We start from the raw sequence: 55555 nt of genomic DNA on the forward strand, positions 1-55555 counted from the left end.
AGCACCCGCCCCGCAACGACGTCGAAGGCGATGATGTGGTGATGACCATCGTCGCGCAATGCCGCCGAGGTATCGGAGACATAGAGCACGTCTTCATCGGGCGAGAATGCCAGCCCGTTCGGCTCTTCTATAAGGTCGCTGGCGACTTCCAGCGCACCGACGGCGGGATCGTAGCGAAACACATAGTTGTGCCGCAGCTCGGGATCGGCCCGGTGGCCTTCGCGGTCCGACAGGATCCCATACGGCGGATCGGTGAACCACAGGGTGCCATCGCGCTTGATCACGATGTCGTTGGGCGAATTCAGGCGCCGCCCCTGATAGTGGCTGACGACCAGTTCGTCTTCGCCCTGGCGGGCACCGCTGCGATGCGTCCGCACGATGGCCCGCTGTCCGTGCGAGCAATGCAGCAGCGAGCCGTCCGCCGCCAGGGCGTGGCCGTTGGTGAACTCGGCGCCAGCGCGCCAGACCGACATGCCATCCGCGGCGCTCCAGCGCAGGATGCGGTCGTTGGGGATGTCGCTCCACAGCACCGCATCTTCGTCGGGCAACCACACCGGCCCCTCGCTCCAGGTTGCCCCGCGTGCCAGTTGCTCGAGCCGTTCGCCCGCCAGCGGCAGCTCGCGTGCGCGCTCATCGAATATCTGGACTGTATCCATGGTCTTCCTTTATCCCGTTGCAAAGACACCCAGGCGGTCTTTACACGAACTGCCACAGCAAGAGGACCAGGCCAAGGGCTGCGATACCGGCAAGCGTCGTCAGCACCGTCCAGCTCCTTAGTCCATCACCGACGCTCAGGCCCAGCATCCGGGTCACGATCCAGAAGCCCGCATCGTTGACATGGGAGACCGCCATGCCGCCCGCTCCCATCGCCAGGCCGATCAGGGCCAGATGGTTGGGGCCGAGCGATGCCTGCTTGACCAGCGGGGCGATGATGCCGGCAGTGGTCATCAGCGCCACGGTGGTGGGCCCCTGTGCCGCGCGCAACAGCATCGCCAGCAGGAACGCGAGGACGGCCAGCGGCAGACCCGAAGACTGCAGCGACGTCGCCAGCGCGGGGCCGATTCCGGTCGACACCAGGATCTTGGCGAAAGCGCCGCCGGCGCCGGTGATCAGGATCACCACCGATACGGTCGGGATGGCGGCGCCGGCCACCTCGGACACCGTCGCCAGCGGCGCGCCGCGACGGATGCCAAGCAGGTAGGCACAGAGCATCAGGCCCAGCAACAGCGCGACGTACGGGATGCCGAGAAATATCAGCGCCGAGCGCCCGAAGAAGTCTTGCGGCAACTGCAACTGGGCCAGCGTCCCGGCCAGGATCAGCACGATCGGCAGCGCGATCAGCCCGGCGACGAGACGGGCGCCTGGCGGCACGCCGCTGCCCAGACTGGCGGATGCCGCATGGACCTTTGGCGCGCTGCCTGTGACCTGGCCCGTTTCGGCGGCGATATCGGCTGCCATCTGGAACGGCCGCCTGGTCACTCGCCGCGATGCCAGGAAAGTCACGAGGCCAGTGACCAGCGCGACCGGCAGGCCGATCAGCAGCAGGCGACCGATCTCGATGCCGAGTTCTCCGGCCACTGCCACCATGCCCGGGTGCGGCGGCAGCAGGGCATGCACCACCAGCAACACCGCGCACACCGGCAGGCCAATCACCACCAGCGGAATGCCGCGGGTGCGCGTGAGCCCGTAGACCAGCGGCATCAGCATCATGAACCAGAATGCGGCTTGAGCCTGCTGCAGGGCCAATGGCCAGTGCGCAGGAAAGTGGAGACAACTATAGCAATGGCCGGAATATGCTTCTAATCAAATGATCGAATCTCCGCTTTACCTCAGGTTATCGCTTGGGGATTCTGGAAAACGCTGCGGCGTTATCGGGCGCAGGATCCGCTTGAGGGTTTGCTCGCACCTCGGCCCCGACATAACGCAACACTGAACAAAAAAAGCCCGGCCTGAAGCCGGGCTGCGAGCCACGCCAGCGAAGGCCTATTTTTTCACGACATTCTTGTCGGCCTTGCTCCCCGTCGCCGCGTTGTACTTCTCCACATACGCTTCGAACAACTTGCGGATCGAGCGCCCGATCTTGGCGTAGTCAGCTTCATTCAGGTTGGCCAGCGACACCCGCCCTGACGGGTGGCGCGTGCCGAAGCCGCGGCCCGGCAGCAGCACCACGCCTGCCTCATCGGCCAGCTGGAACAGCAGTTCGTTCGGCTCGACCGAGTTCATCACCCATTTGACGAAGTCCGGACCGATCGCCTTGCCGCCCAGCTGCTCGATATCGAGCAGCGTGTAGTAGTCCACGGCATTCGGGTCGTCGCTTTCCGGCGCGATGCCGATCTCGCGGTACAGCGCGGCCTTGCGGCTGCGGATCAGCCGCTTCATCGCATTCTTGTAGTTGTCCGGCGTATCCATCAGCGAGAACAGCGAGAACAGCACCATCTGCACCTGCTGCGGGGTCGACAGGCCGGCCGTGTGGTTCAGCGCCACCGTGCGGCTGTCGGCCACCAGGCGGTCGATGAACTTGAGCTTCTGCGGCTCGGTGGTGATCGAGCTGTAGCGCTGGTTCAGTTGCTGGCGTTGCGCGTCGGGCAGCTTGCCGATCTGCAGGTCGAAGATATTGTCGCGGTGCGTGGCGATCACGCCCAGGCGCCAGCCGGTCGCGCCGAAGTACTTGGAGAACGAGTACACCAGGATGGTATTCTTCGGGCACATCGCGAACAGCGAGACGAAGTTGTCGGCAAAGGTGCCGTAGACGTCGTCGGTCAGGATGATCAGGTCCGGGCGCTCCTTGACGATCGAGGCCAGGTACTCCAGGCTTTCGTCGCTCATGCGCACCGAGGGCGGGTTGCTCGGGTTGACCAGGAAGAAGGCCTTGACCTTGGGGTCGCGCAGCTTGTCGAGCTCCTTCTTCGAATACTGCCAGTGCGACTCGGGATCGGCATTGACCGACACTTCCACCAGCTGGTAGTCGTTCAGTTCCGGGATCTCGATATACGGCGTGAAGATCGGCATGCCCAGCGCGATGGTGTCGCCGGCCTTGAGCAGGTGGTTCTCGCGAATGGAGTTGAACAGGTAGGTCATCGCCGCGGTGCCGCCTTCAACCGCGAACAGGTCGAAATCGCCGATGAACGGATGGTCGCCGATCATCTCCTTGCGGATGTACTGGCCGACCACGACCTCAGACAGCTTCAGCATGCGGTCCGGCACCGGGTAGTTGCAGGCCAGGATGCCTTCGCACATTTCATAGAGGAAATCTCCCGCGCTCAGGCCGAGCTGGTCGCGCACATACGACACCGCGCCGGCCAGGAACTTCACCCCCGGGGTGTCGGCAAACTCGCGCGCAAACAGGTTGAAGCGTTCCTCGATGCCTTCGCGGCGCGGGAAGCCGCCCACGCCCTCGGGCATGTAGGAGAACGAGCGCTCGGACTCGCGCATGGCAAACAGGCCCAGTTGCCAGAAGCCGTGGCGCGGCACGGTGGCGAGAAAGTTGGGGTTGCCGCGGCCGGCGTTCAGCATCAGGCGTTCCGCGTCGCTGCTGGCCAGCTTGATCAGCTCGTCCTTCAGCTCGAAGGGGGAGAGGCTGGACAGCTTGGAGATATCGAACTTGCTCATGGCTTGCTCCTGTGTGGACGCTTGTCGGTAGGGCTGGCGGGCCGGGGGGAGAGGGAAGACCCGCGCAGCAGGAGAGATATCGAAGGAAACGCGCGCTAGACGAGCCCGACCACCAGTGGCCCCAGCAGCGTTAGCAGCACGTTGGCCAGGGCGTAGGTGATGGCGAACGGCACCGTCGGCACCGGGCTTTCGGCCTTGTCCAGGATGCCGCCGAAGGCCGGGTTGGCACTGCGCGAGCCTGACAGCGCGCCAGCCAGCACGGCGGCGTTGTCGTACTTCAGCACGTAGCGGCCGAACAGCATCGTCAGGAACAGCGGCAGCAGCGTCACCACCGCGCCCAGCAGGAAGATGGTCAGCCCGCTCTGGCGCAGCGTGGTCACCGCCTGCAGGCCGGAGTTGATGCCGACGATGGCCACGAACGCGGCCAGCCCGAAGTCCTTCAGCAGCTGGCACGCCGCGGTCGGCATCGCGCCGAACATCTTGTGCTTGGACCGCGCCCAGCCAAACACCAGGCCCGACAACAGCGCGCCGCCGCCGGCGCCGAGCGTCAGCGGGATCGAGCCCACACGCCACACCAGCAGGCCGATCAGCAGGCCCACCAGCACCCCGGCGCCGAAGTAGACGAAGTCCGTCTTCTCGCTGGGCACCAGCTCATAGCCGGCGGTCTGCGCGGCACGCTTGGTGTCGGCGGGGGTGCCGTACAGCGTGATGATGTCGCCGTGCTGCAGCTTGAGGTCCGGCAGCAGCGGCAGCGGATGGTCGAAGCGCTCGATGCGCTCGATATACACGCCGTGGCGCATGTCGCGGCCGACAGTGTCGACGATCTCGGCCACGGTCTTGTTGTTCATGCCCTTGGCGGTGAACACCACGTTGCGCGACTGCATCACCGCGCCCATACCGTCGGCATCGGCCACTTCCACGCCGATCTGCGCGGCCGTCGGCACGATCGCATCGCGGCGACCGACCAGCAGTACCAGGTCGTCGTGCTGCAACACCAGGTCCTGCGTGACTTCGATCTGCTTGCCGCCGCGCTGCACCTTCTCCACGGTCACCAGGTCCTCGCCGCCGATCTCTAGCTGCGAGACGGTCTTGCCGGAGGCATCGTTCACGCGGTACAGCCGGCCCACCAGGCGCGGCAGCGCGCCGCGCTGGCCCGGGCCATATTGCGGCAGGCCGCCGCTGAGCTGGGCTTCCATCTTCTTGGCGTCGGTCTTCAGGTCCGACTTCATGAAGCGCGGCAGAATGTTCACGCACACGATGATCGCACCCAGCGAGCCGAACACATAGGTCACGGCATAGCCGATTGCCACATTGGCCTGCATCGTCTTGACCTGGTCGGGCGGCAAGCCCAGCTTGGTGATGGCGTCACCTGCGGTGCCGATGATCGCCGACTGGGTCATGCCGCCGGCGGCCAGGCCAGCCGCCAGGCCCTTGTCGAGGTGGAACAGCCTGGCCAGCACCACCACCGTGACCAGGCCGCACACCGCCATGAACACCGCCATGGCGATCTCGCGCAGCGAGCTGCGGTTCAGCGAGTTGAAGAACTGCGGGCCGCTTTCATAGCCCACGGCGTAGATGAACACCGCGAACATCACGGCCTTGACGCCGTTGTCGATCTCGACGCCGACCTGGCTGATCACCACCGCGGCGAGCAGCGAGCCAGCCACGCCGCCCAGCTGGAAGCGCCCGAAGGTGATCTTGCCGATGGCGTAGCCGACCGACAGCGCTAGGAACAGCGCCGATTCCGGCGACTTCTGGAAAATCTCATGCAACCATTCCATCGAAGGCTCCTGAAGCGAGTGATGCGGGTTGGGTGAGTCGTTGCATCGGATTGCGGGGGTGGCGGAAATTCGGGGCAGGACGGGGCAGCGCAGGACTACGGGTGCGGGGCGAGCGGAGGCGGGGCATGTCCATGGCGCGGCGGCGTGTCCTTCGGGCATGAAGGTGATCATGGCGATCACGGCAATCACGGTGGCGGCGCGCACACCGCAGCTGGCAGGTGCAGCGTTGGCGCCGCGGATCGCGCATGCAGTGGCGCGACCGCATCAACCGCGTTAATGCAGCGTGAGGCATTATCCCCGCCGGTTTCCGAACAGCGTAGTGAAAGCTTTTGTCGGCGAATTAAGCGCAGTCAACACGCCGCGCGCATGACGGCGCGAGTGTGGAAGCGGTGTCGGGAGCGGTGCGCGAGGGAAGTGAAGCGGGGCAGTCGGGAGGGAGGTGCCGCCTCACCCGAACGGGTGCGGCGGCAAGGGCAAATGCGCCGCTGTCAGCGCCCGCCGGCCAGGCGGGCTTCGATATGCTTGGCGCGCTCCAGCGATCCCGGGTGCGAGCTGAGCATGCTCGACTGTCCGCCATCGAGGGTCGACATCTTGCGGAACGCCGATGCCAGGGCCTGGCGGTTGGCGCCGTTTTTGGTCAGCAGGTCGAACGAATAGTCGTCGGCCGCGGTTTCCTGCCGCTGCGAGAACTGCGCATTGACGAACTGCTCGGCGAGCGCGCCGATCTGCGACGACGACAGCGCCGTCAGCGAAGCCACGCCAGTCGACCCCAGCAGCCCGCGCGCCGCAGCCGTGGTGTAGGCCACCTGCATCGCGGCCTTGGTATGGCCCAGCGACACATGGCCGATTTCATGGCCCACCACGCCACGCACTTCATCGTCGCTGAGCAGGTCCATCAGGCCGCTGTAGACCCGCACGCAACCGTTGGCCATGGCCCAGGCATTGACGTCCTTGGTCACATACACCTTGGCATTGAGTGGCAGCCCGGTGTTGCCCAGCCCGCTCATCACATTGGCCAGGCGCTTGGCGTAGGTGCTGTCCGCCGGCGCGATGGTGTTCTTCTGGTCCATTTCCGCGCAGGACTGGTCGGACAGCATCTTGACGTTGCTGTCCGACAGCGTGGCGGCGGTAAAGAGGCTGCCGCCGGCCTGCGTCAGGCTTTCCATATTGGCGCCGGCACAGCCGGCCAGCAGCGCGGAACAGGCGAGGGCGGAAAGGGCGAGTCGCTTCATGGTTCGCTCCGGGAACGGGGGTTGGCAATGCCATAGGATAGGAAGCCGGGCGAGGGCGCGCCAGTGGGCGCCGTCCGACAGGCGCTCAGGCAAAGTGGCTGGCAGGGCACGTCCGAGGCCAGGAGGCGTGCGCCGACCCGCGGCCGGGATGGCACCACGGAGGCAATGCTGGGAACAAGTCGGGAAGAAGCTGATGGTGCCCGGGGTCGGACTCGAACCGACACGCCTTGCGGCGGGGGATTTTGAGTCCCCTGCGTCTACCTGTTTCACCACCCGGGCAGGGTGTAGGGCACCGGAACCGGTACCTTGCTGAGCCGGCGATTATGCCGGAAATCCCGTCGTCGGACAACCGGCGCGGGGCCGCGCAAATCCGGTAGCATGGCGCCCAGCCTCTCACACGCCCATCGTCCCGATCACTCCCGAACCGCCATGACCGACCAAGCTTCGCTGGCGCGCCTCGCCAGCCTGCCTTCGCAGGACCCCGGCTTCTACGACCGGGAATACAACAACCGCGCCAATGTGCCGGACAACGCCGTGCATATGGCGCGCTGGGCGCAGTGGTCCGCCGGGGTGCGCGCACGCAGCCGTTATCTGGCGGACCTGAGCTATGCCGGCGAGGACTCGCGCCATGCGCAGGGCGAGACGCTGGACTACTTCCCCGCGCAGCGGGCCAACGGGGCGCTGCCGCCGCTGCTGGTCTTCGTGCACGGCGGCTACTACCGGGCGCTGGACAAGCACGACCACAGCTTTGTTGCCAGCGCGCTGCCGGCGCTGGGAGTGTCGGTGGCGGTGGTGAACTACACGCTGGTGCCCGCGGTGACGGTGCCGGAGATCGTGCGGCAGGTGTTGCGCAGCGTCGCCTGGCTGTACCGGCAGGCGGACCGGCTGGGCCATGATCCGGACAAGCTTTTCCTGGCCGGGCATTCCGTCGGCGGCCACCTGGTGGCGATGCTGATGGCCGCGCGCTGGCCGCAGCTGGGCGCGGACCTGCCGGCCGACCTGGTCAAGGGCGGGCTCTCGGTCAGCGGGCTGTACGACATGGAGCCGCTGCGGCGCGCGGCCTTCCTGCAGCGCGACCTGCGGTTCTCTGAAGACGATGTCGCGCGGCTGTCGCCCGCGTATATGCCGCCGGCCAGCGGTGCCCCGCTGGCGATCGCGGTGGGGGAACTCGAGGCCGCCGAATACCACCGCCAGCACGCGCTGATCCGCGCGGCGTGGCCGGCCAAGGTTGCGCATCCGGCCGCGAGCGACCTGGTGCTGCCGGACTGCCATCACTTCAATGTGCTGGACAGCTTTGCCAGCCCGGACGGTGCCCTGACGCGCGCGGTGCTGCGGCTGATGGAGCGCTGAGCGCGCACCGGGCGCGAGGGCGTCAGCCCTCCAGCACGCGCAGCAGCGACGAGGTGTCGTCCTTGCCCCAGCCATTGGCCATCAGCGCGCGCAGCTGCGCCGAGGTGGCCTGCATCGCGGGCAGGTCCAGGCCGATTTCTTCGGCGATATCGCGCGCCAGCCCGAAGTCCTTGTCGTGCAGCCGCGCCTCGATGCCAGCGGCAAAGTTGCGCGCCACCATCTTGGGGCCCATCAGGTCGAGCATGCGGCTGCCGGCCATGCCGGTCGCCATGGCTTCGAACACGCGGCCGGTGTCGACGTTCTGCGCGGCGGCAAAACGCATGGCCTCGGCAATGCCTTCGATATTGACCACCTGCGCGATCTGGTTGCACAGCTTGGCAACCTGGCCCGCGCCGTGGTCGCCGATATGGGTGATGGTCTTGCCCAGCTGCTGCAGCAGCGGGCGCACGCGCTCGAGCATCTCGGGCTTGCCGCCGACCATGATGGTCAGCGTGCCCGCCTCGGCGCCCATGGTGCCGCCCGAGACCGGGCAGTCCAGCGCCTCGATGCCGCGCGCGGCCAGCGCCGCGGCGATCTCGCGCGTGACGATCGGCGAGATGGTGCTGTGGTCCACGCAGATGGTGCCCGGCGCGGCGCCGTGGATCACGCCCTGCTCGCCCAGCAGCACTTCGCGCACGTCTTCGGACGAGGTCACGTTGGTGAAGACGACGCTGGCGCCGCGTGCCGCCTCGGCGGGGGTGAAGAAGGGCTCCGCCCCCAGTGCGCGCGCGGCCCCGGCGGCTTCCGGGCGACGCACGAAGGCGCGCACGGTGTGGCCGGCGGCCAGCAGGTGGCGGACCATGTGCGAGCCCATGGCGCCCAGGCCGATGAAGGCGACGGTGGTGGGGGTGAGAGTGGTGCTCATGCCATGCTTCCTTTCTTGATGCGGCGGGCTACTTATCGCCCGCATAGGCGAACTTGCCGTTGCGGATCACCCCCATCACGCGCGAACGCTGGTCGAAGCCCTGGTGGTCCTTCGGGTTCAGGTTCATCACGCCGTTGGGGATGGTGAGATTGGTGGTGGTTTCCAGCGCGTCGCGCATGGCGGCGCGGAATTCGCGCGTGCCGGGCTGGGTGCCGGTCTTCAGCGCGCGGCGGGCGGCGTCGTCCAGCAGCATCCACGCGCCCCAGGCGTCGCCGGCAAACTGCGTGACGCTGTCGGCGCCGTACTTGCTTTCGTAGCGGTTGACGAAGTCCAGCGCCACCTTGCGCACCGGGTGGCTCTCGGGCAGCTGGCGCGCGACCACCACCGGCCCGGTCGGGAACAGCGTGCCTTCCACATCCTTGCCGCCCATGCGCAGGAAGTCCCAGGTGGCGATGCCGTGGGTCTGGTAGACCTTGCCCTTGTAGCCGCGCTCGCCCAGCGTCTTCTGCGGCAGTACGGACGGCGTGCCGGCACCGGCGATCAGGATCGCGTCCGGGTTGGCCGCCATCAGCTTGAGCACCTGCCCGGTCACCGAGGTGTCGTTGCGCGAGAAGCGCTCGTTGGCGACCACCTTGATCTTGCGCACCTCGGCCAGCTTCGAGAACTCGCGCCACCAGCTCTCGCCGTAGGCGTCGGCAAAGCCGATAAAGCCGACCGTCCTGACGCCATGGTTGCTCATGTACTCGGTCAGCACGGTCGCCATGTGCGAGTCGTTCTGCGGCATCTTGAAGGCCCAGCGGCGCTTGGCGTCGGTCTGCGGCTCGACGATGGAGGCCGAGGCGGCCAGTGCCACCATCGGGGTCTCGCCCTCGGCCACGGCGTCGAGCGCGGCGATGGCGGTGGGGGTGATGTTGGGGCCGACGATCACGTCGACCTTTTCCTCGGAGATCAGCTTGCGCACGTTGCGCACCGCCGCGGCCGGGTCGCTGCCGTCGTCCAGGATCACGTAGTGCGCCTTCTGGCCGCCCAGGGTTTGGGGCCACATCAGCACGGTGTTCTTGGAGGGGATGCCGATCGAGGCCGCCGGACCGGTGGTGGACACATCGATGCCGACACGGATGTCGGCATGCGCGGCGGCGCTGGTGAAGAGCAGGGCGCCGGCCAGCAGCAGGGCGCGCAGGGGCAGTGTCAGCATGGTCTCCTCCGTTCTTATATGTGACGGGAAGGATAGCCGAACTCGGCCGCCGGGGCACGCCTGCGCCCCGCCACGGCCGTGCTGGTCAGCGCACGCCCAGGCGCCAGAGCGTGGTCACCTCGGCGGAACGCGCCGCGTGCAGCGGGTCGGCGGCATCCGTCGCGCGCGGGTGGCGCGGGCGGATATCGGAGCGGCCCAGCACCTTCAGCCCGGCGGCGTCGATCCAGCCCATCAGTTCCTCGCGCGGACGCAGGCCGAGATGCTCGGCCAGGTCCGACAGCAGCAGCCAGCCTTCGCCGCCCGGCGCCAGATGCTCGGCCAGCCCCTGCAGGAAGCCGCGCAGCATGGCGCTGTCAGGGTCGTAGACCGCGCGCTCCACTGGCGAGCTGGGCCGGGCCGGCACCCAGGGCGGGTTGCACACTACCAGCGGGGCCCGGCCTTCGGGGAACAGGTCGGCCTGGACGATCTCGACCTGCCCGGTGTAGCCAAGCTGGGCGATGTTCTCGCGCGCGCAGGCCAGCGCACGCGGATCCTGGTCGGTGGCGACCACGCGCTGCACGCCGCGGCGGGCCAGCACCGCGGCCAGCACGCCGGTGCCGGTGCCGATATCGAAGGCGAGGGTCTTGGCCGGCAGCGGCTCGGTCGCGGCCAGGTCGACATACTCGCCGCGCACCGGCGAGAACACGCCGTACCAGGGGTGGATGCGGTCTTCCAGCGCCGGGATCTCCACGCCCTTCTTGCGCCATTCATAGGCGCCGATCATGCCCAGCAGCTCGCGCATCGATGCCACGTAGGGCTCGCTGGCCGGGCCGTAGACCTGTTCGCAGGCGTCGCGCACATCCGGCGCGCGGCGCAGCGGCACCTCGTGGCTGGCATTGAACGGCAGCAGCAGCATGCCCAGCGTGCGGGCGCGCTGCGACTGGGCCAGCCGGTGCAGGTTGAAGGCCTCGATTGGCGAAACGGCCCCGCCCTTGGCCTTGTCCTTGGCTTTCTGGCCGGGGCGGCTGGCCTTCTTGGGCTTGCGCTCGGTGCGGCGGGCCAGCGCGTGCAGCAGCTGGCGCGCGTTCTGGAAGTCGCCGCGCCACAGCAGCGCGGTGCCCTCGCAGGCCAGGCGATAGGCGGTGTCGGCGCTGGTGGTGTCGTCGGCGATGACCACGCGGCGCGGCGGCGGCAGGCCGGCTTCAGAGCGCCAGGCGGCGCTGCGCTCGACGCCGTCCTCGGTCCAGTGAATGCGGGGCAGGTCGCTCACAGGGCCTCCGGCCGGCAGGGCGTGATGGGCAGCAGATGCATGGTTGGGTTTGCTTCTTATATAGGGAGAGGCGGCGGCGGACCGTCCTCAGAGTTCGTAGGCTTCGTGTTCGCCGGACATAGCCTGCTCAACCAGCTTGCGGTTGAGCGTCGGCGAGAACAGCTCGATGAAGGTGTAGACAAAGCTGCGCAGGTAGGCCCCCTGCTTGACGGCCAGGTGGGTCACGTTGCTGCCGAACAGGTGGCCGGCCGAAATGCCGCGCAGGTTGCGGTCGCGCTCGGCATCATAGGCGACGCCGGCGACGATGCCCACGCCCAGCCCGATCTCCACATAGGTCTTGATCACGTCCGCGTCGATGGCCTCCAGCACGATGTCCGGCTCCAGGTGGCGCAGCGCGAAGGCCTTGTCGATCTTGGTCCGGCCGGCAAAGTTGGCATCGTAGGTGATCAGCGGGTAGCCCATCAGGTCTTCCAGCGCCAGGTGCTTCTTGTCGAGCAGCGGATGCTCGGGTGGCGTAATCACCATATGGGTCCACTGGTAGCCCGGCAGCGACACCAGGTTCTTGTCGGCGGAGATGCCTTCGGTCGCGATGCCGATATCGGCCTGGTCGTGCAGCAGCATGTCGGCGATCTGCGCCGGGTTGCCCTGCTGGATCGACAGCCGCACCTTGGGGTAGCGCTTGGTGAACTCGCTGATCACCCGTGGCAGGGCGTAGCGCGCCTGGGTGTGGGTGGTGGCGATGGTGAAGTTGCCCTGGTCCTGTGCCGCATAGTCCATGCCGACGCGCTTCAGGCTTTCCACCTCCTGCAGGATCTTCTCGACCGAGCTCAGGATGCGGCGGCCCGGCTCGGTCAGGCTGCGGATGCGCTTGCCATGGCGGGTAAAGATATCGACGCCCAGCTCTTCTTCCAGCTCGATGATGGCCTTGGACACGCCGGGTTGTGACGTGTAGAGCGCTTTGGCGGCCTCAGTCAGGTTGTAGTTCTGTCGGACGGCCTCACGCACGAAGCGAAACTGGTGCAGGTTCATATATCTGGGTTCGTATAAACAAACAACTTCTTATTAGTTTGAGGTATGAGGCCAGTTTATTACGATTCTCGAACTTTGTTAATTAATGGCCAGCCCTCAGTGCGTCCTCTCGCAGCAGCCACTTTGTGATGCGAGATCCACGGGCCAGGTTCCCACCGAGTCCCCCATGTCTGTTGCCTATACGGTTTCCGGTCTGTTTGTAGGCGTCCTCGTCGGTCTGACCGGGGTGGGTGGGGGCTCGTTGATGACGCCGCTGCTGACGTTGCTGTTCGGCTTTTCGCCGGCCACCGCGGTTGGCACCGACCTGGCCTTCGCCGCCATCACCAAGGGCTTCGGCACCATCGCGCACCGTGCCCACGGCCATGTGCAGTGGCAGGTGGTGCGGCGCCTGTGCATCGGCAGCCTGCCGGCGGCAGTGGCCGCCATCCTGGTGCTGAAGAGCGCCGGCGAGCTCAACGCCCAGTGGCTGCACGCGATTCGCGTGACCATCGGCGTGTCGGTGCTGCTGACCGTATTGTCGCTGCTGTTCCGCAAGCAGATGCTGGCCTGGCTGGAACGCAATCCGCGCTTCCAGCTGCACGGCCGCGCCCAGGTCATTGCCACCATCGTGGTCGGCGCCGTGATCGGCGTGCTGGTGACGGTGTCGTCGATCGGCGCCGGCGCGGTTGGCGCCACGCTGATCCTGCTGCTGTATCCCCATATGAAGCCGGCTGAAGTGGCCGGCACCGACATTGCCTACGCCGTCCCGCTGACGGCGCTTGCCGGGCTGGGCCATGTGTGGCTCGGCACGGTCGACTGGAATTTGCTGCTGGCGCTGCTGGTGGGTTCGATCCCCGGCATCTGGCTGGGCGCGCAACTGTCGCGGGCGCTGCCCGAACGGCTGGTGCGTGCCGCACTGGCGACCACGCTGACGCTGGTCGCCATCAAGCTCGTTTCCTGAATTCAACGAATACTGAACGGACCCCGCCATGTATCAGTACGACCAATATGACCAGCGCATCGTCGCCGAGCGCGTCGCCCAGTTCCGTGACCAGGTGCGCCGCCGCCTGTCCGACGAGCTGACCGAGGAAGAATTCCTGCCGCTGCGCCTGCAGAACGGCCTGTACATGCAGCGCCATGCCTACATGCTGCGCGTGGCGATTCCGTACGGCCTGCTGTCGTCGAAGCAGATGCGCAAGCTGGGCCATATCGCGCGCGAGTACGACCGCGGCTATGGCCACTTCTCCACGCGCCAGAACATCCAGTACAACTGGATGGAGCTGGAGCGCGTGCCCGACGTGCTGGCCGAGCTGGCCAGCGTCGAGATGCACGCCATCCAGACCTCGGGCAACTGCGTGCGCAACATCACCACCGACCACTTCGCCGGCGTCGCGCCGGACGAGTCGGTGGACCCGCGCGTGCTGGCCGAGCTGCTGCGCCAGTGGAGCACCTTCCAGCCGGAATTCGCCTTCCTGCCGCGCAAGTTCAAGATCGCCATCTCGGCCTCGGCCAATGACCGCGCCGTGGTGCAGATGCACGATATCGGCATCTACGCCTACAAGAACGCCGAAGGCGAAACGCGCCTGCGCATCCTGGCCGGCGGCGGCCTGGGCCGCACGCCGATCCTGGGCACGATCATCAAGGACGACCTGCCGTGGCAGCACATGCTGTCCTACGTCGAGTCGGCCATCCGCGTGTACAACCGCTATGGCCGCCGCGACAACAAGTACAAGGCGCGCATCAAGATCCTGGTGAAGGCCATCGGCGCAGAGAAGTTCGCGCAGGAAGTCGAGGAAGAGTGGCAGCACAGCAAGGACGGCCCGGCCACGCTCACGCAGGCCGAGTTCGACCGCGTGGCGCAGTACTTCACGCCGCCCGCCTATGAAAAGCTGGCCGACACCGATGCTTCGTACGAGAACCACCTGCTGGAAGACAAGGCCTTTGCGCGCTGGGTCAGCCGCAACGTGCACGGCCACAAGGTGCCGGGCTACGCCGCGGTGACGCTGTCGACCAAGCCGGGCGTGGCCTCGCCCCCGGGGGACGCCACCGACGCGCAGATCGAAGCCGTGGCCGACCTGGCTGACCAGTTCGGCTTCGGCGAGCTGCGCGTCGCGCACGAGCAGAACCTGATCCTGCCGGACGTGAAGAAGCAGGACCTGTACGCGCTGTGGCAACTGGCCAAGAAGGCCGGCCTGGCCACCCCGAACATCGGCCTGCTGACCGACATCATCGCCTGCCCGGGCGGCGATTTCTGCTCGCTGGCCAACGCCAAGTCGATCCCTATCGCGCAGGCGATCCAGGACCGCTTCGACGACCTCGACTATGTCTATGACCTGGGCGAGATCTCGCTGAACATCTCGGGCTGCATCAACGCCTGCGGCCACCACCACGTCGGCAATATCGGCGTGCTGGGCGTCGACAAGGACGGTTCGGAGTGGTACCAGGTCACGCTGGGCGGCGCCCAGGGCAACCAGACCGCGCTGGGCAAGGTGATCGGCCCGTCGTTCAGCGCCGAGGAAATGCCCGAGGTGGTGACCCGCATCATCGACACCTTCGTGGCCAACCGCATCGAAGACGAACGCTTTATCGAAACCCTGTCCCGCATCGGCATCGTCCCGTTCAAGGAGCGCGTTTATGCCGACAAGCAGCCGCGCGAGCGCGCTGAAGCCTGAGGACCGGAGACTGAACATGGCAAAGATCATTCAACTGCAACAGGACGGCGCTACCGTCGCCCCCGTCATCGTCGATGACGCCTGGACCGTGCTGCGCGGCACCGCCGAGCAGCCGCTGACCGACGAGCAGATCGCAGCGGCCGTGCAAAGCCAGGACGCGGTGCTGTTCCCGCTGTCGGTGTTCAGGGCCAACGAAGCGCTGCTGGCCGGCCGCGACGCGGCCCGCACCGGCGTGTGGCTGGCCCCGGAAGACGAGCCGGGCGATGCCGAGGCGTACTTCGCGCGCGTGGCGCTGGTGGCGGTGGACTTCCCGGTGTTCCGCGACGGCCGCGGCTTTTCCACGGCCTACCTGCTGCGCACCCGCTACCACTGGAAGGGCCAGCTGCGCGCCATCGGCGACGTGCTGCGCGACCAGCTCAACTTCATGAAGCGCTGCGGCTTCGATGCCTTCGCGGTGCGGGCCGACAAGAACATCGAGGACGCCATCAAGGGCTTCACCGAGTTCACCGTGACCTACCAGGCTTCGGTGGATGAGCCGCTGCCGCTGTTCCGCCGCGCGCGGGCAGAGGTTGGCGCGCAACCGAAGGAAACGGCATGAGCACGGTGCTGAGCGAAATCGCCGTGGTCGACGCCGGTGCGGCGTCGGCGCTGCGTCCGCCTGCGCTGTGGGTTGCGCCGGAATACACCGGCAGCATTGCCGCGCTGGAGCAGAAGGAGCGCGAACTGGGCGAGCGCCTGGCGGGCATCGCCGGCCGCTTCTTCCGCGCGCGCTTTGCCTCGAGCCTGGCGGCCGAGGACATGGTGCTGACCGACGCGATCCTGCGCGGCACCGAAGCCGTGCGCGCCGGCATCCGCGTGTTCACGCTGCAGACCGGGCGCCTGCACGCCGAGACGCTGGCGGTGCTGGACAAGGTGCAGGCGCACTACGGCTACAGCATCGAGCAGTTCACGCCGGACGCCGAGGCCGTCGAGAACTACCTGAAGAAGAATGGCCTGAACGGCTTCTACGACAGCATCGACCTGCGCAAGGAATGCTGCGGCATCCGCAAGGTCGAGCCGCTCAACCGCGCGCTCTCGCACGCCGACGCCTGGCTGACCGGCCAGCGCCGCGAGCAGGCGGTCACGCGCGCCGATCTGCCGTTCGAGGAACTGGACGAAGCCCGCGGCATCCCCAAGTTCAACCCGCTGGCGGACTGGAGCGAGCCGGAGGTGTGGGCTTACCTGAAGCGCCACAACGTGCCGATCAATGACCTGCACGCCAAGGGCTATCCCAGCATCGGCTGCGAGCCGTGTACGCGTGCGGTGCGCGCGGGCGAGGATGTGCGCGCGGGACGTTGGTGGTGGGAGAGCAAGGACTCGAAAGAGTGCGGGCTTCACGAACAGAACATCAAGCATTGAGGCCGGGTACAAAAATGGGCATCATGAACGACATCGCAGAAGCAGGGTTGACGCAAACGAGCAGCGTGGCGCACCTGTTGCAAGTACAGAACGATCACCTCGACCGCCTCGAAGCGGAGTCGATCTACATCATCCGCGAGGTGGTGGCCGAGTGCCGCAACCCGGCGCTGCTGTTCTCGGGCGGCAAGGACTCGATCGTGATGCTGCACCTGGCGCTGAAGGCCTTCCGCCTGGGCGAGCGCAAGATCGAGCTGCCGTTCCCGCTGGTGCATATCGACACCGGCCACAACTATCCGGAAGTGATCGCCTTCCGCGACCAGCGCGTGGCTGAGCTGGGCGCGCGCCTGGTGGTGGGCCATGTCGAGGACTCGATCAAGCGCGGCACCGTGCGCCTGCGCAAGGAAACCGATTCGCGCAACGCGGCCCAGGCCGTGACGCTGCTGGAAACCATCGGCGAGCACCAGTTCGACGCGCTGATGGGCGGTGCCCGCCGCGACGAAGAGAAGGCCCGCGCCAAGGAGCGCATCTTCTCGTTCCGCGACGAGTTCGGCCAGTGGGACCCCAAGGCCCAGCGCCCCGAGCTGTGGAGCCTGTACAACGCCCGCATGGCGCAGGGCGAGCAGATGCGCGTGTTCCCGATCTCGAACTGGACCGAGCTGGACGTGTGGCAGTACATCGCCCGCGAGAAGCTGGCGCTGCCGCCGATCTACTATTCGCACCAGCGCGAAGTGGTGCGCAAGAACGGCCTGCTGGTGCCGGTCACGCCGATCACGCCCAAGCAGGACGGCGACGTCAGCGAAGTGCTGTCGGTGCGCTTCCGTACCGTTGGCGACATCAGCTGCACCTGCCCGGTGGCCAGCGTTGCCGATTCGCCGGAAACGATCATCGCCGAGACCGCGGTGACCGAGATCACCGAGCGCGGCGCCACCCGCATGGACGACCAGACGAGCGAAGCCTCGATGGAACGCCGCAAGAAGGAAGGCTACTTCTAAGCCGCACGCAGCAAAGGATCCAGACATGACTCACCAAGCAACCCATCAAGGCCTGCTGCGCTTTATCACCGCCGGCTCCGTCGACGACGGCAAGAGCACGCTGATCGGCCGCCTGCTGTACGACAGCAAGGCCGTGCTGTCGGACCAGCTGACCGCGCTGGCCAATGCCAAGAACAAGCGCACTGCCGGCGAGCAGATCGATTTCTCGCTGCTGACCGACGGCCTGGAAGCCGAGCGCGAGCAGGGCATCACCATCGACGTGGCTTACCGCTACTTCTCGACCGCGCGCCGCAAGTTCATCATCGCGGATACGCCGGGCCACGAGCAGTACACCCGCAACATGGTCACCGGCGCCTCGACCGCGGACGCGGCCATCGTGCTGGTCGATGCCACGCGCGTCACCGTCACCGACGGCCGTGCCGAGCTGCTGGCGCAGACCAAGCGCCACTCGGCGATCCTGAAGCTGCTGGAAATCCGGCACGTGATCGTGGCCGTCAACAAGATGGACCTGGTCGACTACAGCGAACAGCGCTTCAACGAGATCCGCACCGCCTACACCGAACTGGCCGAGCAGCTGGGCCTCAAGGACGTGCGCTACGTGCCGGTCTCCGCGCTGCGCGGCGACAACATCGTGCACGAGAGCGATGCCATGCCGTGGTACCAGGGCGAGCCGCTGCTGCCGCTGCTGGAAGAACTGCCGGTGGAAGAGGCCGCGCCCGAGGACGACGCCGCGCTGCGCTTCCCGGTGCAGCTGGTGATCCGCCAGGACGGTTCGCAGTCGGACGACTTCCGCGGCTATGCCGGCCGCATTGAAGCCGGCACCGTGCGCGTGGGCCAGAAGCTGCGCGTGCTGCCGGCCAACCGCGAAGCCGTGGTGGCTGAAGTGCTGACGCCCAATGGTGCCGCTGAATCGGCCAACGTCGGCGATACCGTCACGGTGCGCCTGGCCGAGGACGTCGATGTATCACGCGGTGACATGTTTGTTGCCGCCGATGCGACCACGGCTTCGGCAAAGAAGCTGCAGGCCGACCTGTGCTGGTTCGACGACGAGTCGCTGAACCCGGCGCGCAAGTACGTGCTCAAGCACACCACGGCCAGCGTGTTCGCGCGCGTGTCGGCGGTGGACCGCGTGCTGGACGTGCACACGCTGTCGCACGAGACCGGTCGCCACGATATCCGCCTGAACGACATCGGTTCGGTGCAGATCTCGCTGCAGAAGCCGATCGTGTGCGATGCATACGGCGACAACCCGGCAACGGGCGCCTTCGTGCTGATCGACGAAGCGACCAACCACACGGTGGCCGCAGGCATGATCCGTGCGTTCTCCTGATCGGTAACGACAGGAAAGGGGCAGCAGATGGACAAGCAGGCGCAGAAGACTTACGGCAAGGTGTTCCTCATCGGGGCAGGCCCCGGTGCGGCAGACCTCATTACGGTGCGCGGTGCACGGCTTTTGGGCGAAGCCCAGGTGGTGCTGCATGATGCACTGGTAGCGCCGGAGATGCTGGCCTGGTGTCCGCAGGCCGAGCTGGTCGAGGTGGGCAAGCGCTGCGGGCAGCGCTCCACCGCGCAGCTGTTCATCAACCGCCAGATCGTCGACCTGGCCGGCAAGTACGAGCGCGTGGTGCGCCTGAAGGGCGGCGACCCGATGCTGTTCGGTCGTGCCGACGAGGAACTGCAGGCGCTGGAAGCCGCTGGCATCGAGTATGAAGTGGTGCCGGGCATCACTGCGGCGCTGGCGGCTGCTTCGGCGATCGGCAAGCCGCTGACCAAGCGCGGTGTGTCGCGCAGCGTGGCGTTTGCCACGCAGGCGAAGGCTGCGGATGGCGAGGGCTCGGCCGATATCGAAGCGGCGGTCAAGGCCGATACGCTGGTCTACTACATGGGCCGCGACCAGGCGGCGTCGATTGCCGCGCAGCTGATCGCGCATGGCAAGCCGGCGTCGACGCCGGCGTGGGTGGTGGAAGCCGCCAGCACGCCGCGCCAGCGTAGCCGTGAATTCACGCTGGGCCGGATGGCAGCAGGCGAGGCCGCTGCCTGGATCGATCCGGTGCAGCCGAGCCTGCTGATGATCGGGGCGGCGCTGGCTGCGCGGGCTACCGAAACGCCGCGCGAAGGCGTGGGCGAAACTGTCGTGCAGACGCCGCGCGCTGCCTGAGCGCGCTGCGCGCCACTAGAATAATGCCCTGTGCCGGCATGCCGGCACAGGGCTTTTGTCATCGGGGACCACGTTTCTGCTCAGGGCTGGCCGCTTGCGGGCATTGAGGCAACGCAGTATGCGGCCATTGCATCCAGCACCGCATCGGCCTCGCCCGCCGCCGTCGCGCAATGGATGCGCAGCCCGGGATGCGCTTGCCGGCATTGGTCGAGCAAGGCTGGCAGGTCGCGCCGCAGGTGGCCGCCCTGGCCCAGGAACACCGGCACCACGGTGGCGTCGGACACGCCGCGCGCTGCCAGGTCGGCGAGCGCGTCGGGCAGAGCGGGCGTCATCAGCTCCAGGAACGCCAGCCGCACCTCGCACCCGGGCAGGGCAGCGGCCACCTTCTGCTGCAGGCGGTCGAACGGCTCGCGCCAGCGCGCGTCGCGCGCGCCATGCGCAAACAGGACCAGGGCCCGGGTGGGTGCGGTCATGGCAGCCCGCCCCTCAGTGCCGGTCCACCCAGCGCAGCGCCAGCAGCGCCACCATCAGGTAGAGCGTGCCTGGCACCAGTGCCGAGATGATCGGCGGCCAGGTGTGCAGCAGGCCGACGTGCGAGAACAGCGTGTTCGACAAGTGGAACGACAGCCCCAGCATGATGCCCCCGAACACTTTCACGCCGACGGCGCCGGCACGGGCGTGCAGGTAGGCGAAGGGCAGGGCCAGCGCCATCATCACGAACAGCGTCAGCGGGTAGATCACCTTCTTCCAGAAGGCGATCTCATAGCGCTGCGTGTCCTGCTTGTTGTCGCGCAGGTGGCGGATATAGCGGAACAGGTCCAGCGTCGACATCCGCTCAGGCGTCACCAGCAGCACCGACAGGATTTGCGGCGTCAGCTCGGAATGCATGGTCACGCGCGGGAACTTGACCTGCTCGGCGCGGAAATCCGGGGCCAGCGAATCGCGTGCCGGCTTCGCGCCCTGGGCCGGGGGCGCCAGTTCGATGAAACGGGTCTCGTTGACGCCCTGCAGCTCCCACAACTGGCCACCCTGGTAGCGCCCCTCCTGCGCCACGCGGATCACGCGCAGGCGGTATTGCGGGTCGAACTCATACATGGTGATGCCGGTGATGGTCTGGTCCGGCCGCAACCCCGCCACGTTGACGAAGCGGGTGATCTCGCCGCCGCCGGTGGCGGCATCCTTGTCGCGGTCCTTGACCCAGACGCCGGAACGGAAGCCCGACGACACGGTTGCGCCGATCGCCTCGAGCTTGATCTTCTGCGCGTACTGCTCGGCGCGGGGGCCGATGAACTCGCCGAAGATAAAGGTCACGATGGCCAGCGGCACCGCCAGCTTGAACAGCGAGAACAGCGCCTGGCGCGTGTTCAGGCCGGCCACGCGGAAGATGGTGTACTCGGACTGGCTGGCCAGCTGCGAGAACACATAGATCGCGCTGATCAGCACCGCGATCGGCAGCACCTCATACACCCGCGTGGGTGCCTGCAGCAGGACGTGGAACAGCGCGACCAGCGAGGTGTACTGGTTGTTGACGTTCTCCAGCTCGTTGAGCATGTCGAAGAACACGAACAGGGACAGCACCGCAAACAGGATGAAGGCGAACACGCCATAGACCAGCCGGCCGAAGTAGCGTTCGTAGACGCGCAGGATCCTCATGCCCGGCCTCCGGTGGCCGCGGCATCACGCCTGCGCAGGCCGAACACGGCGCGCCACCCGCCCAGGCTGCGGTTCTGGCGGTAGCGGAACAGCAGCAGCGCCCCCAGGAACACCGCCAGGTGGATCGGCCACCACGCCAGCCAGAACGGGATCGCGCCCGAGCGCACCCAGGACTGCGTCAGGTTGATCAGGTTGCTGTAGGTCAGGTAGATCAGCACCGCGAACACCAGCGGCGTGTAGCGGCCCAGGCGCGGGTTAACGTAGGCCAGCGGGATTGCGATCATGACGAAGTTGAAGGCCAGGATCGGCAGCGAGATGCGCCAGATCAGCTCGCCCAGGTTCTCGCGCGTGGGGTTGCGGATCAGCTCGATGGTGTCGCGGCTCTTGGGTGGCAGCTTGGCTTCGGACTCGGGAGCCTTGTTGTCCACCTTGACCGCGTAGCGTTCGAACTCGACGATGCGGTAGTCGATCTGGCCGGGCGTGCCCGAGTAGCGGCGGCCGTTTTCCATCACCACCAGGCGGTCGCCGTTGGGCATGGTCTCGAACTTGCCCTGGTGCGCCAGCGCCACGCCGATCTTGTCGGCCTCGGAGTTGGCGACGAAGACATTGCGCGCGTACTTCATGTCGGCATCCATGCCCTCGATGAACAGCACGTAGTTGGCCTTGGCCGGCTCGATGAAGCGCCCCGCGGCAATCATCGACATCACGCCGCGCTGCTCGAAGCGGTCGCGGAACAGCGCGCTCTGCTGGTTGGCCCAGGGCCAGGCAAACATGCCCAGCAGCAGCGCCAGCACGACGAAGGGTGCCGCGAACTGCAGCACCGGCTTGACCAGGTCGCGCAGCGAGATGCCCGCCGAGAACCACACCACCATCTCCGAATCCTTGTACCAGCGCGTCAGCACGATCAGGGTGGAGATGAAGAGCGTGGCCGACAGCAGGATCGACAGGTAGCCGATGGTGGCCAGGCCGATCAGCATCAGCACGTCGTTGGGACTGGCCTTGCCGCTGGCAGCCATTCCCAGGATGCGGATCACGAGCGAGGTGAGCATGAAGGTCAGCATCACCAGGAACACCGCCCCGGCGGTGTAGGCAAGCTCGCGTCGCAGGGCTTGTTGAAGGATCATGCGGGTTCGGTTCCGGGCTGCCGGCCGGAGCGGGCGATGTGCCGTGCGAGGTGCCTGGCAGAACAGCTGGCTGGCAGCACAGCATGCTGTCAGCGTGACCGGGGCGTATCAGCGGCGGCAGGTCGCGGGATAAAAATCGCGGATAATGGAGGCTTTCGTGTCTAACGAGCCCCTGGAAGGAAGCGCGATGGAATTTAGCACAAAAGCCTTGGATTGGAGCAAAGCCGGCCAAAATGGTTTCCTGGCGACCAAGACCGACTGCCTGGTGGTCGGCCTGTTCGAAGGCCAGAACCTGGCCGGAGTGGCCAAGGCACTGGACGTGGCCACCAAGGGCTTGGTGGGACGGCTGGTCAAGCAGGGCGACTTCGAAGGCAAGCGCGGCACCCACCTGATGCTGCACGAAGTGGCCGGCGTGGGCGCCGCGCGCGTGCTGCTGGTGGGCCTGGGCAAGGAAGCCGACTTCAGCGACAAGGCCTTTGCCGACGCGGTCCGCACCGCCGTGCGTGCCTTGTCGTCCACGCGTGCGGCCTCGGCCCTGTGGTGCCTGGCGCAACAGGCGCCGCAGCAGCGCGATGTCGCCTGGGCGGTGATCACCACCATCACGCTGGTGCGCGAAGCCGGCTATCGGCTGCTGGAGCGCCATCCGGGCCTGAAGCGCGCCAATGCCAACGGCAAGCCCAACGGCAACGACAAGTCCTCGCTGCGCAAGGTCGTGATCGCGGTCGACAGCGGCGATGCGCGCGCCGCCACCCAGGCCGTGGTGCGCGGCACCGCCATCGCCAACGGCATGGAGCTGACGCGCGACCTGGGCAACCTGCCGTCCAATATCTGCACGCCGACCTACCTGGCCAACACCGCCCGCGGCATTGCCAAGCGCCACAAGCTCAAGGCCGAGGTGCTGGGCCGCAAGCAGATCGAGGCCCTGAACATGGGGGCCTTCCTGGCCGTGACCAAGGGCAGCGAAGAGCCGCCGCAGTTCATCGTGCTGCGCTACGACGGCGCCGGCGCCAAGCAGGCCCCGGTGGTGCTGGTGGGCAAGGGCATCACCTTCGATACCGGCGGCATCTCGCTCAAGCCGGGCGAGGGCATGGACGAGATGAAGTACGACATGTGCGGCGCCGCCTCGGTGCTGGGCACGATCCAGGCCGTGGCCGAGATGGGCCTGAAGCTCAACGTCATCGCCGTGGTGCCGACCTGCGAGAACATGCCCAGCGGCATCGCCACCAAGCCGGGCGACGTGGTCACCAGCATGTCCGGCCAGACCATCGAGGTCCTGAACACCGACGCCGAAGGCCGCCTGATCCTGTGCGACGCGCTGACCTATGTGGAGCGCTTCAAGCCGGCCGCGGTGATCGACGTGGCCACGCTGACGGGCGCCTGCATCATCGCGCTCGGCCACATCAACAGCGGCCTGTACGCGCGCTCCGACGCGCTTGCCGATGCCCTGCTGCAGGCCGGCCGCCGTGCCATGGACACCGCCTGGCGCATGCCGCTGGACGACGAGTACCAGGACCAGCTCAAGTCCAACTTTGCCGACATGGGCAATATCGGCGGCCGCCCGGCCGGCAGCGTGACGGCGGCATGTTTCCTGTCGCGCTTTACCGAGAAATACGACTGGGCCCACCTGGACATCGCCGGCACCGCCTGGAAGAGCGGCGCGGCCAAGGGGGCCACCGGCCGCCCGGTGCCGCTGCTGGCGCAGTTCCTGATGGACCGCGCGGCCTGATGGCGGCGGCGGCAGGCAACAGAGGCAGCAAGGGTCCATGACGCGCATCGATTTCCACAGCAACGTGCCGGACGTGCTCGGCTATGTCTGCCGGCTGGTCCGCAAGGCCTACGGCGCCGGGCAGAAGGTGGTGATCCACGGGGCGCCGGCGCAGCTGGCGGACCTGGATGCGCGCTTGTGGACCTTCTCCGCGCTGGATTTCCTGCCCCATTGCGGGCTGGAAAACCCCAATGCGGCGGTCACGCCGATCCTGCTGGCCGCCACCACCGAAGGCGTGCCGCACCACCAGCTGCTGATCAACCTGGCAGACCAGGCCCCGGCGCAGTTTGCCAGCTTCGAACGGCTGATCGAGGTAGTGGGCGCCGGCGATGCCGCGCGCGAAGCCGGCCGCCAGCGCTACCGTTTCTACCGCGAACGCGGCTATCCGCTGACGCACCACGACATCGGCCAGCCCAAGGGAGACGCCGCATGAGCGAACGCACCACCTCGCGGGTGATCCCGCGGCTCGATCCGAACGACAGCATCCCGCTGCTGACCGAGGTGTTCGAACTGCCGGACGCAGGGGCAGCAGCGCCGGCTGCCGCTGCGCAGGAGGGCGTGATCGATACCTTCGGCATGGCCGATTCGGGCCTGGTCATGCATGTCGGCGATACCGGCGACGCCGTGGCGGACGAGGGCGCCGCACCGGCGATGCCGGCAGATAGCGGCGCGCCGGGCGAGGACGACCTGCGCGCGGTGCGCACCGAGTTGCTGACGCGCGTGATGATGCGCTTCCGGACCGAATGGCCGCAGGTCGTGGCGGCCCATACCGAGGCCACGCTGCAGTCGCGCCTGGCGCCGCTGACGGCGCAACTGGCCAGCGAGCTGACGCAGTCGCTGGAGGCGCGGCTGGTGGAATGGCTGGATGCGACGCTGGAGGAGATCGAGAAGACGCCAGGTGAGGATTAACGGCGGCTGAAGGGCTGGAGCGGACCGGCGGGTCTCGACAGACGTCGGCAAACAAAAAAGCCTGCGATCGCTCGCAGGCTTTTTTGCATCAGCGCGGCCGAGAGTCAGTCCGTCACTGCACCCTTGCTCGCCGTCGACGCCAGCTTCGAGAATTTCGCCAGCACCCCACGCGTATAACGCGGCGCCGGCTGCTTCCAGTTGGCCCGGCGCCTGGCCAGTTCTTCATCCGCCACGTTCAGCTGCAGCAGCAGCTTGTGCGCATCGATGGTGATCGAATCGCCTTCCTGCACCAGCGCAATCGTGCCGCCCACATACGCTTCCGGCGCCACGTGGCCAACCACCATGCCCCAGGTACCACCAGAGAAGCGGCCGTCGGTAATAAAGCCGACCGATTCGCCCAGCCCCTTGCCGATGATGGCCGAGGTCGGGGCCAGCATTTCCGGCATGCCGGGGCCGCCCTTGGGGCCGAGGTAGCGCAGCACCAGGATGTCGCCGGCGTTGATCTTGTCGGCCAGGATCGCTTCCATCGCGCTCTGCTCGTCTTCGAACACGCGCGCCGGGCCAGTGATGACCGGGTTCTTCAGGCCGGTGATCTTGGCGACCGCGCCTTCTTCGGCCAGGTTGCCCTTCAGGATGGCCAGGTGGCCTTCGGCGTAGAGCGCCTTCTCGATCGGCAGGATCACGTCCTGGTCGGCACGCGGGGTGTCGGGAACGTTTTCCAGCTCTTCAGCCAACGTGCGGCCGGTGATGGTCAGGCAGTCGCCATGCAGCATGCCGGCCTTGAGCAGGATCTTCATGACCTGCGGGATGCCGCCGGCCTTGTGCAGGTCGGTCGCCACGTACTGGCCCGACGGCTTCAGGTTGCAGATCACCGGCACCTTGCGGCGGATGCGCTCGAAGTCGTCGATGGTCCATTCCACCTCGGCGGCGTGGGCGATGGCCAGGTAGTGCAGCACGGCGTTGGTCGAGCCGCCCGTGGCCATGATCAGCGCCACGGCATTCTCGATCGACTTGCGCGTGATGATGTCGCGCGGCTTGATGTCCTGCTTGATCGCCTCGACCAGCACGCGCGCCGATTCGGCGGCGCTGTCGACCTTCTCCTGGTCCGGGTTGGCCATGGTCGACGAGTACAGCAGCGACATGCCCAGCGCCTCGAACGACGAGCTCATGGTGTTGGCGGTGTACATGCCGCCGCACGAACCGGTCGACGGGCAGGCGTTCTTTTCCACGCCCTCGAAGTCTTCCTGGCTCATGCGGCCGGCGGTGAATTCGCCCACGGCCTCGAACGACGACACGATGGTCAGGTCCTTGCCCTTCCAGTTGCCCGGCTTGATGGTGCCGCCATAGACGTAGATGCCCGGCACGTTGGTGCGCGCCAGCGCGATCATGCCGCCCGGCATGTTCTTGTCGCAGCCGCCGATCACGACCACGCCGTCCATCCACTGGCCCTGCGCGGCAGTCTCGATGCAGTCGGCGATGACCTCGCGCGAGATCAGCGAGTACTTCATGCCCTCGGTGCCCATCGACATGCCGTCCGAGATGGTCGGGGTGCCGAACACCTGCGGGTTGGCGTCCGAGGCCTTGATCGCGTCGATGGCCGCATCGGCCAGGCGCTGCAGGCCCGCGTTGCAGGGGGTGATGGTCGAGTGGCCGTTGGCGATGCCCACCATCGGCTTGTCAAAGTCTTCCTTCTTGTAGCCGAGTGCGTAGTACATCGAACGGTTGGGCGAACGCGCCACGCCTTGCGTGATGTTCTGCGAGCGTTTGTTGAATGCCATGATGGGGAATCTCCGGGGGGTCTTCAGTGCCGCTCCGCGCTGCGCCCGAAGACCTGGAGGCACGAACGCACGGCGGCGATGTTGTGGGCCAAAGAATGACGCTTGCGTTTTGGAGTGTCAAATATATTATTTGACCTTTATTGAGTCGAAAAACATATCAGGAGCGCGTTTGGACCTGCGTCAGTTGCGTTACTTCATCACTGTGGCGGAAGAGTTGCATTTCGGCCGCGCGGCAGGCCGCCTGTCGATGACGCAGCCGCCCTTGTCGCAGCAGATCCAGGCGCTGGAAGAGGAAATCGGCGTGCAGCTGTTCGTGCGCACGCGGCGCTCGGTGGCGCTGACGCCGGCCGGCCAGCAGTGGCTGCCCGAGGTGCGGCGCGTGCTGGCCGATGCCGCGGCGCTGCCCGGGCTGGCGCAGCGGCTGGCGCGCGGCGAGGTGGGGTCGCTGTCGCTGGCCTTTGTCAGCACCGCCGACTACGGCATCCTTCCCGACTTGTTGCGGCGCTTTCGCGCCCGGCACCCGGAGGTGCAATTGCAACTGCGCGAGGCCACCAGCGACGTGCAGCTCGAGGGGTTGATGGAGGGGGCGATCGACGCCGGCCTGGTGATCCGGCCGCAGTTGCCGGCCATGCCGCACGGGCTGGCCTACCTGCCGCTGGTGAGCGAGCCGCTGGTGCTGGCCGTGCCCGACGGCTGGCGGCCGGCGGGCGCGGTGCTGGCGGGCGACGCCGCGGTGTCGCTGCGCGAGGCCGCCCATGAACCGCTGATCATCTTCCCGCGCCGAAGCGCGCCGGCGTTTTATGACATCATTACGGGCTACTATGCGCGCGAGGGCCTGGTGCCCGTGATCGCGCAGGAAGCCATCCAGATGCAGACCATCGTCAGCCTGGTATCGGCGGGCATGGGCGTGGCGCTGGTGCCGGCCTCGCTGTGCAACCTTCGCCGCACCGGGGTGTCCTACCTGGCGCTGCGCGAGGCCGGCCCGCAGATCGAGACCGGGCTGGTCTGGCGCGACGGCGCGTCTGCCGGCGTGGCGCCGGTGCTGCGCTCGTTCATCGATATTGCGACCGCGCTCGCGCAAGAAGCAGGCGCAGCCGGGCCCGCCCCTCGCTGACACGTCACCAATGTCACCGAGGCCACTGACAATACGCAGGCCGCGGCCTTTACAACCTCCATTCACGCCAACATGCTGATTCATCCCCAGTTCGACCCGGTTGCCATCCACCTGGGCCCGCTTGCCATCCGCTGGTACGGGCTGATGTACCTGGCCGGGTTCATCATGTTCCTGGGCTTCGGGCGCCTGCGCATCCGCCAGCCGCATATCGCGGCCAAGGGCTGGACCACGCGCGACCTGGACGACATGCTGTTCTTCGGCGTGCTGGGCGTGATCCTGGGCGGGCGGCTGGGCTATGTGCTGTTCTACAAGCCGTCGTACTACCTGGCCCATCCGCTCGAGATCCTCAAGGTGTGGGAAGGCGGCATGGCCTTCCATGGCGGCTTCCTGGGCGTGGTCGTGGCGATGTGGCTGTTCGGCAAACTGCGCCGGCGCCGCTGGATGGAGGTGACCGACTTCATCGCGCCGATGATCCCCTGCGGGCTGGCCGCCGGCCGCATCGGCAACTTCATCAACGGCGAGCTGTGGGGCCGCGCCACCGACCTGCCGTGGGGCATGATCTTCCCGCAGGCGGGCGACAACATCCCGCGCCATCCGTCGCAGCTGTACCAGTTTGCCGGCGAGGGCGTGGCGCTGTTCATCGTCCTGTGGCTGTTCGCGCGCAAGCCGCGGCCGATGGGCGCGGTGTCGGGGGTATTCCTGATCGGCTATGGCGCCTTCCGCTTTGCCGCGGAATTCGCGCGCGAGCCCGACAACTTCCTGGGCCTGCTGGCGCTGAAGCTGTCGATGGGCCAGTGGCTGAGCCTGCCGATGATCCTGGCCGGCATCGCCATGGTGGTCTGGGCCTACCGGCGCCAGCCCGGCGCCGGCGCATCACAGCCGGCGGCCTGAGAATCCGCCGGCGCTATTTGCCGGCGCGGCGCAAGGCGTCGATGCGCGCCTGCGTTTGCGGGTGGGTCGACATGAAGTCCTGGCCGCGTTCCGGCTCGGCGTCCGACGCCGCACCGCGCCGATTGTCCAGCCTGACCAGCACATCGGCCAGTGCCGCGGGCGGCAGGCCGTTGCGCTGCATGACCTCGATCGCAAAGGCGTCGGCCTCGCGCTCATGGTCGCGTGAATAGCGCAGCGTCAGGATCGCGGCCGGCACCCCGGCCAGCACCGTCGAGATATCCCCGAACAGGTAGGCCGACAGCGCCGCCAGCGCCGACCCCTGGATCACCTGCTGCAAGCCGTGCCGGTTGGCGACATGGCCGGCTTCATGGGCCAGCACGCCCATCATGCCGGCACCGGTGCCGGCCAGGCTGACCAGTTCGTCGGTGACCACGATGGTGCCGCCCGGCAGCGCCAGCGCATTGGCGCCGATCTCGCCGCCCTGGCGGAACAGGATCTGGTAGTCGTGGCCGGCATCGCGCGGGCGCTTCAGCGCCGCGAAGGCCGAGCGGATGCGTTGCTGCTCGGCGGGCGGCAGCTGCGTCGGCTTGACCATGCCGTTGTCCAGGCTCGCCAGCGTCAGCTTGCCGAGATGGGCCTCCACCTCGGGCGGCACCGTGCGCGCCATCATGCCGGCGCCCCATGGCAGCAGCACGTAATAGCCCAGCACCAGCACCGCCACCAGCCCCGCCACGGCCAGGCCGGCCAGGCGCCAGCTGTTCTGCGCGCGCGCCACCAGGCTGTCGCGATGGCCGGTGGCGGCCAGCAGGTGGTCTAAGGCGGCGTGGTCGGTGATCTCGCAGAAGGCGCCGTCGGCAAAGGTGACCAGCCGCGGCGCGCGGCGCACGCGCTCGGACACGCGCACGTCCGACAGCGGCGCGCGCCGCAGCTCGGCGCCGGAGTCGTCGCGCAGCACGGCCTGCTGCGCCTCAACGGCCAGCGTGGCCGGATGCGCGCGCGACGAGCGGCCATCGAAGAAGGTGACTGGGATCATGGTGCGGGCGGGGTCAGCGCACGGCGTGCTCAGAGCGCGATGTCGATGTCGTACCAGTCTACCGCCGCATCGCCCAGCGCACCGACTTGTTGCGCCTCGCCGGCCACGAAGGTGTCGAGCGGGCCCGCCGCCAGCATGGTCACGCATTCGAGCCGGTAGCGCGCCGAACGCACCCGCGCGAACGGCAGGTACAGGCCCAGCGTCAGCGCGATCGCGATCAGGTTGGTGACGAAGATAAAGACCATGCGGCCGGCCCCCACCTCGCTGCGGAACGCATGCGGCGCCAGCGTGGTGTGGCTCCACACGACATTCTGCAAGCGTGCCATCACGTAAGGGCTGACGGCCAGCAGCGCCAGGTAGAAACCGGTCACGCCGATGCCGAACGACAGCATCGCGCCCGCCTTGCCCGACGCGGTCACGCCCAGCACGAAGCCGGCCAGTGCCGCGGCCGCCACCAGCGCGACCATCACGCCGAAGGCACGCAGGTAGACGCCATAGAAATCGCCCGCGCCGGCGTCGAAGGCAAACGGTGCGGTGCCGAAGCGGGTGTGGTTGTGCTGGTAGCGCTTGAAGCGCTGGTGCGCCAGCGGCCCAAGCAGGCCCAGCGTGGCCACCGCGGCCAGCGGCCACAGCACGAACACCTTGTAGGCATCGGCATCGCCGCCGGTGAAGGCGAAGCGCAGGCCGCGGTAGCTGGAGTTGGCCATGCGGAAACGCAATGAGCGCACCAGCAACAGGGGGAACACCGCCAGCAGCGCCACCAGCATCGCCAGCGCAAGGAAGGGCGAGACCGTCGAGGCGAACTGGAAGGCGAGCACCAGCGCGAACACGATGGCGCGGCCTTTCAGGATCGCGGACGGCTTGCCGTGGTAGTCAAAACTCGCGCCGTCGAGCCGCGTGTTGCGATAGAAATACTGCAGCGTGCGCACCTTGGCCCAGGCCGAATAAATGCCGAAGGTGACGATGGTCAGCAGTGCATTGACGATCCAGATACGGAAGTACTCTGAACCGGATCCGGTAAAGGACAGGCCCAGCGGCCGCGGCACGGCGTAGCGCGGCTCGGCAGGCGCCGGTGTCTCGTCTGCCGGGGTACCGGCCAGGGTGAAATCGCTGCCAGCTTGCATGGCGGAGCTCCAGTGTGTGTGGAAAGCGACAGTCAGGATTGCGGCCTCGGCCGCAGTTTCAGAAATGCAACCACTTTAGATCGGGCATTTGCGGCGATGCGCTCACATTCTCGCACTGATAAATAGCGACCACGGCACAATCTGCATATGCCATTGCCGCCAGGCGGGCACGCGTATAAGAAAATGTGGGAAAACCCTCGTAACACTCTAGAAACATCCTGTTACACTAGACGTATTCTGTAACAACTTTCCAATGCGTGTTGCCAATAAAATCAGTGACTTATTCACGCTGGCACGTAAATCGCTATCTTGATTGTTACAAAGATGAGCGGCAAGCCACAGCCGCCAACGGAAGTGCCAGGGAGGGAGTGACGGCTGACAGGCCACACTTGCCGGCACTTCACGTACAGCCAGGGCGACGGGAAAATCCGCGCGCAAGCGCGTTTCAAAGGGGGGCGCAGGGCCAGCGCCGGCAATCCATGGACCCACGCGGCAGATACTTTTGAAAGTACCCGCCGACGATGAAAAGCAGTACTGCAGTACTTTCAGGCGCGGGCGTTTCCTTGCAGGGAGGCATGGAAACGCCCGCCGCACCTCATATCGCACCCACGCCGTACCCCACGGACCGCATCTCGCCGGTCAACCACCAGAACACCACCACCCGCTCCGGCTTGTTTGCAGCGCAGCATCGAAATTCCTTGTATCGTTCGCGTCCTAATCCATAATTATGAATTATGGCTGACCGGGCGCATCTGCCTGGCCGACGCCAGATCGTGACCGGGACGCGTCGGTCACGCGATCCGACCCGGGGGAAGCATGCGCATCGTCCAGCAGGCGTTGTACCTGGAAGTGGCAGACCGGCTGCGCGCCATGATTGACGCGCATACGCTGGTGCCCGGCGCATGGATCGACGAGAGCGCGATGGCCGAAACGCTGGGCATCTCGCGCACGCCGCTGCGCGAAGCGCTCAAGGTGCTGGCCGCCGAAGGCCTGGTGCGGCTGGAGCCGCGGCGCGGCTGCTTCGTCAATGAGCTGTCCGAGCAGGACCTGGACGAGATCTTCCCGCTGATGGCACTGCTGGAAGGGCGCTGTGCCTACGAGGCCGCGCGCAACGCCACGCGCGCCGACCTGGACGCACTGGACGGCCTGCATGCCGACCTGGCGCGCTATGCGCAGGCGGGCGACATCGACGCCTACTACGAAACCAACTTCCAGATCCACGAATCGATCCAGCGGCTGGCCGGCAACCGCTGGCTGTCGGGCCTGATCAGCGACCTGCGCAAGGTGCTGCGGCTGTCGCGCCACAAGAGCCTGAAGCTGCCGGGCCGGATCCAGGAATCCTGCGCCGAGCACCTGTCCGTGTTTGCCGCGCTCAAGGCCCGCGACCCGGAAGGCGCCGAGGCGATGATGAAGACCCACCTGCTGCGCCAGCGCGCGGCGCTCAAGACGCTGGATGCCGGCGCCACCGCCGGCGCAGCCGAGGCCCAGGCCGTGCGCGCGCCGCCGGTGCTGCGCGTGGCCGGCGCCGAAGAGTAGCCGCGGCGCCGCAACCCCAGTCCGATGTTTTTCCCACATTCCGATCGATGCATCAAGGCAGGTACCGCATGAATTCCTTCGACACGGGTGACCAGAAGATCAGTGCGCCGCTGGGCGAAAGCGAGCCGGCAGGTTCCAAGTTCCTGTCGCGGCTGGGCCGCTGGTGGGGACGCAAGGGCGAGGGCGACGCCAAGGCCAGCGCCAAGGCCCCGGCAACGCCGGTCGATGGCGAGGCGCCGCTGCCGGCGCGCGCGGTGCGCCGCCAGCGCGAGCAGCTGCGGCTTTGCTTCGACGCGCGCCTGACCGATGGCGCCGCCAATGCCGCCGCGCAGGCATGGCAGGCCGAGTATGAGGCCGCCGGCGAGGCCACCCGGCGCGGCATGCTGGCGGTGCTGGGCGAAGTCGCCAGCAGCGGCGGCAAGGGCAGCGAAGAAGCCGGGGCCGACGGCGACAAGGGCGCGCGCGCCGCCCGCGCGCAGGCCGCGTCTTCGGGCCTGGCCCAGGCCCTGTCCAATGCGCGCATCCGCTTCTTCAAGCGGCTCGCCGCGCTGCACGGCCAGCGCGGCAACAGCGCTTGCGGCCTGCACTTCTTGATCCAGCTGCGCGCCGACATGCTGCGCTGGCAGCGCCGCATGCCGGGGCTGCGCCCGCTTGACGACGATCTCGAGGCGCTGTTCTCCAACTGGTTCGACGTGGGCCTGCTGGAGCTGCAGCCGATCACCTGGGATTCGCCGGCATCGCTGCTGGAAAAGCTGATCCGCTACGAGGCCGTGCATGAAATCGCTTCATGGACCGACCTGCGCAACCGCCTCGATTCCGACCGCCGCTGCTATGCGTTCTTCCACCCGCGCATCCCGCGCGAGCCGCTGATCTTTGTCGAGGTGGCATTCGCGCCGGAGATGGCGGCCAATGTCCATACATTGCTGGATGAAGCCGCGCCGCTGGAAGACCTGCGCCGCGTCAAGTGGGCCATCTTCTATTCGATCAGCAATACGCAGGCGGGCCTGCGCGGCGTGAGCTTCGGCAATTTCCTGCTCAAGCGCGTGATCGAGGAGGTCCAGCGTGAATTCCCAAAAGTGAATCAGTTCGCCACGCTCTCGCCGATCCCCGGGTTTGCCGACTGGCTGCGCAAGCAGGATGGCGATGCCATTGCGCGCGTGCTGGGCGACAAGCGCCTGGCGCGCTGGAGCGAGCGCCACGGCAAGGCGCCAGCGGACGGCGCCGGGTGGCTGGAGGCGCTGGTGCCGGACGCCGCCGATACCGTGATCCGCGATACCGCGATGACCCTGGCCGCGCATTTCCTGGTGCGCGAACGCAACCAGTCGATGCCCGCCGACCCGGTCGCGCGCTTCCACCTCGGCAACGGGGCCTGCGTGGAGCGGCTGAACTGGGGCGCCGACCTGTCGCGCAAAGGCCGCAGCCAGAGCTGCGGGATGATGGTCAATTATCTTTACGTGCCCGAGGCGCTGGATGACAATCTGGCACGCCTGGGCGCCGGCAACCCGCGCATCAGCCGTAGCGTCGGGAAACTGCTGTGACCCTGGTCCGGTCACGCGGGTCGCCCCCGTACCCGCGGCGCCTGGCGCGCCGCGTTTTCTTGTCGGGACCTGAGCAGTAACTTCGCGCCGCGGCAGTGCCGCGCGGCCATCAGATTGACTTTCCGCAGAAGAGAGAGGAGACAACCAATGAATCGTCGTCAGTTCAGCCTGGCCGCGTGCGCGCGCGCAACGGGCGTGGCCCTGGGCCTGGCCGGCCTCGGCACCGGCGCAATGCTCGCCGCACCCGCAGCGCATGCCGATACCTGGCCGTCCAAGCCCGTCACCGTGATCGTGCCGTTTCCCGCCGGCGGCGGCACCGACGCCTTTGCGCGGCCGCTGACCGCGCAGTTGTCCAAGCAGCTCGGCAAGCAGTTCGTGATCGACAACCGCGGCGGCGCCGGCGGCACGGTCGGCGCCAGCATTGCGGCCAAGGCCGCGCCGGACGGCTACACGGTGTTCATCGGCGGCGCGCACCACGCGATTGCGCCGTCGTTCTACAAGAAGCTGGACTACGACATCGAGAAGGACTTCATCCCGGTCACGGTGATCGCGCAGCCGCCGCAAGTGGTGGTGGTCAATCCCAACCGCGTCAAGGCCAACACGCTGCAGGAGCTGATTGCCTACGCCAAGGCCAATCCCGGCAAGCTGAACTACGGTTCGGCCGGCAACGGCTCGTCGCACCACCTGGCGGGCGAGCTGTTCAAGCTCCAGACCAAGACCTTCATCACCCACATCCCCTACAAGGGTGCGGGCCCGGCGCTGTCCGACCTGATCGCGGGCCAGGTCGACCTGATGTTCGACGGCCTGGGCTCGTCGGCACAGCATATCCGCGCGGGCCGCATCAAGGCGCTGGCGGTGGCTTCGAGCAAGCGCTCGGCGGCGTTCCCCAACGTGCCGACCGCGGCCGAGGCAGGCGTGCCCAACTATGACGTGTCGACCTGGTATGCGATGTGGGTGCCCAAGGGCACGCCCAAGGAGATCGTCGACCGCCTGCATGCAGAGACCGAGAAGGCGCTGAACACGTCGGAGCTCAAGCAGGTCTGGCTTAACAACGGCTCCGAGACGCCGGCGTTTACGCAGGAGCAGTTCGCGCAGTTCCAGCACGCCGAGATTCGCCGCTGGGCCCAGGTGGTGCAGCAGTCCGGCGCCAAGATCGACTGACGGGGCGCCATGTCAACGCTGATCCGATGCAAGGGGGCGCGGCGATGAGCGGCACCGTATTGTTTGCCACGCAGGGCACCACCGCCACCGTGACGCTGTCGCACGCGGGCAAGCTCAACGCCATTTCCGCGCAGATGTGGCGCGAGCTGGCCGCGGGCTTTGCACGCCTGTCCGCCGATACCTCGCTGCGCTGCGTGGTGGTGCGCGGTGCCGACGGCAACTTTGCCGCCGGCGCCGACATTGCCGAGTTCCCGGCAGAGCGCGCCGACGAGGCCGCGGTGCGCCACTACCACATGGCCACCATCGCGCCGGCACTGGCGGCGGTGGCGCAATGCACGCACCCCACCGTGGCGATGATCGAAGGCGTATGCGTGGGCGGCGGGCTGGAAATCGCCTGCCACTGCGATCTGCGCATCGCCGCCTCGGACAGCCGCTTCGGCGTGCCCATCAACCGCCTGGGCTTCCCGATGGCGCCCGGCGAGCTGCAGGGCCTGCTGGCGCTGGCGGGCCGCGCCGCCGCGCTGGAGATCCTGCTGGAAGGCAGGGTCTTCGACGCCGCCGAGGCGCGCGACAAAGGGCTGCTGACCCGCGTGGTCGAGCCCGGCGCGCTGGCCGCTGAGGTCGAGGCCACGGCGCGCCGCATTGCCGCCGGCGCGCCCGTGGCCGCCCGCATCAACAAGGCCACCATCCGCCGGCTGGCGCCGCTGCCGGCACCGCTGTCGCCCGCCGAGCTGGACGCGCATTTTGCCTACGCCGAAGGCGCGGATCATGCGGAAGGGGTGGCCGCCTTCCTCGCGCACCGGCCACCGCAGTTCCGTGGGGAGTAGGGCACGCCGCCAGCACTGCTTCCACACGCCATTGTTTTCTTCGTTTTCCTCAGCCTTTCGTTCGATCCCCGACATGAACGCCAACCTGTTCGCCCTGTTCGAATCCCGCTTCCCCGCCGACCGCACCGCCTGCTGCATCGAGACCCATGACGGGCTGTACTACAGCTGGGACGACCTTGACCGCGCCACCGCCAAGCTCGCCAACCTGCTGGCCTCGCTGCACCTGCCCGAAGGCGCACGCGTGGCGGTGCAGGTGGAGAAGTCCCCCGAAGCGCTGTTCCTGTACCTGGCCACGCTGCGCGCCGGCTACGTCTACCTGCCGCTGAACACCGCCTACCAGGAGGCAGAGATCGACTACTTCGTCGGCAATGCCGAGCCGTCGGTGGTGGTGTGCAGCAGCAAGAATTTCGGCTGGGTGTCCAAGGTGGCGTTCCGCCACGGCGTCAACCACGTCTTTACCCTGGACGACGACCGCAGCGGCTCGCTGCTGTCGCGCGCGGCGGGCAAGTCAGATACCTTCGAGACGGTCGCACGCCAGGATGACGACCTTGCCGCCATTCTCTACACCTCCGGCACCACCGGCCGCAGCAAGGGCGCGATGCTGACGCACCGCAACCTAGCCTCCAATGCGCAGACGCTGCATGAATTCTGGGGCTGGCGCAGCGACGATGTGCTGCTGCACATGCTGCCGATCTTCCACGTGCATGGCCTGTTCGTGGCTTCGCATGGCGCGCTGCTGGCCGGTGCCAAGATGATCTGGGCGCCGAAGCTGGACATGGCACAGGTGCTGAAATTCCTGCCGCGCTGCACGGTCATGATGGGCGTGCCGACCTACTACGTGCGCATGCTGCAGGAGCCGCGCTTCGACGACGACACCTGCCGCCGCATGCGGCTGTTCGTGTCCGGCTCGGCGCCGCTGCTGCTGGAGACCTTCGATGCCTTCCGCGAGCGCACCGGCCATACCATCCTGGAACGCTACGGCATGAGCGAGACCGTGATGCTGGTGTCCAACCCATACGATGCCGCGCTGGGCGAGCGCATCGGCGGCACCGTCGGCATGCCGCTGCCGGGCGTGTCGGTGCGCGTGGTCGATGGCGAGGGCCAGCCGTGCACGCCGGGCGAGATCGGCAATGTCGAGGTCAAGGGCCCGAACGTGTTCAAGGGCTACTGGCGCATGCCGGAGAAGACCAGGGAAGAGTTCACCGAGGACGGCTGGTTCAAGACCGGCGACGTCGGCCGCTTCGGCGGCGCCATTGCCAGCCAGGCCGGCGAGCGCGCGGTGCCGGACAACTACCTGACCATCGTCGGGCGCAGCAAGGACCTGATCATCTCGGGCGGCTACAACGTCTACCCGAAGGAAATCGAGAGCTTTATCGACGAGATGCCAGGCGTGGCCGAGAGCGCCGTGATCGGCGTGCCGCACGCGGATTTCGGCGAGGCCGTGGTGGCAGTGGTGGTGCGCAAGCCGGGTGCGGATATCGATGAAGCGGCGCTGATCGGCACGCTCAAGGGCCGCATCGCCAACTTCAAGGTGCCCAAGCGCGTGCACGTGGTGGACGAGCTGCCGCGCAATACCATGGGCAAGGTGCAGAAGAACGTGCTGCGCGAGCAGTTCGCGGTGCTCTGAGGGTCTTTGGGAAAGGCTGAGCGACTTCAACTGCTGCGGGTTTGCTCCCTCTCCCGCAGGCGGGAGAGGGAGCAAACAGAGGGGCGGCAGCGTGCCCTTCTTCGTTACTTCAGCATCTGCACCGACCCGTTGACCGACACCGTCACCTGCGTCTTGCCGCCCTCAACCGGCACCGCCACCGCGGCGTCGGCCATCATGGCCTTGGCAGCACCGTACATGCGCGGCATCGGCGGCACCACGCCGGTTTCATTCAGGCTGACTTCGCGGATCGTGTAGCTGTTGTAGCCGAACAGCTTGGTGGTCGACTGCGCCTTGCTGCGGAACGAGGCGATGGCCTGCTCGGCCAGCTTGGCTTCGGCCGCCTCGCGCGCTTCGCGCGACAGCGAGAAGGCGATGTTCTGCACCTGCATCTGGCTGGCCAGCTCGCCAGCGAGCTTGGACACGGCCGAGAAATCGCGCGACTTCAGGATGACTTCGGAACGCCCGCGCCAGGTGCTGATGCGGCCGTTGCGGTCGGTGTTGGGGTGGATGGTGAAGCCGCCCGACTCGGCGGTCACGCCCTGGACGCGGCGCGCCTGCGTGATGACGGCCTGCGTCCGGGTCGACAGGCCCGAGGAAATCGCGGCCGGTTCAGCGCCTTCCTGCTCGGCGGCAAGCGTCAGGTGCACGATATCGGTCGGCACTTCGGTGACCGCCTGCGCGCTCAGCGAGAGCACGCCCGACGGCGTTTCAGTGGGGCCACCGTGCGCCGAGGCAACGATGGCGGTGGTGCCCAGCAGGGTGGCGGCAAGCCATTGTTTCATGTTGTTCTCCCGTTCAAACGTGATGGGTATCAGACGTGACCGGGTGCCCGATCGTTCCGCGACATTGCAAACGATTGTTGCGAAGCCGGCGCGGGCGCGCCTCCCCCGTCCGGGTCAGAATGCCTGCCAGGCCTTCCACAACATATAGCTCGCCAGGCACAGCAGCAGCGCGGCAAAGACCTTGCGCAACTGGCTCACATCCATGCGGTGCGCGGTGCGCGCGCCCAGCGGCGCGGTCATTACGCTGGCCGCTGCGATCACCAGCAGGGCCGGCAGGTAGAGATAGCCGAGCGATCCCGCCGGCAGCCCCGGCGTCTGCCAGCCGCTCCAGACATAGCCGGCCACGCTGGCCGCTGCAATCGGAAAGCCGAGCGCGGCCGAGGTCGCCACCGCGTTGTGGATCGGCACGTTGCACCACGTCATGAACGGCACCGAGACAAAGGCGCCGCCCGCGCCAACCAGGCTGGACAGGAAGCCGATCACGCCGCCCGCGCCCGCCATGCCGGCAAGGCCGGGCAGCTGCCGGCCGGGCCTGGGACGACGGTTGCGCAGCATCTGCAGCGCGGAAAACCCGACGAAGCCGGCAAACGCCAGCGACAGCCAGCTGGTCTTGAGCGCCGCGAACACCTTGCCGCCGCCGATCATGCCGCCGAGCACGATGCCCGGCGCCAGCGCCAGCACGATCGGCCAGCGCACCGCGCCGCGCTGGTGGTGCGCGCGCACGGACGACAACGAGGTGAACAGGATGGTGCCCATCGAGGTGGCGATCGCCATATGGACGATGGCCTCGTCGGCAACGCCCAGGCTGGTGAACAGCAGCGTCAGGAAGGGCACCATCATCATGCCGCCGCCGACGCCGAGCAGCCCGGCGCAGAAGCCGGTGAAAGCGCCCAGGGCAAGCAGGGCAGGAACCAGCACCGGCAGGTTGTCGAACTGCATCGTGTCTTCAGGGTTGTTGTGATCAGCCTTGCCTGGGCCGGCCGGGCAGGGTTCAGCGCATCAGCTTGCCGGTGATGAAGCGCCATTCGGCCGGTGTCACCGGCGTGATCGACAGCCGGTTGCCGCGACGCAGCACCACCATGTCGGCCAGTTCCTCATGCTCGCGCAACGCGGCCAGCGGGATCAGCGCGCTCTTGCGTTCGAAGCGCACGTCGACCAACAGCCAGCGCGGCGCGTCGGCCTTGGAGGCGGCGTCATAGTACGGGCTCTTGCGGTCGAACTGGGTGGGGTCGGGGTAGGGCACGGAGCAGACCTCGGCCAGGCCGGCAATGCCGGGCTCCGGGCACGACGAGTGGTAGAACAGCACGCCGTCGCCGATCCGCATGGTGTCGCGCATGAAGTTGCGCGCCTGGTAGTTGCGCACGCCGGTCCAGGGCAGCGTGCCTTCCCGGGCCAGGTCGTCGATGCTGGCTTCATCCGGTTCTGATTTCATCAGCCAGTACTGGCGGGCGCGTTGGTTCTGGTTCGGGCTCACGGCGCAGCTCAGGAATGGAAGCAGATCAGGGCGCCGCGTGCACAGCGTGTGCACGCGGACGCGCAGGCAAGAAAAAAGGCGATGGTTCAGAAAACCACCGCCTTTTTAAGGGGTCCCCGCCTTGGCCGCTGGGTCGGCATCCTGAACCCAAGTGAGGTTCAGAGTGGCTGCGGAAGTCGCATTTCGGGTACATCATCCACTCAGGGAGTCCAGGCCAGGCCCAGACTATGAATGCGACGACGCGCTCGCCCACGCGACATGATCCCGCACCATGCAATGCATATCGGTTCAAGGAGTTTATGACCCTCACGAACCAGGCAGGGAAACTGTCAAACGTCTGACTTTCCAGGCGCATCATCGTGCCCGGAAAACCGGATCCGCGTGCGGGATGTCAGACGTTTGCCGTTTCTGACTAGGATGGGATGAGAACGGCGGCCGGGCGCGATAACCTGGCCTGTAGCTGCACATCTATGGTGCCTCGTGCAGTCTGGCTACACTATACACCGCGTTGCAGGGCATACCAAGTCCACTCGCGCGTATCGTTACATTTTGCGCGGCAGCGCGGCATCCGCAGCACATCCCCCTTTCATTGCTCAGCCGCGCGTACCGGTGCCCACGTGCGCATACTGGCGCAGGGCTTCGTCGGCGCGGTCGTTGAGTTCGCGGATGCGCGCGCGGATGGCATCGACCGGGATCGCGCCCTCGGCCTGCTGCTTGCGCTGCATCGACAGCAGGTCCGAGGCGATGCTGATGGCGGCCATGACCGCCACGCGCTCCACGCCCTTGGCCGCGGTGCCGTTGCGCAGCTTGTTCATTTGCGTGTCGACCAGAGCCACGGCTTCGAGCAGCGCGGCCTCGTTCTCGGGCGCGATGGCAAAGCGGTAGGGCTGGCCGGCGATATTGACTTCGACTTGCTTGTTGCTCATGCGTGTTCTCCGGGAGCCTTGTGCGGCTCGGCGTCCTGCGCCGCAGCCTCTTCGCCGAGCAGGTCGAGCTGGCGCGTGTCGCTGGCAGTCGGCAGCTTGTCAAGGATGGACTGGATGCGCAGCTGCGCTTCCTCGATCTTGATATTGAGCAGTTCGCGGTCGGCTGCCATGGCCTCGCGCTCGCCGCGCAACTGCGCGGCTTCGCCCTCCAGCCGGGCGATCTCGTCGCGCAGCCGCTGGTTCTCCGCCGCCAGGGTGTCCGCATGGTGCAGCACGCGCCCGATCTTGGCGGCCAGTTGTTCGAGTTCGGTGAGCATAGGGCCTGTCATGATGGGAGAAGTGTCAGGTATCGCGATTCTAGCCGATGCGCCGGCTTGCACAATGCGGAGGAAAGGGTTTGTGACTGGCGACCCGCGTGGAAGTTGCAGGCTTCTGCACCTAAAACGCCACCAGAGTTGTGACAAAACACTACTGGCAGCCGCGTTGACGCGGGGGGCGAAACGCCCTAGACTCGCGCACGTTCCAGGTGCTCGCCCTTTTCGTCCCTGGCGAAAGGGCAGTTCAACGGGAAACAGGGAGCCGGGCCGGCTGCGCGCCGGACAGGCCAACCTGTGCTGCCCCCGCAACGGTAAGCGACCGCGGTGCGCATCTGCCAGACCCCGACATAGCCGACAGCCAGCCTGCCGGCAACGCCGCTGGCAAGGCCGGATTCCATTCCCGGCCACACGCACCGCAGGACCGGCCACACGCCACTGAACCGCAGGTTCGGGAAGGCGCCGGCCCAGTGTCGCCAGCCCGGATACCGGCCTGAACGCGGGCTGCCGCCCGTGCGCGGCACGCCTCATCGCCATATGGTCCGCGGGGGAACGGGCCCGGCCGTTCCTATCCAGTCCTGCATCATGCGTTCATCGCTCCACAGGTCGACCCGCCCGGCAACCCCGGCGGTGCGTCCGTCCGTGCCCGCCATCCTGGCGGCCATTGCCTCGTTCACCCTGGCTCCGGCCACTTCGTTCGCGCAGGCGGCCGACAGCGGCACCGACAGCCGCACCACGCAGCTCGCGCCGGTGGTGGTCACCTCCACCCGTACCGCGCAAGCCATTACCGAGGCGCTGCCTCACACCACGGTGGTGACGCAGCAGGACATCGTCAATTCGCAGGCGCCCGACCTGCGCACGCTGCTGCGCAACCAGGCCGGCGTGGAGTTCTCGGCCAACGGCGGCATGGGCACCAACACCACGCTGTTCATGCGCGGCGCCAACTCCAACCAGACCCTGATCCTGATCGACGGCGTGCGGGTATCGTCAGCGAGCAGCGGCACCGCGCAGCTGGCCAATATCCTGCCCGACCAGATCGAGCGCATCGAGGTGGTGCGCGGCAATGTGTCGGCGCTGTACGGCTCGGACGCCATCGGCGGCGTGGTGCAGATCTTCACCAAGAGCGGCGCGGGCCAGGCGCCGGCGGCCAATGCGCAGGTGGAATACGGCAGCAACAACACGCGCCAGGGCACGGTCGGCTATGGCGGCCAGGTCGGCGATACCTCGTTCAACCTGACCGGCTCGGCGTTCAAGACCGACGGCTTCTCGTCGATCAACACGAAGCAGGCGCCGCGCGCCAATCCCAACGACAACCCGTACGAGAACCAGAGCGTGTCGGGCCAGGTCAAGCACCGCTTCGCGCCGAACTGGGACGCGGGCTTCACCGGCTATTACTCGAAGAGCAAGCTGTCGTTCGACAGCGCCTTCGGCCGCCCGACCGACGACAACCGCACCAACAGCGAGCTGTACACGCTGTCGGCCTTCGTCAACGGCAAGGTGGGGACGGACTGGTCCACCCATTTCAAGCTGTCGCAGAGCGAGGACCGCAGCGACACCTTCCTCAACGGCAGGCCCAACGGCACCTTCAATACCCGCAACCGCCAGTTCAACTGGCAGAACGAGTATGCGCTGGCCGCCAACCACACGCTGCTGTTCGGCACCGACTACCTGCAGCAGGAGCTCGACTCCAGCGCCTACGGCGCGCCCACGCGCAATGTGTTCTCGGTGTTCGGCGGCTATGACGGGCGCATCGGCAAGCACCAGCTGCAGCTCAACGCGCGCAACGACCATTATTCCGACTTCGGCAACCAGGGCAGCTTCCGCGCCGGCTACGGCTACTACGTGACCGATGCGCTCAAGCTGATCGCCAGCGTCAGCAATGCCTTCCGCGCGCCGACCTTCAACGAGCTTTACTTCCCCAACTTCGGCCAGCCGAACCTGCAGCCCGAACGTGCCAAGTCGGTCGAGGCCGGCGTGCAGTACGCCACCGCCAGCGCCGGCCTGCTGCGCGTGACCGCCTTCGAGACGCGCTACGACGACCTGATCGTGTCGGCGCAGCAGCCCAGCGGCATGTTCCTGGCGCAGAACGTCAACAAGGCCAAGGTGCAGGGCATCGAGGCTTCGTGGCGCGCCACCGTGTATGGCACCGACTTCGGCGCCAGCGTGACCTTCCAGAACCCGGTCGACGAGCAGACCAACACCCAGCTGCTGCGCCGCGCGCGCCGCCATGCCGCGCTCGACGTGGGCCGCGACTTCGGCAACTGGCGCTTCGGCGGCGAATGGCTGGTGTCGTCGTCGCGCATGGATTCCGGCTCGCGCCGGCTGGGCGGATACGGTATCGTCAACCTGAACGCCCGCTACAACATCGACAAGCAATGGTTCATCGCCGCCCGCGTCGAAAACCTGTTCGACAAGGATTACCAGCTCGCCTACCCCTACAACACGCAGGGGCGCGCGGGCTTCATCACGCTGGGCTGGCGCCAGCGATGAGCGCACGGGCGCGCCATGTCTGAGTTCCGGCGCGCCCTGGCGATCTGGCTGGTGCTGGCGCTCGCGGCGCTGCTGGCGTTCGCGTTGTCGCTGGCGCTGGGCAGCGTGCCACTCGATGCGCGCGAGCTCTGGCTTGCGCTCAGCGGTGCCGACACCGGCACCGCCGCAGCGATCGTGCGCGAACTGCGGCTGCCGCGCGCGGCAGCGGCGTTTGCCTGCGGCGGGCTGCTGGCCCTGTCCGGCGCGCTGATGCAGGTGCTGCTGCGCAACCCGCTGGCCGAGCCCTATGTGCTGGGCGTGTCGGGCGGCGCCTCCACTGCCGCGCTGCTGGCCATGCTGCTGCTGGCGCCGTGGTGGGGCGTGCAGGCCGCCGCCGCCGCCGGTGCACTGGGGGCGATGGTGCTGGTGGCGTCGCTGGCGCGGCGCGACCTGCTGCATCCGCAGGTGCAGGGCGGCCACCGCGAGGCGGGCGCCCGGCTGCTGCTGACCGGCGTGATCCTGGCCGCGGGCTGGGGCGCGGTCATTACCCTGATCCTTTCCATTGCGCCGGAGTCGCGCCTGCGCGGCATGCTGTTCTGGCTGACCGGCGACCTGGGCGGCACCGCCGCCTACGGCGGCGCGCTGGCCATGCTGGTGGTGGCGCTGCTGCTGGCCATGCCGATGGCGCGCGCGCTCAACGTGATGCTGCTGGGCGAGACCGTGGCGCAGTCGCTGGGCGTGCGCGTGGGCCGCGTGCGGCTGGCGACCTTCCTGCTGGCGTCGCTGTGCATTGCCGCTGCCATCACCACGGCCGGCTCGATCGGCTTTGTCGGGCTGGTGGTGCCGCACCTGGTGCGCCTCGCCTGGGGCAACGACCAGCGCCTGCTGCTGCCGGCCGCCACGCTGCTGGGCGGCGCGCTGCTGATGGCCGCCGACCTGATCGCACGCACCGTGGTCGCGCCCGCGCAGCTGCCGGTGGGCGTGATCACCGGGCTGCTGGGCGTGCCGACCTTCCTCTACCTGCTGCTGCGGAGGCCGCGATGAGCCAGGCCCCGCACTGGTCCCATCCGCTCACTGCCTGTCCGCAGCTCGTGCTGCGCGATGTGAAGCTGCGCACCGGCCAGCGCGTGCTGGTGGAGCGCCTGACGATGACCATCGGCGCGGGGCAGCTGTGGTGCATTGCCGGACCCAACGGTGCCGGCAAGTCCACGCTGATGACGGTGCTGGCCGGGCTGCGCCACGCCGACGGCGGCAGCGCGGAGATCGACGGCACCGCGGCGGCGCAGATCGCGCCGGCGGTGCTGGCGCGCCAGCGCGCCTACCTGCCGCAGGCCGTGCATGACACCTTCTCGATGTCGGTGCAGGATGCCGTGCGCGTGGGGCGGCATCCGCACCTGTCCGGCTGGGGCTGGACCGGGCGCGAGGATGACCGCATCGTGCACGAAGTGATCCGCGCGATGGATATTGAGGCGCTGGCCGCGCGCGATGTGCTGACCCTGTCCGGCGGCGAGCGCCAGCGCGCCTCGCTGGCCGCGGCGCTGGCGCAGCAGGCGCCGCTGCTGCTGCTGGACGAACCGGTCTCGCACCTGGACCTGCGCCACCAGATCCTGGTGCTGGAACAGCTGGCCGCGCTGGCCCGGGCCGGGCGCCATGCCATCGTGGTGATCCTGCACGACCTGACGCTGGCGCTGCGCTACGCCACCCACGCCCTGCTGATGGCCGAAGACGGCACTACGCTGCATGGCACTGCCGCCCAGGTGCTGACCCCTGAACACTGCTCGCGCGCGCTGCGCACCGCCATCGTCAGCGTCACCGACGGCGCGCATACTGCGCTGATCCCCGACGGCGCCGCCCCACCCATACCCGACACACGTCATGACTGATACCCAGACCCCCCCTGCAGAAGACCCGGACCGCGATGCCCGCCACAAGGCGCGCATGGAGCGCAAGAAAGAAATCGTCGACGCCAAGATTGCCGCCGCGCAGGATGAGCGCGGCGTGATCGTCATCACCACCGGCAACGGCAAGGGCAAGTCCAGCTCGGGCTTTGGCATGGTGGTGCGCGCGCTTGGCCACGGCATGCGCACTGGCGTGGTCCAGTTCATCAAGGGCGCGCAGCCCACCGGCGAAGAGATGTTCCTGCGCCGCTTCCCGGACGAGTGCGCCTTCCACGTGATGGGCGAGGGCTATACCTGGGAAACGCAGGACCGCGCCCGCGACGTGGCCAAGGCCGAGGCGGCCTGGGAAGTGGCGCGCGGCATGCTGCGCGACCCCGGCATCGGCCTGGTGCTGTTCGACGAACTGAACATCGCGCTCAAGCTGCACTATCTTGATGTGGAGCAGGTCATTGCCGACCTGCGCGCGCGCCCGCCGATGCAGCACGTGGTCATCACCGGCCGTGGCGCGCCGCCGGCCCTGGTGGAGGCGGCCGACACCGTCACCGACATGACGCCGGTCAAGCATGCCTTCCAGCAGGGCATCAAGGCGCAGCGCGGCGTCGAGATGTAGCCGCATCGTTTTTGAATACAAGGTCAACGCATCATGCAGTTTCCGGAAATCACTCCCCTCGACGATGCCCTGCGCCCCGAGCTGCAGGCCGCCATCGACGACAAGACCAAGCCGCTCGGCGCACTGGGCCGGCTGGAATCGCTGGCCTTGCAGCTGGGCCTGATCCTCGGCACGGCGCGGCCGGTGTTGCAGCGCCCGACGGTGATCGTGTTTGCGGCCGACCACGGCGTGGCCGACGCCGGCGTCAGCGCCTATCCGGCCGAGGTCACCGCGCAGATGGTGCAGAACTTCCTGTCTGGCGGCGCGGCGATCAATGTGTTCTCGCGCCAGCACGGCATTGCGCTGGAGATTGTCGACGCGGGCGTGCGCGTGCCGCTGCCGGCGGCACCGGGCCTGGTCAACTGCCGCATTGCCGACGGCACCCGCAACTTCGCCGTCGAACCCGCGATGACGCCGGAGCAGGCCGCCGCGGCGATGACTGCCGGCATGGCGCGCGTGCTGCGCCATGCGCAGCAGGGCTGCAACGTGATCGGCTTCGGCGAGATGGGCATCGCCAATACCTCGGCGGCCGCCTGCCTGATGCAGCGGCTGACCGGCCTGCCGCTGGCAGACTGCATCGGGCGCGGCACCGGGCTGGACGATGCCGGCCTCGCGCGCAAGCGCGAGGTGCTGGAGCGCGCGCTGGCGCTGCATGCCGATGCGCAGGCGCCGCTGGATGTGCTGGCCACCTTCGGCGGCTTCGAGATCGCGATGATGGCAGGCGCCTTCCTGGCCGCCGCCGCGAGCCGCATGGTGATCCTGGTCGATGGCTTTATTGCCACGGCCGCGCTGCTGGTGGCGCAGCGCCTGGACCCCAATGTGCTGCAGTACTGCGTGTTCACGCACTGCTCACATGAGCGCGGCCACCGTGCGCTGCTGGACCAGTTCGGCGCCGCGCCGCTGCTGGCGCTGGACCTGCGCCTGGGCGAGGGCACCGGCGCCGCGCTGGCGTGGCCGTTGCTGGCCTCGGCGGCGGCGTTCCTGAACGAAATGGCGACCTTCAGCGGCGCCGGCGTCAGCACCGCCTCGCCATGAGCGTGCCGTCCGACCCGGTGCCTGCACAAGGCAGCGCCGCCGGCGTGGCCGGCGAGTTGCGCTATTTCCTGACGGCGCTGGGCTACTTCACGCGCGTGCCGCTGCCGGGCTGGCTGGCGCGCTGGGCCGGATTCGAACCGCACTACCTGCACGCCGCCGCGCGCTACTTCCCGCTGGTCGGGCTGCTGGTGGGCGGCGTGGGCGCGCTGGTCACCTGGGGCGCGATGCTGTGGTGGCCGCCCGGCGTGGCCGTGCTGCTGGGCATGGCCGCCACGCTGCTGCTGACCGGCGCCTTCCATGAAGACGGCCTGGCCGATTGCGTCGATGCCTTCGGCGGCGCGTGGCAGCGCGAGGACGTGCTGCGCATCATGCATGACTCGCGCATCGGCGCGTTCGGTGCGATCGCGCTGGTGGTGGCGTTGCTGCTCAAGTGGCAGTTGCTGGTGGCGATCGCGGGGCGCGGCGGGTTGATGGTGCTGCTGGCGGTGATCGTCGCCGCGCACGCCGCCAGCCGCGCGATGGCGGTCAGCTATCTGGCCACGCTGACCTACGTGCGCGCGCAAGGCAAGGCCAAGCCGGTGGCGCAGAAGCTGGCCGGCGCCGGGCTGGCGTTCGCGCTGCTGTGCGGGCTGGTGCCGCTGTGGCTGGTGTCGCCGTGGTTCTGCGCGGCGGCAGTGGTCGCGCTGCTGGGGCTGCGCCTGCTGCTCGGCCGCTACTTCGTGCGCCGCATCGGCGGCTATACCGGCGACTGCCTCGGCATGGCCCAGCAGTGCGCCGAGATCCTGCTCTACCTGGTGGCCGCGGCATGGATGTGGTCCTGATCCGCCATGCGCAGCCGCAGGTGCCGGCGGGCACCTGCTATGGCTGCCTCGACCTGCCGCTGGTGGCGCCGCTGGCGCCCGCGGCGGCGCGGATCGCCGCGGGCCTGCCCACGCCGGATCGCATTGTCGCCAGCCCGCTGGCGCGCGCGCTCGGCACCGCGCAGGCGCTGGTGCAGGCGCTGCCGGGCGGTGCACCGGCCATCGACACCGAACCCCGGCTGCGCGAAATCGATTTCGGCAGCTGGGAGGGCGTCGCCTGGGATTCGATCGACCGCGCCGCGCTCGACCAGTGGGCGGCCGACCTGCTGCACGCGCGCCCGCATGGCGGCGAAGCGCCGGCGCAGGCCATGGCGCGGGTTGCCGGCTGGGCGGGAACGCTTGCCACGGATCGCGCCGAGTGTCTCTGGGTGGTCGGCCATGCCGGCCCGATGCGCATGCTGGCCGCGCACTGGCTGGGCGTGCCGCTGGCGACGACGGTCAACTGGGCGTTGGGCTTCGGGGCTAGTTGTGGCTTCACGCTGGGGCCGGGCGGGGTCCGGCTCGGCTGGTGGAACCGCGCCGCCTGATCAGCGTGCGGGCCGGCGCTTGCGCGCCGTGTCGAGGTCCTTGCAGATCAGCTCGGCGCCTTGCGCCACGCGCGGACCGGCGCGGTTGACCAGGTCGCCGTCGATCACGAACAGGTTGTTGCGCGCCACCGCCGTGACCTGCTTCCAGCGCCGCCACATCTCGAAATCCGGCAGCGGCTGATCCGAGCGCGTGGCGCCCATGCCCGCCGTCAGCATCGCCTCCGGGTTGCCCGCGATCACCGCTTCGACCGACACGGTCGGCACCAGCGGCGTCTCGGCCGCGAACAGGTTGCGCCCGCCGCACAGCGCCAGCATGTCGCTGACCAGGTGCTGGCCGTTGAGGGTCATCAGCGGCTGCTGCCAGACCTGGTAGAACACCGTCACCGGCGGGCGGGCCGCGTAAGTCTTGCGCAGCGTCTCCACCTGCTGGCGGAAGCCGTCGGCAGCGCGCCGCGCGGTGGCTTCGGTGCCCAGCAGCGTGCCGAGCTTCTCCATGTTCTCCGGGATCGCGGCCAGCCTGCGCGGCTCGCTGTAGAACAGCGGGATGCCGAGCGCGCGCAGGCGGTCGGTCTGCTTCTGCGCATTGCCGTGGCGCCAGACCACGATCAGGTCCGGCTTGAGCGCGGCGATGCGCTCCAGGTCCAGCGCCTTGTTGTCGCCCACGCGCGCGATCTCGCGCGCCTGCGGCGGGTAGTCGCTGTAGCTGACCGTGCCGACGATGCGGTCGCCGCCGCCGGCCGCGAAGATCATCTCGGTGACGTGCGGCGCCAGCGAGATCACGCGGCGCGCGGGCTGCGGCAGCGTCACCGTCTGGCCAGCGTCGTCGACGGCAGACACCGCGGCGGCGGCAGGCAGGGCTGCCAGCAGCAGCGTGGAAGCGATAACGGGCGTCAGGCGGTTCAGCATGGAATCGGGGAAAGTGGTTCAGGCAGTGACCGCGGCCAGTGCCGCTTCCAGCCGCTGCCAGGCGTGCGGCTGGTCCGGCGGCAGGCCCAGGCGCAGGCTCGGCGGACAGCCGCCGGCGGCGTCGAAGCAGCGGGTCCAGACGCCATGCTGCGCGAGCCCGTGCTGCAGCCGTGCGGCGTCGCCATGCGGCACCCAGCAGAACAGCGGATGCATCACCGGCGCCAGGCCATGGCGGTCCAGCAGCGCGGCCAGCTTCGCCCCGCATGCTTGCAGCCTCGCTCGGTTGGCATCGTGCCAGGCATGGTCGGCCAGGGCGTGCCGCGCGACCTCGCGTGCCGGGCCCGATACGGTCCAGTGGCCCAGGCGCTGGCGCAGCGCGTCGAGCAGTGCCGGCTGCGCCAGCACGAAGCCGCAGCGGATGCCGGCCAGGCCATAGAACTTGCCGATCGAGCGCAGCACCACCAGGCCGGCCTTGCCGCTGTGCGCGGCCACCGAGCCATCGGGCAGGCAGTCGATAAAGGCTTCATCGACCAGCAGCGTGCCGCCGCGCGCCGCCAGCTTCGCATGCCAGCCCAGCAGCGTGGCGGCGGGCAGCACGCGGCCGGTCGGGTTGTTCGGGTTCACGACGACGAGATGGTCGAGTTCGTCGGCGAGCGCCGCCTGCGTGAAAGCCGCTTCATCCAGCGGCGCCACCGCATGGCCCGCGGCAGCGAAGGCCGGCGCGTATTCGCTGTAGCCGAGCGCGGCGATGCCAACGCGGCCCGGGCGCAGCAGACCCGGCAGCGTGCGGATGGCGGCCTGCGAGCCGGCGACGGGCAAGGCCCGCGGCGCGCCGCAGGCCTGCGCGGCCAGCTCGGCCAGTCCGTCGTCATCCTGCGGCAGCCGTTGCCACGCTTGCGCAGGCAGAGTCGGCACCGGATAGCCGTCGGGATTGATGCCGGTGGACAGGTCGAGCCAGTCGCCGGCGGGGCGGCCGTAGCGGCGCACCGCGGCAAGCAGGTCGCCGCCGTGGCGGATCGGGGGCAGGGCGGTGTTCATGCCGGCGTGGCAAGCGCAAGGACGGCCAGCGCGCTGGCGCCTGCCAGCGCGAGCCACAGCCACAAGGTGCGCTCGACCAGCCGCAGGCAGGCCATCACGTGCGCGGCTTGCGGCGCAGGGCCAGCACCCAGCGGCGGGCGTTGCTCGATCTCGCCGTGATAGCGCGCCGGGCCGCCGAGCCGCACGCCCACCGCACCGGCGCCCGCGGCCATCACGGGGCCGGCATTGGGACTCGACCATGCCGGCGCCTGCGTGCGCCAGCAATGCAGCGCCTGCGCGGTGGCGCCGAGCAGCGCATAGGACAGCGCGGTCAGGCGCGCGGGCACGAGGTTGAGCCCGTCGTCGATGCGCGCCGCGGCCCAGCCAAAATACAGCAGCCGCGGCGTGCGGTAGCCCCACATCGCATCGAGCGTATTGGCCAGCCGGAACACGATCACGGCGGGCGCGCCGCCGACCAGGAACCAGAACAGCGCCCCGAAGACCGCGTCGTTGCCGTTCTCCAGCGCCGACTCGCAGGCGGCACGGGCCAGTGCTTCAGCATCGGCATCGGCGGTGTCGCGCGAGACGATGCGCGCGGTCAGCGTGCGCGCGGCGGGCAGGTCTGCGGCGGCGAGGGCGGTGGCGATCGGGGCGATATGCTGGTGCAGGCTGCGCGCGCCGAGTGCCGCGTACAGCGCCACCGCATGCAGCGCCAGGGCGGCAACAGGATGCAGGCTGGCCGCAGCGTCGACCAGCCACCATGCGAGCGCTGCCGGCACCAGCACCAGCACACACCAGCCGGCGAGACCGGCAAGGCGCTGGCGCCAGGGCGCGCCGCGGTGCGGCGCAGGGTTGAGCCGCCGCTCAAGTGCGGCAGCGATGCGGCCGAAGCCCACCAGCGGATGCCAGCGGCGCGGCTCGCCCAGCCAACGGTCCAGCACCACGCCCGTCAGTGCCGCTGCCACGCATGCCGGCCAGGCCAGCATCAGCATGTGGGATCGGCGCCTTTCACCGCAACCGGAATGCCTGCCACCATCAGCCGCACGCAGTCGGCGGCGGCGGCCAGCTTCTGGTTCAGGCGGCCCAGTTCATCGACATAGAAGCGGGTGATGGCGCCCATCGGGATCACGCCGAAGCCGATCTCGTTCGAGACCAGGATCACATGGCCCGGCAGCGTGGGCAGCGCGGTGAGCAGCGCTTCGATTTCCTCGGTGAAGGCATCCGGCGGCGTGATCACGCCATGCTCAGGGTACGCGCGGCCGTCGGGGAAGATCAGATTGTTCATCCACAGCGTCATGCAATCCACCAGGATGCAGCCGTCGTGGCGCGCGTTGGCGTAGAGCGCATCGGCCAGGTGCACCGGTTCTTCCACCAGGCGCCAGTCGGCGGGGCGGCGGGCGCGGTGCAGGGCGATGCGGACCTCCAGCTCCTGGTCGGCGTGCGCCGGGTCCTGGTGCGCGGTGGCGATGTAGGTGACCGGGCCGCCGGTGATGGTGGCATGGTCGGTGGCGAGCTGTTCGGCGTAATGGCTCTTGCCGGAACGCGCGCCGCCCAGCACCAGGGTGAGCTGGCGGTTACCGTGTCCGCCGGCGGCACGCGGCTGGCTGGCGGTGTCGGGGGCGGAGGCGGGTGCGATGGCCGGGGTTTCCATCCGCGTATTGTAGCCGCCGCATCCGGGCATCGCACGGGGAGGTGTTGCAGGCACCGGTGCGATAATCCGCCAATGCAGACCGACTCCTCGCAATCCCTGCCGCCGGGTGCCCTGCGCGGCACGCTGATGGTCCAGGGCACGACTTCCGATGCCGGCAAGAGCACCATCGTGGCCGGCCTGTGCCGGGTGCTGGCGCGTGCCGGCACGCACGTGGTGCCATTCAAGCCGCAGAACATGGCGCTGAACAGCGCGGTCACCGCCGACGGCGGCGAGATCGGCCGCGCGCAAGCGCTGCAGGCACAGGCCGCGCGGCTGGCACCGCATACCGACATGAACCCGGTGCTGCTCAAGCCCAGCAGCGACACCGGCGCGCAGGTGATCATCCACGGCCGCGCGCGGCTGGACCTGGATGCGCGCGCCTACCATGCCTACAAGCCCGAGGCGATGAAGGCCGTGCTGGCTTCGCACACGCGCCTGGCGCAGGCCTATGAGGTGGTGCTGGTGGAGGGCGCCGGCAGCCCGGCCGAGGTCAACCTGCGCGAGCGCGACATCGCCAACATGGGCTTTGCCGAGCGCGTCGACTGCCCGGTGGTGCTGGTGGCGGACATCGACCGCGGCGGCGTATTTGCGCACCTGGTCGGCACGCTCGACTGCCTGTCCGACAGCGAACGCGCGCGCGTGACCGGCTTCATCATCAACCGCTTCCGCGGCGATATCGGCCTGCTGGAGCCGGGACTGGACTGGCTGGTGGCGCGCACCGGCAAGCCGGTATTCGGCGTGCTGCCCTACCTGCACGGCCTGCATCTCGATGCCGAGGACGCCATAATCGGCGCGCAAGCGGACAAGGCCGGCACGCCGGCGCAGCGCCTGCGCGTGATCGTGCCGGTGCTGCCGCGCATCGCCAACCATACCGACTTCGACGCGCTGCGCGCGCACCCGCAGGTGGACCTGCAGTTCGTCGGGCCCGGCATGCCGATCCCGCCCGCGGACCTGGTGGTGCTGCCCGGCAGCAAGAACGTGCGCGGCGACCTGGACTTCATCCGCGTCAATGGCTGGGACGCGGCGCTGGCCCGGCACCTGCGCTACGGCGGCAAGCTGATCGGGATCTGCGGCGGCATGCAGATGCTGGGGCGGCAGGTGCACGATCCCGATGGCCGCGAAGGCCCGGCCGGCAGCAGCGCCGGGCTGGGCTGGCTGGACTTCGAGACCACGCTGGCCGCAGAGAAGCAACTGCGCCAGGTCGGCGGCCGGCTGGCGCTGGATCAGGCCGATGCGCCGGTGCGCGGCTACGAGATCCACCTTGGCGTCACCACGGGCGCGGGGCTGGAGCAGCCGGCCCTGTGGCTCGAGCGCGGCGACGGCACGGTGCGGCCCGACGGCGCGCGCTCGGCCGACGGCCAGGTGCTGGCCACCTATGTCCACGGCCTGTTCGACGAGCCTGCCGGTTGCCAGGCGCTGCTGCGCTGGGCCGGGCTCGACGGCGCCCAGGCGGTGGACCTCGATGCATTGCGCGAAGCATCGATCGAGCGGCTTGCCGACACCATGACCGCGCACCTGGACCTGGAAGCGATGCTGGCGCCGCTGCGGCGCTGACGCACGCGGCACGGCCGCCTGGCAGGGCCCTGCTAGAATCGCGAATCTTTCGCATTTGCATTCTGCGTGGAGGTGGCTTGTGCGCCATATTCCACGCAGGCAGCGTCCGCTCAACGTACTTCAGCCCCCACATGGTCACCGGCCGCCTGCGCGTCGTCCTCGTCAAACTGCACCTGTATATCGGCCTGAGCCTTGGCCTGCTGTTCGTCCTGTTTGGGCTGACCGGCATGACCATCGCCTGGCGCGAAGAACTGGATGCCTGGCTCAACCCTGACCTGCTGGTGGCGTCCGCGCCGATGACGCAGCCGGTGTCGCCGGCCACGGTCCAGGCAGTGACCGAGCGGCTGGCCGCGCCCCCCTACGGCAAGCCCAACCTGCTGATGCTGCCGGTCCATGCCGACGGCGTCTTTATCGCCTGGTATCCGGTCAAGGGGCCCGACGGCGTGGTGCCGGGCCGCTCGCGCCAGGTGATGGTCGATCCGGTCACGCTTGCGGTGAAGGGCGAACGCGTCTGGGGCGAGGCGGGCCTGTCGCGCCGGCTGCTGCTGCCGACGCTGTTCCACCTGCATCGCTACCTGCTGTCGGGCGACACCGGCAAGACCATCACCGGCATCGCCGGCATGCTGCTGTTGCTGACCACGCTGGTGGGCGTGGCGGTGTGGTGGCCCAAGATGAAGCTGCGCTCGGTGGTGCAGGCGTTCCGCATCACCCATGGCGGATCATGGTCGCGCTTCAACTATTCGCTGCATCGCGCCGGCGGCATCCTGGCCGCGCCGGTGCTGGCCACCATCGCCTTTTCGGGCTGGTACCTGAACCTGCCGAAGTGGGTGACACCGATGGTGGCCGGCGTGATGACCGTGACGCCGCCGGTGAAGCACGTCTCGGCACCGGCGCCGGCCGGGGCCCGGCCGCTGGGCGCGGGCGAGATCATGGCGGCGGCGCAGGCCCAGTACCCGCAAGCGCAGGTGACCCGCATCAGCTTCCCGCGCAAGCCGGGCGATGCGTTCGAGATCCGGCTGCGCCAGCCCGGCGAGGTGCGCAAGGATACCGGTGCGACGCGGCTGTGGCTCGATGCCTGGAGCGGCAAGCCGCTGGGCGTGCGTGATCCGCAGCAGGCGCCGGCGGGGGACACGTTGCTGAACTGGCTGTTCCCGCTGCATACCGGCGAGGCCTTCGGGCTGCCGGGGCGGATCTTCATCACGCTGTTCGGGCTGGCGCCGCTGGCGTTTGCCGTGACCGGCGTGCTGATCTGGTGGAAGCGGCGGCGGGGACACCAGCGGCATGTGGTGAAGGCCGCACAGCGATCCGGCATGCGCCGGGCATGAAAAAAGCAGGCCGCCGGCCTGCTTTTTTTGTCTGGCGCGGCGCCGCCGCTCAGATTTCCAGGTTGTCGATCAGCCGGGTCGCGCCCAGCTTGGCGGCAGTCAGGATCACCAGCGGCTCGCCGGCGAGAAATTCCTCGCGCGTCGGCGCCTGCAGGTCGACGCGCTTGCGGATCGACACGTAGTCCGGCTTCCAGCCGCGCCTGGCCAGCGATTCCTTCGCATTCGCCTCGACCGCAAGCAGGTCGGCGGAAGCGCGGTCGCTGCCCAGCACGGTGTCGCGCACGTCATGCAGCGTGCGGTACAGCACCGGCGCCTCGGCGCGTTCGTCGGGGGTCAGGTAGCGGTTGCGCGACGACAGCGCCAGGCCGTCTTCGGCTCGGATGGTCTCGGCGGGGATGATGTCGATCGGCAGGGCAAACTGCTGCACCATGCGGCGCACGATCATCAACTGCTGGTAGTCCTTCTTGCCGAACACCGCCA

The 55555-nt window shown here is 68.1% G+C and carries 52 protein-coding genes, 1 tRNA gene and 1 other RNA gene (2 of these 54 running past the window's edge); 27 read left to right on the forward strand and 27 right to left on the reverse strand.

What is annotated here, in order from left to right; all coding sequences use genetic code 11:
* The 6 genes from AC3WVS_RS17505 to AC3WVS_RS17530 all read right to left on the reverse strand — a co-directional run.
* Positions 1–656 carry the 5' portion of an SMP-30/gluconolactonase/LRE family protein gene (locus AC3WVS_RS17505; RefSeq protein ID WP_492319680.1) on the reverse strand. The gene continues 253 nt to the left of window position 1, outside the view, so only the first 656 of its 909 coding nucleotides appear in the window; its start codon is at positions 654–656; its stop codon lies off the left edge, out of view.
* A gap of 40 nt (positions 657–696) precedes the next feature.
* Positions 697–1710, reverse strand: a complete 1014-nt coding sequence (locus AC3WVS_RS17510) for a GntT/GntP/DsdX family permease (RefSeq protein ID WP_492319681.1) — start codon at positions 1708–1710, stop codon at positions 697–699.
* A gap of 273 nt (positions 1711–1983) precedes the next feature.
* A complete protein-coding gene (locus AC3WVS_RS17515) occupies positions 1984–3609 on the reverse strand; it encodes a bifunctional aspartate transaminase/aspartate 4-decarboxylase (protein WP_492319682.1) in 1626 nt (541 codons plus the stop codon).
* 95 nt (positions 3610–3704) lie between these two features.
* Positions 3705–5390: an aspartate-alanine antiporter gene (gene aspT / locus AC3WVS_RS17520; protein WP_492319683.1), complete on the reverse strand. Its 1686-nt coding sequence runs from the start codon at positions 5388–5390 to the stop codon at positions 3705–3707.
* Between the two features lie 488 nt (positions 5391–5878).
* Entirely contained in the window at positions 5879–6622 is a 744-nt protein-coding gene (gene loiP / locus AC3WVS_RS17525) for a metalloprotease LoiP (RefSeq protein WP_010814953.1), read from the reverse strand.
* Between the two features lie 194 nt (positions 6623–6816).
* A tRNA-Leu gene (locus AC3WVS_RS17530) sits at positions 6817–6901 on the reverse strand.
* Positions 6902–7051: 150 nt separating this feature from the next.
* Here AC3WVS_RS17530 and AC3WVS_RS17535 point away from each other — a divergent pair.
* The gene (locus tag AC3WVS_RS17535; RefSeq protein ID WP_492319684.1) at positions 7052–7972 is read left to right on the forward strand and encodes an alpha/beta hydrolase; all 921 of its coding nucleotides are present in this window, start codon (positions 7052–7054) and stop codon (positions 7970–7972) included.
* A gap of 22 nt (positions 7973–7994) precedes the next feature.
* Here AC3WVS_RS17535 and AC3WVS_RS17540 read toward each other — a convergent pair whose 3' ends face one another.
* The 4 genes from AC3WVS_RS17540 to AC3WVS_RS17555 form a co-directional block, all read right to left on the reverse strand.
* Entirely contained in the window at positions 7995–8921 is a 927-nt protein-coding gene (locus AC3WVS_RS17540) for an NAD(P)-dependent oxidoreductase (RefSeq protein ID WP_492319685.1), read from the reverse strand.
* The gene (locus AC3WVS_RS17545; protein ID WP_492319686.1) at positions 8905–10071 is read right to left on the reverse strand and encodes an ABC transporter substrate-binding protein; all 1167 of its coding nucleotides are present in this window, start codon (positions 10069–10071) and stop codon (positions 8905–8907) included. The genes AC3WVS_RS17540 and AC3WVS_RS17545 overlap by 17 nt, the downstream gene beginning before the upstream one ends.
* Before the next feature lie 85 nt (positions 10072–10156).
* Positions 10157–11320, reverse strand: coding sequence for a methyltransferase (locus tag AC3WVS_RS17550; protein WP_492319687.1), 1164 nt, complete (start codon positions 11318–11320; stop codon positions 10157–10159).
* 87 nt (positions 11321–11407) lie between these two features.
* Positions 11408–12349 carry a CysB family HTH-type transcriptional regulator gene (locus tag AC3WVS_RS17555; RefSeq protein WP_010814948.1) on the reverse strand — a complete coding sequence of 314 codons (942 nt, stop codon included), beginning with the start codon at positions 12347–12349 and terminating at the stop codon, positions 11408–11410.
* A gap of 166 nt (positions 12350–12515) precedes the next feature.
* On the opposite strand from AC3WVS_RS17555, the gene AC3WVS_RS17560 reads away from it, so the two are divergent.
* Genes AC3WVS_RS17560 through cobA form a run of 7 tightly spaced genes read left to right on the forward strand, consistent with a single transcriptional unit; the run spans position 12516 to position 19548 of the window.
* On the forward strand, positions 12516–13289 hold the full coding sequence (locus tag AC3WVS_RS17560; protein ID WP_492319688.1) for a sulfite exporter TauE/SafE family protein: 774 nt from the start codon (positions 12516–12518) through the stop codon (positions 13287–13289).
* A gap of 28 nt (positions 13290–13317) precedes the next feature.
* On the forward strand, positions 13318–15000 hold the full coding sequence (locus AC3WVS_RS17565) for a nitrite/sulfite reductase (protein WP_492319689.1): 1683 nt from the start codon (positions 13318–13320) through the stop codon (positions 14998–15000).
* Positions 15001–15016: 16 nt separating this feature from the next.
* A complete protein-coding gene (locus AC3WVS_RS17570; protein ID WP_492319690.1) occupies positions 15017–15598 on the forward strand; it encodes a DUF934 domain-containing protein in 582 nt (193 codons plus the stop codon).
* Positions 15595–16398, forward strand: a complete 804-nt coding sequence (locus tag AC3WVS_RS17575) for a phosphoadenylyl-sulfate reductase (protein WP_492319691.1) — start codon at positions 15595–15597, stop codon at positions 16396–16398. The genes AC3WVS_RS17570 and AC3WVS_RS17575 overlap by 4 nt, the downstream gene beginning before the upstream one ends.
* Positions 16399–16412: 14 nt before the next feature.
* Entirely contained in the window at positions 16413–17390 is a 978-nt protein-coding gene (cysD, locus tag AC3WVS_RS17580) for a sulfate adenylyltransferase subunit CysD (protein ID WP_492319692.1), read from the forward strand.
* 25 nt (positions 17391–17415) lie between these two features.
* On the forward strand, positions 17416–18720 hold the full coding sequence (locus AC3WVS_RS17585) for a sulfate adenylyltransferase subunit 1 (RefSeq protein WP_492319693.1): 1305 nt from the start codon (positions 17416–17418) through the stop codon (positions 18718–18720).
* Positions 18721–18747: 27 nt separating this feature from the next.
* Positions 18748–19548, forward strand: a complete 801-nt coding sequence (gene cobA / locus AC3WVS_RS17590) for a uroporphyrinogen-III C-methyltransferase (RefSeq protein ID WP_010814941.1) — start codon at positions 18748–18750, stop codon at positions 19546–19548.
* A gap of 80 nt (positions 19549–19628) precedes the next feature.
* Here the strand turns inward: cobA and AC3WVS_RS17595 are convergent, their stop codons facing one another.
* Genes AC3WVS_RS17595 through lptF form a run of 3 tightly spaced genes read right to left on the reverse strand, consistent with a single transcriptional unit; the run spans position 19629 to position 22325 of the window.
* Positions 19629–20021 (reverse strand): sirohydrochlorin chelatase, encoded by a 393-nt coding sequence (locus tag AC3WVS_RS17595; protein ID WP_010814940.1) that lies wholly within the window; start codon positions 20019–20021, stop codon positions 19629–19631.
* A gap of 13 nt (positions 20022–20034) precedes the next feature.
* On the reverse strand, positions 20035–21201 hold the full coding sequence (lptG, locus tag AC3WVS_RS17600; RefSeq protein ID WP_492319694.1) for an LPS export ABC transporter permease LptG: 1167 nt from the start codon (positions 21199–21201) through the stop codon (positions 20035–20037).
* Entirely contained in the window at positions 21198–22325 is a 1128-nt protein-coding gene (lptF, locus tag AC3WVS_RS17605) for an LPS export ABC transporter permease LptF (RefSeq protein ID WP_492319695.1), read from the reverse strand. The genes lptG and lptF overlap by 4 nt, the downstream gene beginning before the upstream one ends.
* Before the next feature lie 187 nt (positions 22326–22512).
* Between lptF and AC3WVS_RS17610 the strand changes: the two genes are divergently transcribed.
* The 3 genes from AC3WVS_RS17610 to AC3WVS_RS17620 are packed head-to-tail and all read left to right on the forward strand — an operon-like array spanning position 22513 to position 24999.
* Positions 22513–24051 carry a leucyl aminopeptidase gene (locus tag AC3WVS_RS17610; protein ID WP_492319696.1) on the forward strand — a complete coding sequence of 513 codons (1539 nt, stop codon included), beginning with the start codon at positions 22513–22515 and terminating at the stop codon, positions 24049–24051.
* Between the two features lie 37 nt (positions 24052–24088).
* Positions 24089–24523, forward strand: a complete 435-nt coding sequence (locus tag AC3WVS_RS17615) for a DNA polymerase III subunit chi (protein ID WP_492319697.1) — start codon at positions 24089–24091, stop codon at positions 24521–24523.
* Positions 24520–24999: a hypothetical protein gene (locus AC3WVS_RS17620; RefSeq protein ID WP_492319698.1), complete on the forward strand. Its 480-nt coding sequence runs from the start codon at positions 24520–24522 to the stop codon at positions 24997–24999. Before AC3WVS_RS17615 ends, AC3WVS_RS17620 begins: the two co-directional genes overlap by 4 nt.
* 104 nt (positions 25000–25103) lie before the next feature.
* Here AC3WVS_RS17620 and ilvD read toward each other — a convergent pair whose 3' ends face one another.
* A complete protein-coding gene (gene ilvD / locus AC3WVS_RS17625; protein WP_010814934.1) occupies positions 25104–26777 on the reverse strand; it encodes a dihydroxy-acid dehydratase in 1674 nt (557 codons plus the stop codon).
* A 169-nt stretch (positions 26778–26946) separates the two neighbouring features.
* Here ilvD and AC3WVS_RS17630 point away from each other — a divergent pair, with 169 nt between their 5' ends.
* A complete protein-coding gene (locus AC3WVS_RS17630) occupies positions 26947–27891 on the forward strand; it encodes a LysR family transcriptional regulator (RefSeq protein ID WP_492319699.1) in 945 nt (314 codons plus the stop codon).
* A gap of 72 nt (positions 27892–27963) precedes the next feature.
* Positions 27964–28782, forward strand: a complete 819-nt coding sequence (lgt, locus tag AC3WVS_RS17635; protein ID WP_492319700.1) for a prolipoprotein diacylglyceryl transferase — start codon at positions 27964–27966, stop codon at positions 28780–28782.
* Positions 28783–28795: 13 nt separating this feature from the next.
* Here lgt and AC3WVS_RS17640 read toward each other — a convergent pair whose 3' ends face one another.
* Positions 28796–29815, reverse strand: a complete 1020-nt coding sequence (locus tag AC3WVS_RS17640) for a M48 family metallopeptidase (protein WP_492319701.1) — start codon at positions 29813–29815, stop codon at positions 28796–28798.
* Between the two features lie 29 nt (positions 29816–29844).
* Positions 29845–30939 (reverse strand): YjgN family protein, encoded by a 1095-nt coding sequence (locus AC3WVS_RS17645; RefSeq protein WP_492319702.1) that lies wholly within the window; start codon positions 30937–30939, stop codon positions 29845–29847.
* An 816-nt stretch (positions 30940–31755) separates the two neighbouring features.
* Here AC3WVS_RS17645 and AC3WVS_RS17650 point away from each other — a divergent pair.
* The 5 genes from AC3WVS_RS17650 to AC3WVS_RS17670 all read left to right on the forward strand — a co-directional run bounded on the left by AC3WVS_RS17650 (position 31756) and on the right by AC3WVS_RS17670 (position 37628).
* The gene (locus AC3WVS_RS17650; protein WP_011615942.1) at positions 31756–32475 is read left to right on the forward strand and encodes a GntR family transcriptional regulator; all 720 of its coding nucleotides are present in this window, start codon (positions 31756–31758) and stop codon (positions 32473–32475) included.
* Positions 32476–32543: 68 nt separating this feature from the next.
* Positions 32544–34013 carry a malonyl-CoA decarboxylase domain-containing protein gene (locus tag AC3WVS_RS17655; RefSeq protein ID WP_492319703.1) on the forward strand — a complete coding sequence of 490 codons (1470 nt, stop codon included), beginning with the start codon at positions 32544–32546 and terminating at the stop codon, positions 34011–34013.
* Between the two features lie 147 nt (positions 34014–34160).
* Positions 34161–35174, forward strand: a complete 1014-nt coding sequence (locus AC3WVS_RS17660) for a Bug family tripartite tricarboxylate transporter substrate binding protein (protein ID WP_492319704.1) — start codon at positions 34161–34163, stop codon at positions 35172–35174.
* A 44-nt stretch (positions 35175–35218) separates the two neighbouring features.
* A complete protein-coding gene (locus AC3WVS_RS17665; protein ID WP_492319705.1) occupies positions 35219–36001 on the forward strand; it encodes an enoyl-CoA hydratase/isomerase family protein in 783 nt (260 codons plus the stop codon).
* A 73-nt stretch (positions 36002–36074) separates the two neighbouring features.
* A complete protein-coding gene (locus tag AC3WVS_RS17670; protein ID WP_492319706.1) occupies positions 36075–37628 on the forward strand; it encodes a malonate--CoA ligase in 1554 nt (517 codons plus the stop codon).
* Between the two features lie 104 nt (positions 37629–37732).
* On the opposite strand, the gene AC3WVS_RS17675 is transcribed toward AC3WVS_RS17670, so the two are convergent.
* From AC3WVS_RS17675 to AC3WVS_RS17700, 6 genes are all read right to left on the reverse strand, one after another.
* Positions 37733–38431 (reverse strand): SIMPL domain-containing protein, encoded by a 699-nt coding sequence (locus AC3WVS_RS17675; protein WP_492319707.1) that lies wholly within the window; start codon positions 38429–38431, stop codon positions 37733–37735.
* Positions 38432–38545: 114 nt separating this feature from the next.
* The gene (locus AC3WVS_RS17680) at positions 38546–39370 is read right to left on the reverse strand and encodes a sulfite exporter TauE/SafE family protein (RefSeq protein WP_492319708.1); all 825 of its coding nucleotides are present in this window, start codon (positions 39368–39370) and stop codon (positions 38546–38548) included.
* A gap of 52 nt (positions 39371–39422) precedes the next feature.
* A complete protein-coding gene (locus AC3WVS_RS17685) occupies positions 39423–39905 on the reverse strand; it encodes an EVE domain-containing protein (protein ID WP_010814922.1) in 483 nt (160 codons plus the stop codon).
* A 109-nt stretch (positions 39906–40014) separates the two neighbouring features.
* Positions 40015–40232: non-coding RNA, 6S RNA (ssrS, locus tag AC3WVS_RS17690), on the reverse strand.
* 266 nt (positions 40233–40498) lie between these two features.
* A complete protein-coding gene (locus AC3WVS_RS17695) occupies positions 40499–40831 on the reverse strand; it encodes a cell division protein ZapA (RefSeq protein WP_035823521.1) in 333 nt (110 codons plus the stop codon).
* Positions 40828–41148: a hypothetical protein gene (locus AC3WVS_RS17700; protein ID WP_010814920.1), complete on the reverse strand. Its 321-nt coding sequence runs from the start codon at positions 41146–41148 to the stop codon at positions 40828–40830. Before AC3WVS_RS17700 ends, AC3WVS_RS17695 begins: the two co-directional genes overlap by 4 nt.
* Before the next feature lie 582 nt (positions 41149–41730).
* Between AC3WVS_RS17700 and AC3WVS_RS17705 the strand changes: the two genes are divergently transcribed.
* From AC3WVS_RS17705 to AC3WVS_RS17735, 7 genes are read left to right on the forward strand one after another with little or no spacing between them, the layout of a single operon-like run.
* Positions 41731–43635: a TonB-dependent receptor domain-containing protein gene (locus AC3WVS_RS17705; RefSeq protein ID WP_492319709.1), complete on the forward strand. Its 1905-nt coding sequence runs from the start codon at positions 41731–41733 to the stop codon at positions 43633–43635.
* Positions 43636–43650: 15 nt separating this feature from the next.
* On the forward strand, positions 43651–44658 hold the full coding sequence (locus tag AC3WVS_RS17710; protein ID WP_492319710.1) for a FecCD family ABC transporter permease: 1008 nt from the start codon (positions 43651–43653) through the stop codon (positions 44656–44658).
* Positions 44655–45497 carry an ABC transporter ATP-binding protein gene (locus tag AC3WVS_RS17715; RefSeq protein WP_492319711.1) on the forward strand — a complete coding sequence of 281 codons (843 nt, stop codon included), beginning with the start codon at positions 44655–44657 and terminating at the stop codon, positions 45495–45497. Before AC3WVS_RS17710 ends, AC3WVS_RS17715 begins: the two co-directional genes overlap by 4 nt.
* Positions 45490–46122, forward strand: a complete 633-nt coding sequence (gene cobO / locus AC3WVS_RS17720; RefSeq protein WP_492319712.1) for a cob(I)yrinic acid a,c-diamide adenosyltransferase — start codon at positions 45490–45492, stop codon at positions 46120–46122. The genes AC3WVS_RS17715 and cobO overlap by 8 nt, the downstream gene beginning before the upstream one ends.
* Positions 46123–46155: 33 nt before the next feature.
* Positions 46156–47196, forward strand: a complete 1041-nt coding sequence (gene cobT / locus AC3WVS_RS17725) for a nicotinate-nucleotide--dimethylbenzimidazole phosphoribosyltransferase (protein WP_492319713.1) — start codon at positions 46156–46158, stop codon at positions 47194–47196.
* Positions 47193–48017: an adenosylcobinamide-GDP ribazoletransferase gene (locus AC3WVS_RS17730; protein ID WP_051591649.1), complete on the forward strand. Its 825-nt coding sequence runs from the start codon at positions 47193–47195 to the stop codon at positions 48015–48017. Before cobT ends, AC3WVS_RS17730 begins: the two co-directional genes overlap by 4 nt.
* Positions 48002–48583, forward strand: a complete 582-nt coding sequence (locus AC3WVS_RS17735) for a histidine phosphatase family protein (protein WP_492319714.1) — start codon at positions 48002–48004, stop codon at positions 48581–48583. The genes AC3WVS_RS17730 and AC3WVS_RS17735 overlap by 16 nt, the downstream gene beginning before the upstream one ends.
* Here AC3WVS_RS17735 and AC3WVS_RS17740 read toward each other — a convergent pair whose 3' ends face one another.
* From AC3WVS_RS17740 to cobU, 4 genes are read right to left on the reverse strand one after another with little or no spacing between them, the layout of a single operon-like run.
* Positions 48584–49489, reverse strand: coding sequence for a cobalamin-binding protein (locus AC3WVS_RS17740; RefSeq protein ID WP_492319715.1), 906 nt, complete (start codon positions 49487–49489; stop codon positions 48584–48586).
* Between the two features lie 18 nt (positions 49490–49507).
* Complete coding sequence (gene cobD, locus AC3WVS_RS17745) at positions 49508–50527, reverse strand: threonine-phosphate decarboxylase CobD (protein WP_492319716.1); 1020 nt, start codon at positions 50525–50527, stop codon at positions 49508–49510.
* Positions 50524–51498 carry an adenosylcobinamide-phosphate synthase CbiB gene (gene cbiB, locus AC3WVS_RS17750; RefSeq protein ID WP_492319717.1) on the reverse strand — a complete coding sequence of 325 codons (975 nt, stop codon included), beginning with the start codon at positions 51496–51498 and terminating at the stop codon, positions 50524–50526. The genes cobD and cbiB overlap by 4 nt, the downstream gene beginning before the upstream one ends.
* Positions 51492–52187 carry a bifunctional adenosylcobinamide kinase/adenosylcobinamide-phosphate guanylyltransferase gene (gene cobU / locus AC3WVS_RS17755; protein WP_492319736.1) on the reverse strand — a complete coding sequence of 232 codons (696 nt, stop codon included), beginning with the start codon at positions 52185–52187 and terminating at the stop codon, positions 51492–51494. Before cobU ends, cbiB begins: the two co-directional genes overlap by 7 nt.
* 42 nt (positions 52188–52229) lie before the next feature.
* Here cobU and AC3WVS_RS17760 point away from each other — a divergent pair, with 42 nt between their 5' ends.
* Together AC3WVS_RS17760 and AC3WVS_RS17765 are read left to right on the forward strand one after the other, a co-directional pair.
* The gene (locus AC3WVS_RS17760) at positions 52230–53750 is read left to right on the forward strand and encodes a cobyric acid synthase (protein WP_492319718.1); all 1521 of its coding nucleotides are present in this window, start codon (positions 52230–52232) and stop codon (positions 53748–53750) included.
* 131 nt (positions 53751–53881) lie between these two features.
* A complete protein-coding gene (locus AC3WVS_RS17765; RefSeq protein ID WP_492319719.1) occupies positions 53882–55075 on the forward strand; it encodes a PepSY-associated TM helix domain-containing protein in 1194 nt (397 codons plus the stop codon).
* Between the two features lie 49 nt (positions 55076–55124).
* On the opposite strand, the gene panC is transcribed toward AC3WVS_RS17765, so the two are convergent.
* On the reverse strand, positions 55125–55555 hold the 3' portion of the coding sequence (gene panC / locus AC3WVS_RS17770; RefSeq protein WP_492319720.1) for a pantoate--beta-alanine ligase. 418 nt of this gene lie beyond the right edge of the window; only the last 431 of its 849 coding nucleotides appear in the window; its start codon lies beyond the right edge, outside the window; the stop codon is at positions 55125–55127.

This window comes from Cupriavidus sp. CPT47-8839-RL05A, assembly GCF_058792255.1.

Coding starts and splice junctions, on each gene's coding strand:
- AC3WVS_RS17510 (WP_492319681.1), bottom strand. CDS start 1,710: ATGATGCTGATGCCGCTGGTCTACGGGCTCACGCGCACCCGCGGCATT.
- AC3WVS_RS17515 (WP_492319682.1), bottom strand. CDS start 3,609: ATGAGCAAGTTCGATATCTCCAAGCTGTCCAGCCTCTCCCCCTTCGAG.
- aspT (WP_492319683.1), bottom strand. CDS start 5,390: ATGGAATGGTTGCATGAGATTTTCCAGAAGTCGCCGGAATCGGCGCTG.
- loiP (WP_010814953.1), bottom strand. CDS start 6,622: ATGAAGCGACTCGCCCTTTCCGCCCTCGCCTGTTCCGCGCTGCTGGCC.
- AC3WVS_RS17535 (WP_492319684.1), top strand. CDS start 7,052: ATGACCGACCAAGCTTCGCTGGCGCGCCTCGCCAGCCTGCCTTCGCAG.
- AC3WVS_RS17540 (WP_492319685.1), bottom strand. CDS start 8,921: ATGCGGGCGATAAGTAGCCCGCCGCATCAAGAAAGGAAGCATGGCATG.
- AC3WVS_RS17545 (WP_492319686.1), bottom strand. CDS start 10,071: ATGCTGACACTGCCCCTGCGCGCCCTGCTGCTGGCCGGCGCCCTGCTC.
- AC3WVS_RS17555 (WP_010814948.1), bottom strand. CDS start 12,349: ATGAACCTGCACCAGTTTCGCTTCGTGCGTGAGGCCGTCCGACAGAAC.
- AC3WVS_RS17560 (WP_492319688.1), top strand. CDS start 12,516: ATGTCTGTTGCCTATACGGTTTCCGGTCTGTTTGTAGGCGTCCTCGTC.
- AC3WVS_RS17565 (WP_492319689.1), top strand. CDS start 13,318: ATGTATCAGTACGACCAATATGACCAGCGCATCGTCGCCGAGCGCGTC.
- AC3WVS_RS17570 (WP_492319690.1), top strand. CDS start 15,017: ATGGCAAAGATCATTCAACTGCAACAGGACGGCGCTACCGTCGCCCCC.
- AC3WVS_RS17575 (WP_492319691.1), top strand. CDS start 15,595: ATGAGCACGGTGCTGAGCGAAATCGCCGTGGTCGACGCCGGTGCGGCG.
- cysD (WP_492319692.1), top strand. CDS start 16,413: ATGGGCATCATGAACGACATCGCAGAAGCAGGGTTGACGCAAACGAGC.
- AC3WVS_RS17585 (WP_492319693.1), top strand. CDS start 17,416: ATGACTCACCAAGCAACCCATCAAGGCCTGCTGCGCTTTATCACCGCC.
- cobA (WP_010814941.1), top strand. CDS start 18,748: ATGGACAAGCAGGCGCAGAAGACTTACGGCAAGGTGTTCCTCATCGGG.
- AC3WVS_RS17595 (WP_010814940.1), bottom strand. CDS start 20,021: ATGACCGCACCCACCCGGGCCCTGGTCCTGTTTGCGCATGGCGCGCGC.
- lptG (WP_492319694.1), bottom strand. CDS start 21,201: ATGAGGATCCTGCGCGTCTACGAACGCTACTTCGGCCGGCTGGTCTAT.
- lptF (WP_492319695.1), bottom strand. CDS start 22,325: ATGATCCTTCAACAAGCCCTGCGACGCGAGCTTGCCTACACCGCCGGG.
- AC3WVS_RS17610 (WP_492319696.1), top strand. CDS start 22,513: ATGGAATTTAGCACAAAAGCCTTGGATTGGAGCAAAGCCGGCCAAAAT.
- AC3WVS_RS17615 (WP_492319697.1), top strand. CDS start 24,089: ATGACGCGCATCGATTTCCACAGCAACGTGCCGGACGTGCTCGGCTAT.
- AC3WVS_RS17620 (WP_492319698.1), top strand. CDS start 24,520: ATGAGCGAACGCACCACCTCGCGGGTGATCCCGCGGCTCGATCCGAAC.
- ilvD (WP_010814934.1), bottom strand. CDS start 26,777: ATGGCATTCAACAAACGCTCGCAGAACATCACGCAAGGCGTGGCGCGT.
- lgt (WP_492319700.1), top strand. CDS start 27,964: ATGCTGATTCATCCCCAGTTCGACCCGGTTGCCATCCACCTGGGCCCG.
- AC3WVS_RS17640 (WP_492319701.1), bottom strand. CDS start 29,815: ATGATCCCAGTCACCTTCTTCGATGGCCGCTCGTCGCGCGCGCATCCG.
- AC3WVS_RS17645 (WP_492319702.1), bottom strand. CDS start 30,939: ATGCAAGCTGGCAGCGATTTCACCCTGGCCGGTACCCCGGCAGACGAG.
- AC3WVS_RS17650 (WP_011615942.1), top strand. CDS start 31,756: ATGCGCATCGTCCAGCAGGCGTTGTACCTGGAAGTGGCAGACCGGCTG.
- AC3WVS_RS17655 (WP_492319703.1), top strand. CDS start 32,544: ATGAATTCCTTCGACACGGGTGACCAGAAGATCAGTGCGCCGCTGGGC.
- AC3WVS_RS17660 (WP_492319704.1), top strand. CDS start 34,161: ATGAATCGTCGTCAGTTCAGCCTGGCCGCGTGCGCGCGCGCAACGGGC.
- AC3WVS_RS17665 (WP_492319705.1), top strand. CDS start 35,219: ATGAGCGGCACCGTATTGTTTGCCACGCAGGGCACCACCGCCACCGTG.
- AC3WVS_RS17670 (WP_492319706.1), top strand. CDS start 36,075: ATGAACGCCAACCTGTTCGCCCTGTTCGAATCCCGCTTCCCCGCCGAC.
- AC3WVS_RS17675 (WP_492319707.1), bottom strand. CDS start 38,431: ATGAAACAATGGCTTGCCGCCACCCTGCTGGGCACCACCGCCATCGTT.
- AC3WVS_RS17680 (WP_492319708.1), bottom strand. CDS start 39,370: ATGCAGTTCGACAACCTGCCGGTGCTGGTTCCTGCCCTGCTTGCCCTG.
- AC3WVS_RS17695 (WP_035823521.1), bottom strand. CDS start 40,831: ATGAGCAACAAGCAAGTCGAAGTCAATATCGCCGGCCAGCCCTACCGC.
- AC3WVS_RS17700 (WP_010814920.1), bottom strand. CDS start 41,148: ATGCTCACCGAACTCGAACAACTGGCCGCCAAGATCGGGCGCGTGCTG.
- AC3WVS_RS17705 (WP_492319709.1), top strand. CDS start 41,731: ATGCGTTCATCGCTCCACAGGTCGACCCGCCCGGCAACCCCGGCGGTG.
- AC3WVS_RS17710 (WP_492319710.1), top strand. CDS start 43,651: ATGTCTGAGTTCCGGCGCGCCCTGGCGATCTGGCTGGTGCTGGCGCTC.
- AC3WVS_RS17715 (WP_492319711.1), top strand. CDS start 44,655: ATGAGCCAGGCCCCGCACTGGTCCCATCCGCTCACTGCCTGTCCGCAG.
- cobO (WP_492319712.1), top strand. CDS start 45,490: ATGACTGATACCCAGACCCCCCCTGCAGAAGACCCGGACCGCGATGCC.
- cobT (WP_492319713.1), top strand. CDS start 46,156: ATGCAGTTTCCGGAAATCACTCCCCTCGACGATGCCCTGCGCCCCGAG.
- AC3WVS_RS17730 (WP_051591649.1), top strand. CDS start 47,193: ATGAGCGTGCCGTCCGACCCGGTGCCTGCACAAGGCAGCGCCGCCGGC.
- AC3WVS_RS17735 (WP_492319714.1), top strand. CDS start 48,002: ATGGATGTGGTCCTGATCCGCCATGCGCAGCCGCAGGTGCCGGCGGGC.
- AC3WVS_RS17740 (WP_492319715.1), bottom strand. CDS start 49,489: ATGCTGAACCGCCTGACGCCCGTTATCGCTTCCACGCTGCTGCTGGCA.
- cobD (WP_492319716.1), bottom strand. CDS start 50,527: ATGAACACCGCCCTGCCCCCGATCCGCCACGGCGGCGACCTGCTTGCC.
- cbiB (WP_492319717.1), bottom strand. CDS start 51,498: ATGCTGATGCTGGCCTGGCCGGCATGCGTGGCAGCGGCACTGACGGGC.
- cobU (WP_492319736.1), bottom strand. CDS start 52,187: ATGCCCGGATGCGGCGGCTACAATACGCGGATGGAAACCCCGGCCATC.
- AC3WVS_RS17760 (WP_492319718.1), top strand. CDS start 52,230: ATGCAGACCGACTCCTCGCAATCCCTGCCGCCGGGTGCCCTGCGCGGC.
- AC3WVS_RS17765 (WP_492319719.1), top strand. CDS start 53,882: ATGGTCACCGGCCGCCTGCGCGTCGTCCTCGTCAAACTGCACCTGTAT.